General features: G+C 71.8%; 51 protein-coding genes (1 of these 51 only partly in view). 28 read left to right on the forward strand and 23 right to left on the reverse strand.

Annotated features, from left to right (window positions below; translation table 11 throughout):
• Positions 1 to 273, reverse strand: partial view of a DsbA family protein gene (locus tag H1226_RS07590; RefSeq protein WP_258348062.1) — the 5' portion only. Its footprint begins 489 nt before the window's first position; the window shows 273 of its 762 coding nt (coding positions 1-273); its start codon is at positions 271 to 273; the stop codon falls past the left edge of the window.
• A 142-nt stretch (positions 274 to 415) separates the two neighbouring features.
• Here H1226_RS07590 and ligD point away from each other — a divergent pair, with 142 nt between their 5' ends.
• Positions 416 to 1411, forward strand: coding sequence for a non-homologous end-joining DNA ligase (gene ligD / locus H1226_RS07595; RefSeq protein WP_425565626.1), 996 nt, complete (start codon positions 416 to 418; stop codon positions 1409 to 1411).
• A gap of 61 nt (positions 1412 to 1472) precedes the next feature.
• Here the strand turns inward: ligD and H1226_RS07600 are convergent, their stop codons facing one another.
• Both H1226_RS07600 and H1226_RS07605 read right to left on the reverse strand, forming a co-directional pair.
• Positions 1473 to 1607 carry an archaellin/type IV pilin N-terminal domain-containing protein gene (locus tag H1226_RS07600; RefSeq protein ID WP_255615043.1) on the reverse strand — a complete coding sequence of 45 codons (135 nt, stop codon included), beginning with the start codon at positions 1605 to 1607 and terminating at the stop codon, positions 1473 to 1475.
• A 293-nt stretch (positions 1608 to 1900) separates the two neighbouring features.
• On the reverse strand, positions 1901 to 2578 hold the full coding sequence (locus H1226_RS07605) for a GntR family transcriptional regulator (RefSeq protein WP_258348065.1): 678 nt from the start codon (positions 2576 to 2578) through the stop codon (positions 1901 to 1903).
• Between the two features lie 155 nt (positions 2579 to 2733).
• On the opposite strand from H1226_RS07605, the gene H1226_RS07610 reads away from it, so the two are divergent.
• The 5 genes from H1226_RS07610 to H1226_RS07630 all read left to right on the forward strand — a co-directional run bounded on the left by H1226_RS07610 (position 2734) and on the right by H1226_RS07630 (position 9297).
• Entirely contained in the window at positions 2734 to 3954 is a 1221-nt protein-coding gene (locus H1226_RS07610) for a PucR family transcriptional regulator (RefSeq protein ID WP_224959943.1), read from the forward strand.
• 296 nt (positions 3955 to 4250) lie between these two features.
• Positions 4251 to 5717 carry a dihydrolipoyl dehydrogenase gene (gene lpdA / locus H1226_RS07615; protein ID WP_258348067.1) on the forward strand — a complete coding sequence of 489 codons (1467 nt, stop codon included), beginning with the start codon at positions 4251 to 4253 and terminating at the stop codon, positions 5715 to 5717.
• Between the two features lie 38 nt (positions 5718 to 5755).
• Entirely contained in the window at positions 5756 to 6853 is a 1098-nt protein-coding gene (pdhA, locus tag H1226_RS07620; RefSeq protein WP_258348068.1) for a pyruvate dehydrogenase (acetyl-transferring) E1 component subunit alpha, read from the forward strand.
• Positions 6854 to 6946: 93 nt separating this feature from the next.
• Positions 6947 to 7942 carry an alpha-ketoacid dehydrogenase subunit beta gene (locus H1226_RS07625; protein ID WP_224959937.1) on the forward strand — a complete coding sequence of 332 codons (996 nt, stop codon included), beginning with the start codon at positions 6947 to 6949 and terminating at the stop codon, positions 7940 to 7942.
• A 92-nt stretch (positions 7943 to 8034) separates the two neighbouring features.
• Positions 8035 to 9297 carry a dihydrolipoamide acetyltransferase family protein gene (locus H1226_RS07630; RefSeq protein ID WP_258348069.1) on the forward strand — a complete coding sequence of 421 codons (1263 nt, stop codon included), beginning with the start codon at positions 8035 to 8037 and terminating at the stop codon, positions 9295 to 9297.
• Positions 9298 to 9432: 135 nt separating this feature from the next.
• On the opposite strand, the gene H1226_RS07635 is transcribed toward H1226_RS07630, so the two are convergent.
• Positions 9433 to 10467, reverse strand: coding sequence for a methyltransferase domain-containing protein (locus H1226_RS07635; RefSeq protein ID WP_258348070.1), 1035 nt, complete (start codon positions 10465 to 10467; stop codon positions 9433 to 9435).
• Between the two features lie 312 nt (positions 10468 to 10779).
• Positions 10780 to 11064 carry a muconolactone Delta-isomerase gene (locus H1226_RS07640; RefSeq protein WP_224958991.1) on the reverse strand — a complete coding sequence of 95 codons (285 nt, stop codon included), beginning with the start codon at positions 11062 to 11064 and terminating at the stop codon, positions 10780 to 10782.
• 99 nt (positions 11065 to 11163) lie between these two features.
• Between H1226_RS07640 and H1226_RS07645 the strand changes: the two genes are divergently transcribed.
• Positions 11164 to 11478: an ArsR/SmtB family transcription factor gene (locus H1226_RS07645; RefSeq protein WP_258348071.1), complete on the forward strand. Its 315-nt coding sequence runs from the start codon at positions 11164 to 11166 to the stop codon at positions 11476 to 11478.
• 61 nt (positions 11479 to 11539) lie between these two features.
• Positions 11540 to 11887 carry a hypothetical protein gene (locus tag H1226_RS07650; protein ID WP_258348072.1) on the forward strand — a complete coding sequence of 116 codons (348 nt, stop codon included), beginning with the start codon at positions 11540 to 11542 and terminating at the stop codon, positions 11885 to 11887.
• A gap of 1 nt (position 11888) precedes the next feature.
• Here the strand turns inward: H1226_RS07650 and H1226_RS07655 are convergent, their stop codons facing one another.
• Together H1226_RS07655 and H1226_RS07660 are read right to left on the reverse strand one after the other, a co-directional pair.
• Positions 11889 to 12071, reverse strand: coding sequence for a DUF397 domain-containing protein (locus tag H1226_RS07655; protein ID WP_258348073.1), 183 nt, complete (start codon positions 12069 to 12071; stop codon positions 11889 to 11891).
• Positions 12072 to 12085: 14 nt separating this feature from the next.
• A complete protein-coding gene (locus H1226_RS07660) occupies positions 12086 to 12910 on the reverse strand; it encodes a helix-turn-helix domain-containing protein (protein WP_258348074.1) in 825 nt (274 codons plus the stop codon).
• A gap of 207 nt (positions 12911 to 13117) precedes the next feature.
• On the opposite strand from H1226_RS07660, the gene H1226_RS07665 reads away from it, so the two are divergent.
• The gene (locus H1226_RS07665) at positions 13118 to 13306 is read left to right on the forward strand and encodes a hypothetical protein (RefSeq protein ID WP_258348075.1); all 189 of its coding nucleotides are present in this window, start codon (positions 13118 to 13120) and stop codon (positions 13304 to 13306) included.
• 340 nt (positions 13307 to 13646) lie between these two features.
• Complete coding sequence (locus tag H1226_RS07670) at positions 13647 to 14576, forward strand: DUF5996 family protein (RefSeq protein WP_258348076.1); 930 nt, start codon at positions 13647 to 13649, stop codon at positions 14574 to 14576.
• Positions 14577 to 14615: 39 nt separating this feature from the next.
• On the opposite strand, the gene H1226_RS07675 is transcribed toward H1226_RS07670, so the two are convergent.
• On the reverse strand, positions 14616 to 15290 hold the full coding sequence (locus tag H1226_RS07675) for a TetR/AcrR family transcriptional regulator C-terminal domain-containing protein (protein WP_258348077.1): 675 nt from the start codon (positions 15288 to 15290) through the stop codon (positions 14616 to 14618).
• A 93-nt stretch (positions 15291 to 15383) separates the two neighbouring features.
• Between H1226_RS07675 and H1226_RS07680 the strand changes: the two genes are divergently transcribed.
• The 3 genes from H1226_RS07680 (at position 15384) to H1226_RS07690 (ending at position 16860) form a co-directional block, all read left to right on the forward strand.
• Positions 15384 to 15704, forward strand: coding sequence for an SCP2 sterol-binding domain-containing protein (locus H1226_RS07680; RefSeq protein WP_258348078.1), 321 nt, complete (start codon positions 15384 to 15386; stop codon positions 15702 to 15704).
• Positions 15701 to 16225 carry a VOC family protein gene (locus H1226_RS07685; RefSeq protein ID WP_258348079.1) on the forward strand — a complete coding sequence of 175 codons (525 nt, stop codon included), beginning with the start codon at positions 15701 to 15703 and terminating at the stop codon, positions 16223 to 16225. The genes H1226_RS07680 and H1226_RS07685 overlap by 4 nt, the downstream gene beginning before the upstream one ends.
• 116 nt (positions 16226 to 16341) lie before the next feature.
• Positions 16342 to 16860: a carboxymuconolactone decarboxylase family protein gene (locus tag H1226_RS07690; protein ID WP_258348080.1), complete on the forward strand. Its 519-nt coding sequence runs from the start codon at positions 16342 to 16344 to the stop codon at positions 16858 to 16860.
• A 46-nt stretch (positions 16861 to 16906) separates the two neighbouring features.
• Here H1226_RS07690 and H1226_RS07695 read toward each other — a convergent pair whose 3' ends face one another.
• Positions 16907 to 17947, reverse strand: coding sequence for an iron-siderophore ABC transporter substrate-binding protein (locus H1226_RS07695; RefSeq protein ID WP_224966913.1), 1041 nt, complete (start codon positions 17945 to 17947; stop codon positions 16907 to 16909).
• A 106-nt stretch (positions 17948 to 18053) separates the two neighbouring features.
• Positions 18054 to 18989: a YihY/virulence factor BrkB family protein gene (locus H1226_RS07700; RefSeq protein WP_258348081.1), complete on the reverse strand. Its 936-nt coding sequence runs from the start codon at positions 18987 to 18989 to the stop codon at positions 18054 to 18056.
• Between the two features lie 181 nt (positions 18990 to 19170).
• Between H1226_RS07700 and H1226_RS07705 the strand changes: the two genes are divergently transcribed.
• The 5 genes from H1226_RS07705 to H1226_RS07725 all read left to right on the forward strand — a co-directional run bounded on the left by H1226_RS07705 (position 19171) and on the right by H1226_RS07725 (position 25658).
• Positions 19171 to 19953 (forward strand): EI24 domain-containing protein, encoded by a 783-nt coding sequence (locus H1226_RS07705; protein WP_258348082.1) that lies wholly within the window; start codon positions 19171 to 19173, stop codon positions 19951 to 19953.
• Positions 19950 to 21263 carry a M20 family metallopeptidase gene (locus tag H1226_RS07710; RefSeq protein WP_258348084.1) on the forward strand — a complete coding sequence of 438 codons (1314 nt, stop codon included), beginning with the start codon at positions 19950 to 19952 and terminating at the stop codon, positions 21261 to 21263. Before H1226_RS07705 ends, H1226_RS07710 begins: the two co-directional genes overlap by 4 nt.
• A gap of 284 nt (positions 21264 to 21547) precedes the next feature.
• Entirely contained in the window at positions 21548 to 22255 is a 708-nt protein-coding gene (locus tag H1226_RS07715; RefSeq protein ID WP_224958972.1) for a M50 family metallopeptidase, read from the forward strand.
• A gap of 71 nt (positions 22256 to 22326) precedes the next feature.
• Positions 22327 to 23211 carry an oxidoreductase gene (locus H1226_RS07720; protein ID WP_258348087.1) on the forward strand — a complete coding sequence of 295 codons (885 nt, stop codon included), beginning with the start codon at positions 22327 to 22329 and terminating at the stop codon, positions 23209 to 23211.
• Positions 23212 to 23471: 260 nt separating this feature from the next.
• Positions 23472 to 25658, forward strand: coding sequence for a putative bifunctional diguanylate cyclase/phosphodiesterase (locus tag H1226_RS07725; protein ID WP_258348088.1), 2187 nt, complete (start codon positions 23472 to 23474; stop codon positions 25656 to 25658).
• Positions 25659 to 25695: 37 nt separating this feature from the next.
• Here H1226_RS07725 and H1226_RS07730 read toward each other — a convergent pair whose 3' ends face one another.
• On the reverse strand, positions 25696 to 27138 hold the full coding sequence (locus tag H1226_RS07730) for an amino acid permease (RefSeq protein WP_258348089.1): 1443 nt from the start codon (positions 27136 to 27138) through the stop codon (positions 25696 to 25698).
• Between the two features lie 698 nt (positions 27139 to 27836).
• Here H1226_RS07730 and H1226_RS07735 point away from each other — a divergent pair.
• The 5 genes from H1226_RS07735 (at position 27837) to H1226_RS07755 (ending at position 33509) form a co-directional block, all read left to right on the forward strand.
• Positions 27837 to 28886 (forward strand): sulfotransferase, encoded by a 1050-nt coding sequence (locus H1226_RS07735; RefSeq protein WP_258348090.1) that lies wholly within the window; start codon positions 27837 to 27839, stop codon positions 28884 to 28886.
• 33 nt (positions 28887 to 28919) lie between these two features.
• Complete coding sequence (locus H1226_RS07740; protein ID WP_258348091.1) at positions 28920 to 29744, forward strand: class I SAM-dependent methyltransferase; 825 nt, start codon at positions 28920 to 28922, stop codon at positions 29742 to 29744.
• 221 nt (positions 29745 to 29965) lie between these two features.
• On the forward strand, positions 29966 to 31213 hold the full coding sequence (locus tag H1226_RS07745; RefSeq protein ID WP_258348092.1) for an ATP-grasp domain-containing protein: 1248 nt from the start codon (positions 29966 to 29968) through the stop codon (positions 31211 to 31213).
• Positions 31214 to 31318: 105 nt separating this feature from the next.
• On the forward strand, positions 31319 to 32512 hold the full coding sequence (locus H1226_RS07750) for an MFS transporter (protein ID WP_258348093.1): 1194 nt from the start codon (positions 31319 to 31321) through the stop codon (positions 32510 to 32512).
• Between the two features lie 136 nt (positions 32513 to 32648).
• Complete coding sequence (locus H1226_RS07755; RefSeq protein WP_258348094.1) at positions 32649 to 33509, forward strand: protein kinase family protein; 861 nt, start codon at positions 32649 to 32651, stop codon at positions 33507 to 33509.
• Positions 33510 to 33542: 33 nt separating this feature from the next.
• Here H1226_RS07755 and H1226_RS07760 read toward each other — a convergent pair whose 3' ends face one another.
• From H1226_RS07760 to H1226_RS07785, 6 genes are all read right to left on the reverse strand, one after another.
• Positions 33543 to 33905 (reverse strand): GntR family transcriptional regulator, encoded by a 363-nt coding sequence (locus H1226_RS07760; protein WP_258348095.1) that lies wholly within the window; start codon positions 33903 to 33905, stop codon positions 33543 to 33545.
• Positions 33906 to 33988: 83 nt separating this feature from the next.
• Positions 33989 to 36070 carry an ATP-binding protein gene (locus tag H1226_RS07765; RefSeq protein ID WP_258348096.1) on the reverse strand — a complete coding sequence of 694 codons (2082 nt, stop codon included), beginning with the start codon at positions 36068 to 36070 and terminating at the stop codon, positions 33989 to 33991.
• Between the two features lie 306 nt (positions 36071 to 36376).
• The gene (meaB, locus tag H1226_RS07770; RefSeq protein ID WP_258348097.1) at positions 36377 to 37363 is read right to left on the reverse strand and encodes a methylmalonyl Co-A mutase-associated GTPase MeaB; all 987 of its coding nucleotides are present in this window, start codon (positions 37361 to 37363) and stop codon (positions 36377 to 36379) included.
• On the reverse strand, positions 37363 to 39576 hold the full coding sequence (gene scpA, locus H1226_RS07775) for a methylmalonyl-CoA mutase (RefSeq protein ID WP_258348098.1): 2214 nt from the start codon (positions 39574 to 39576) through the stop codon (positions 37363 to 37365). Before scpA ends, meaB begins: the two co-directional genes overlap by 1 nt.
• Positions 39576 to 41456 (reverse strand): methylmalonyl-CoA mutase subunit beta, encoded by a 1881-nt coding sequence (locus H1226_RS07780; protein ID WP_258348099.1) that lies wholly within the window; start codon positions 41454 to 41456, stop codon positions 39576 to 39578. The genes scpA and H1226_RS07780 overlap by 1 nt, the downstream gene beginning before the upstream one ends.
• Positions 41457 to 41690: 234 nt before the next feature.
• Positions 41691 to 41882 carry a hypothetical protein gene (locus tag H1226_RS07785; protein WP_224958953.1) on the reverse strand — a complete coding sequence of 64 codons (192 nt, stop codon included), beginning with the start codon at positions 41880 to 41882 and terminating at the stop codon, positions 41691 to 41693.
• A gap of 184 nt (positions 41883 to 42066) precedes the next feature.
• On the opposite strand from H1226_RS07785, the gene H1226_RS07790 reads away from it, so the two are divergent.
• Together H1226_RS07790 and H1226_RS07795 are read left to right on the forward strand one after the other, a co-directional pair.
• Positions 42067 to 44568 (forward strand): DEAD/DEAH box helicase, encoded by a 2502-nt coding sequence (locus H1226_RS07790; protein ID WP_258348100.1) that lies wholly within the window; start codon positions 42067 to 42069, stop codon positions 44566 to 44568.
• A gap of 56 nt (positions 44569 to 44624) precedes the next feature.
• Positions 44625 to 45038 carry a universal stress protein gene (locus H1226_RS07795; protein ID WP_224958951.1) on the forward strand — a complete coding sequence of 138 codons (414 nt, stop codon included), beginning with the start codon at positions 44625 to 44627 and terminating at the stop codon, positions 45036 to 45038.
• Between the two features lie 111 nt (positions 45039 to 45149).
• Here the strand turns inward: H1226_RS07795 and H1226_RS07800 are convergent, their stop codons facing one another.
• Positions 45150 to 45971 carry an SAM-dependent methyltransferase gene (locus tag H1226_RS07800; protein WP_309148814.1) on the reverse strand — a complete coding sequence of 274 codons (822 nt, stop codon included), beginning with the start codon at positions 45969 to 45971 and terminating at the stop codon, positions 45150 to 45152.
• 293 nt (positions 45972 to 46264) lie between these two features.
• Complete coding sequence (locus H1226_RS07805) at positions 46265 to 47596, reverse strand: hypothetical protein (RefSeq protein WP_258348102.1); 1332 nt, start codon at positions 47594 to 47596, stop codon at positions 46265 to 46267.
• Between the two features lie 125 nt (positions 47597 to 47721).
• On the opposite strand from H1226_RS07805, the gene H1226_RS07810 reads away from it, so the two are divergent.
• On the forward strand, positions 47722 to 49830 hold the full coding sequence (locus H1226_RS07810; protein ID WP_258348103.1) for a tetratricopeptide repeat protein: 2109 nt from the start codon (positions 47722 to 47724) through the stop codon (positions 49828 to 49830).
• Here the strand turns inward: H1226_RS07810 and H1226_RS07815 are convergent.
• The 3 genes from H1226_RS07815 to H1226_RS07825 are packed head-to-tail and all read right to left on the reverse strand — an operon-like array spanning position 49818 to position 54859.
• On the reverse strand, positions 49818 to 51680 hold the full coding sequence (locus tag H1226_RS07815) for a hypothetical protein (RefSeq protein WP_258348104.1): 1863 nt from the start codon (positions 51678 to 51680) through the stop codon (positions 49818 to 49820). The two genes, H1226_RS07810 and H1226_RS07815, sit on opposite strands and share 13 nt — an antisense overlap.
• The gene (locus H1226_RS07820) at positions 51677 to 52954 is read right to left on the reverse strand and encodes a glycosyltransferase family 4 protein (RefSeq protein WP_258348105.1); all 1278 of its coding nucleotides are present in this window, start codon (positions 52952 to 52954) and stop codon (positions 51677 to 51679) included. Before H1226_RS07820 ends, H1226_RS07815 begins: the two co-directional genes overlap by 4 nt.
• 12 nt (positions 52955 to 52966) lie before the next feature.
• Positions 52967 to 54859 carry a heavy metal translocating P-type ATPase gene (locus H1226_RS07825; RefSeq protein WP_258348106.1) on the reverse strand — a complete coding sequence of 631 codons (1893 nt, stop codon included), beginning with the start codon at positions 54857 to 54859 and terminating at the stop codon, positions 52967 to 52969.
• Positions 54860 to 54962: 103 nt separating this feature from the next.
• Here H1226_RS07825 and H1226_RS07830 point away from each other — a divergent pair, with 103 nt between their 5' ends.
• On the forward strand, positions 54963 to 55307 hold the full coding sequence (locus H1226_RS07830) for an ArsR/SmtB family transcription factor (RefSeq protein ID WP_224966399.1): 345 nt from the start codon (positions 54963 to 54965) through the stop codon (positions 55305 to 55307).
• Positions 55308 to 55323: 16 nt separating this feature from the next.
• Here H1226_RS07830 and H1226_RS07835 read toward each other — a convergent pair whose 3' ends face one another.
• Complete coding sequence (locus tag H1226_RS07835) at positions 55324 to 56475, reverse strand: glutathione-independent formaldehyde dehydrogenase (RefSeq protein WP_258348107.1); 1152 nt, start codon at positions 56473 to 56475, stop codon at positions 55324 to 55326.
• Positions 56476 to 56602: 127 nt separating this feature from the next.
• Here H1226_RS07835 and cutA point away from each other — a divergent pair, with 127 nt between their 5' ends.
• Positions 56603 to 56920, forward strand: a complete 318-nt coding sequence (gene cutA, locus H1226_RS07840) for a divalent-cation tolerance protein CutA (protein ID WP_258348108.1) — start codon at positions 56603 to 56605, stop codon at positions 56918 to 56920.
• Positions 56921 to 57102: the final 182 nt, after the last annotated feature.

Here is a 57102-nt window from a genome sequence, read left to right on the forward strand (position 1 = left end):
CTGCCAGCAGGCGGGGCACTGGAAGTCGAGGAACTCGGCGACGGTGACCTTGCCGTCGGGGGATTCGGAGAGCTTGTTGCTGTCGGGGTGCGCGACGACGGTGCTGAGGTCGGGCGCGCCGTTGCCGCCCTGGCTCGCGTCGTCCTTCTGGCCCGCGGAGTAGAGCAGGATCCCGCCCACGACGAGCAGCGCGGCCACCACGACCACGATGCTCAAGATCATGTTGGTGGAGGGGCCGCTCTTCTTCAGCAGCGGGTTCGTTGTCTTCGGCATCGCTTCGTGCACCTTCGGCGGTCGGCTCGCGCGGGTGTTCCCGCACCTGCGGCAGAGAGATCCAGTTTCCCCCACCAACACGAAAGTGTGAGAGAGCGGGTGGTCACGGGACCGCCCTGCCCACTACGGGTATACCGCATCGGTGACGGAGTCCGATGTGCTCGACCTGGTGGACGCGGGACTGCGCCCGCTGCTGCGGCGGTGGACGGGGGACTGGCTGGCTCCCGCGTTGGCCACCCGCACCGCGACCCGCTTCTCCGATCCGGACTGGCTGTTCGAGCGCAAGCTCGACGGGGTGCGCGTCGTCGCGGCCCGCACCGGCGGCGCCCCCGTGCTGTGGTCGCGCAACCACAACCGGGTCGACACGGCCTACCCGGAGCTGCTGGACGCGTTGCGGTCCCAGCCGGACCGGTTCGTGGTGGACGGTGAGGTGGTGGCCTTCGACGGCGGCCGCACCAGCTTCGCCAGGCTGCAGCACCGGATGCACGTGTCCGACCCGCGGGCCGCCCGGCGCAGCGGGGTGGCGGTGCACTACTACCTGTTCGACCTGATGGCGATCGGCGACGTGGACGTCACCCGGCTGCCGCTGCGGATCCGCAAGCGGCTGCTGGCGGAGTGCTTCGAGTTCGCCGAACCGCTGCGGCTCACCGAGCACCGGCGCGGCGACGGCGAGGAGTTCTACCGGCAGGCCTGCGCCCGCGGCTGGGAGGGGTTGATCGCGAAGCGGGCGGACCGGCCGTACCGCAGCGGCCGCACCCGGGATTGGCTGAAGCTCCCGTGCACCTCGCAGCAGGAGTTCGTCGTCGGCGGGTTCACCGAGCCGAAGGGCTCGCGGTCCGGCTTCGGCGCGCTGCTCGTCGGCTACTTCGAGCAGGGCGAGCTGCGGTACGCGGGCAAGGTCGGCACCGGGTACGACGAGGCGACGCTGCGGGAGCTGCGGGGGAGGCTGGACGCGCTGGCCCGGCGGGAACCGCCGTTCGCCGACCGCATCCCGGAACGGGAGGCGCGGTGGGCGGAACCGGAGCTCGTCGCCGAGGTGGGGTTCACCGAGTGGACGGCGGACGGACGGCTGCGGCACCCGAGGTTCCTGGGGCTGCGCAACGACAAGGCGGCGTCGGAGGTGGTGCGGGAGGGCTGACGCCTGCCTCCGGAGATCCCGGTGTTCCGGGCTCGCCCGAGGCAGGCCGCCGCGGTCCCCGTCACCTCAGGACGCTGACCACCGCGCTGTTCTGCGGTACGGGCTGAGGTTGGGACCATGCGGCGAGCACGACGGTCGCCAGGACCATCATCACCGTTCCGACAACCGACACGATGGTGCGGCTGCTGATCTGCATGGTTCGCGCCCCGCTTTTCTGGAGGAGTGGATCTGCTGCTGGTTTCGGCGCCGAGTCCCGGAGACGCGCGGTCCGCCTGATCCGTTCTCCACCGCCTCGGGACCTGCTGGGGTGACCCCGGTTCCGGTGGAGGAGACGTCGCCGCGAACTCGACTGCCACAGGGCATGTCGCCGCACTCCGACAATACGTTACGTGGCCGAAATATTCCCTGGTGGCGTCCGTCTCGCCCACGTGAGGGAAGGCTCGGTGCGGGGTCGTGGCGGAGCGCCGACGGACCACCGCGCAACGGCGGTCACCGCTCCCAGAACCCCTGCTGGTCCAGCCGCCGGATCACGACCTGGCCGTGGTGCGCGAGGTGCTCGTGCATCGCCCGCCGCGCCGCCTCCGGATCGCGGTTGTGCAGCGCGCGCAGGATCGCCCGGTGCTCCGACCCGGTCGTCTCCGCGTGGTCCTCGGTGGCCGCCAGCAGCTCGCGCGGCACGTACCGGGACGTCAGCTGCACGAACCAGGCGAGCTTCGCCGAATCGGCGATGTCGTAGATGGCGTGGTGGAACCGCAGGTCCAGTTCCGCCGCGTCACCGATCCCGAACCGCCCGGCGTGCTCCAGCTCGGCCTGCACCTCCTCCAGCCCGGCGAGTTGCCCGACGCTGATCAGCGCGGCGGTCCGCGCGGCCAGCTCACCGGCGATGGCGGCCTGCACGCGGCTGGTGTCCTCGATGTCCTTGCGGTTCAGCGGCAGCACGGTGAACCCGCGGCGCGGTTCCAGCTCGACGAAGCCCTCGCCGCGCAGCGCCAGCAGCGCCTCGCGCACGGGGGTGACGCTGACGCCGATCTCCTCGGCGAGCCGCTCCAGGTGCAGGTGCTCGCCCTTGCGCAGCAGGCCGGTCACTATCCGGTCGCGGATCCGGGAGGCCACCTCGTCGGAGAGCTGGGGGCGGGGTCGTCGGTGGGGCAGTCCTGCTCCGGGCATCGCTCTCTCGATCGTCGCCTGATTTCGATCGTCCCCGCTCGATCGTGCTGGGGGTGCGCCGCCCGTCGCGCGCGGCGTTGCTGCTGCGAACTTGATACCAGGCGGGCGGTACGACCGGATCGCTGCTCGTGGTCCGGCGGGTATCGTCGCAGGACGTGGCCGCCGATCCCGCTCGTCCGGTGCCCGATCCGGGGCACGCGATCACGCATTCGCTGGCGGCGGCCCGGCTCGGGGACGCCGAGGCGCTCGCCGGCCGGTTGATGGGCGCGATCTTCACCGACAATCCGGAGTGGACCGACTACCGCCCGGTGCCCCGCGAGGACCTCTACGACGGCTGCCGCCGCTACCTGCAACGGGTCCTGGAGATCCTCAGCGGTGCCGCGGGCGACCCGGACGGCGACGACGTGGCCGCGGAGATCGGCCGCCGCCGCGCCGAACAGGGCGTGCCGCTGGAGGTCATGCTGCGCACCTTCCGGCTCGGCGGCCGGATCGTGTGGGAGGCCATCGTCGAGCAGGCGCACGCCGATCGCGCCGATCCGGACGTGGTGCTGGGCGCGGCGACGTCGATGTGGACGGTGATCGACGGGCTGTCCTCGACGCTGTCCACCTCGTACCGCAACACCGAGCTGGAGCGGCTGCGCCGCGACGACCAGCGCAGGCACGCGCTGGTGGAGGACCTGCTCAGCGGCCGCGCCCGGGACGCCGCCTTCGCGCAGCGGACCGCGAAGGAGCTGGACCTGCCCACCGGCGGCCGCTACCTGGTCGTGGTCGCCGAGATGCGCGCCGACGGCAGCTTCGCGCTCAGCGGCCAGCACGATGCGTTGGGCGGGGTGCACATCCGATCGGTGTGGCAAGTGCGCGCGGACACACTGGTGGGGCTGGTGGCGCTGGAGCAGCGGGACCCGGCGGGTGCCTTGGACGTGCTGCGGCCGCTGGCGCGCGGCCGGGTCGCGGCCTCGCCGGAGGTGCGCGGGCTGGCCGAGGTGGGGCTGGCCCACCAGCTCGCGGTCACCGCGATGGGCACCGTCCCGCACGGGGCGGCGCAGCTGGTGTCGCTGGACCGGCACTACCCGGAGGCGCTGCTGGTGCAGTCCCCTGAGCTGGCACGACGCCTGCTGGACTCGCAGCTGGGGCCGTTGCTGGAGCTGCCGGTCAAGGAGCGGGACATGCTGCTGGAGACGCTGACCGCGTGGCTGGAGGAGAACTGCTCCACGGCGAACGCGGCGCTGCGGCTGCACTGCCACCGCAACACGGTGCTCAACCGGCTGCACCGGATCAGCACCTTGATCGGGCGGTCGCTGCAGGGCCGGGCCGCGTACGTGTCGCTGTCGCTGGCGCTGTCGGCACTACACCTGCGGGACGGGCTGCGCGACTGAGCCGCGGAACGAATTTTTCGCGTTTTTCCGCTATCCGCGAGGGGCACGGGTTTTCCGGGGTCGCGCGCGCTAGGATCTCACCGACCGTGAGATTCGATCACCTGGAGTGCTGACCGAGGCCGAGATTGTGCGGAGTGCACAGCGACCGTCGTCGAAGTCTGGGCGGTCGCGCATAGCGCCGAAGTGGCAGCGCTCACGACACTCTGAGTGAGAATCACCCGATATTCACCCGGCTGCGAACCCGCCCGATGGCGCGGTGTCGTCAGGGCCGGCGCGGCTCGAAGGAGCACATCGAAGTGCAGGAATACGACCTCCTCGTAGTGGGCGGCGGCCCCGGCGGTTACGTCGCCGCGATCCGGGCCGCGCAGCGCGGCCTCAAGGTGGCCGTGGTCGAGAAGGAACGGCCCGGTGGCGTCTGCCTGAACTGGGGCTGCATCCCGACCAAGGCGATGCTGCGTTCCGCCGAGGTCTACGAGACGGTGCTGCACGCCGCGGACTTCGGCATCCGCGCGGAGAACGTGGGCCTGGACTACGACGCCATCACCCGCCGCAAGGACGGCGTGGTGAAGGGCCTGACCGACGGCGTCGCGGGCCTGCTCAAGGCGAACGGCGTCACCGTCGTCAACGGCCACGCCAAGTTCACCGGCCCGACCACCGTCGACGTGTACGCGGTCGGCGAGTCTGCGCTCGGCGCGAACGGCCCGCGCTACGCCGCCGAGCCCGCGGGCGACGAGCCCGTCGACCGGATCAGCGCGCGCGACGTCGTCGTCGCGACCGGTTCGGTCCCGGTCCAGCTGCCGCTGCCCGGCGCGGAGCTGCCCGGCGTGATCACCTCCGACGGCGCGTTCGGCCTCACCGAGGTGCCCGGCAAGCTCGCCGTCATCGGCGGCAGCGCGGTCGGCGCCGAGTGGGCGAGCCTGTTCAACGCCCTCGGCAGCGAGGTCACCATCATCGAGATGCAGCCGACGCTGGTGCCCGCCGAGGACGCCGAGATCGGCAAGGCCCTCGGCCGCTCCTTCTCCAAGCGCGGCGTGCAGGTGCTCACCGGCGCCACCGTCTCCAAGATCGAGGAGGGCGGGAAGGACGCCGCCCTGAAGGTCTCGGTGGACGGCGCGAAGGTCTCCGAGGTCGACGCGGACGTGGTGCTGGTCGGCGTGGGCCGCAAGCCCAACACCGCATCCCTGGACCTGGCCGCCGCCGGCGTCGAGGTCGACGGCCGCGGGTTCGTGCAGGTCGACGAGAAGCTGCGCACCAACGTCGAGCACGTCTACGCGATCGGCGACGTCACCGGCAAGGCGCTGCTCGCGCACGTCGCCTCGCACCAGGGCGTCGTGGCCGCCGAGACCATCGCGGGCCACCACGCCTCGATCGACTACAACGTGATCCCGGCCGCGACGTTCACCCACCCGGAGATCGCCAGCGTCGGGCTGACCGAGAAGCAGGCCACCGAGGCCGGTCACCAGGTGGTGGCCGCGAAGTTCCCGTTCGCCGCGCTGGGCCGCGCCCAGACCTTCGGCGACACCGAGGGCTTCATGAAGATCGTGGCGGGGGAGCAGTACGGCGAGGTCCTCGGCGTGCACGTGTTCGGCCCGTCCGCCAGCGACCTGATCACCGAGGGCGCGCTCGCGATCACCTTGGAGGCGACGCTCGACGAGCTCGCCGAGACGATCCACGCGCACCCGACGCTCGGCGAGATCGGCATGGAGGCGGCGATGACCGCCCTCGGCCTGCCGGTGCACACCGCCCCGCCGAAGAAGCGTTGATCCCCCCGTTCCGCTCCTCGCACCGAAAGGGTTCCGTGATGGCTGAGACCGCGACCCGCACCAAGCCCGCCACCCGCGCGAAGTCGACCCGCCGCAGCACGGCGAAGTCGGCCAAGTCCGGCGCGTTCTCCGGCGAGTCGGCCGAGCTGCTGCGCGGCTACTTCCAGCAGATGACGCTGATCCGCCGCTTCGAGGAGCGGGCCGCGCAGGGCTACACCCAGGCCAAGATCGGTGGCTACTGCCACCTGAACCTGGGCGAGGAGGCCACCGTCGTCGGCCTGATGTCGGCGCTGCGCAAGACGGACCTGCTGTTCACGAACTACCGCGAGCACGGCTACGCGCTGGCCAAGGGCATCGAGCCCGGCCGCGTGATGGCCGAGCTGTACGGCCGCACCACCGGCACCTCCAAGGGCTGGGGCGGCTCGATGCACATGTTCGACGTGGAGGCCGGGCTGCTCGGCGGCTACGGCATCGTCGGCGGCCAGATCCCGCTGGCGACCGGCGCGGCGATGGCCATCGACTACCGCGGCGGCGACCAGGTCGTGATGTGCCAGATGGGCGACGGCACCACCAACATCGGTGCGTTCCACGAGGCGCTGAACATCGCGGCGCTGTGGAACCTGCCGGTCGTGTTCGTCGTGGTGAACAACTTCCTGGGCATGGGCACCACGGTGGAGAAGTCCTCCGCGGAGTCCGAGCTGTACAAGCGCGCGTCCGCGTACCGGATGCACGGCGAGCGCGTGGACGGCAACGACGTGCTGGCGGTCCGCGACGCGGCGACGCGCCTGGTGGAGCGGGCCCGCGAGTCGGGCGGCCCGGCGCTGCTGGAGGCGGTCAGCCACCGCCTCAAGGGCCACTCGGTGGTCGACCCGGCGAAGTACCGCAGCGAGGAGTCGGTGCAGGAGGCCCGCGAGCACGACCCGGTGGTGAACTTCCGGGCGCGGCTGGTCGAGGCCGGTGTGCTCGACGAGGACGGCGCGCAGGAGATCGAGCGGCTCGCGCAGGCCGACGCGGACGCGGCGGTGGCCTTCGCCGACGACAGCCCGCACCCCGAGGTCTCGACGCTGTTCGACTACACCTACGCCACCCCGGTCGCCAACGACTCCCGCCGGCTGCCCGCCGACCCGGTGTTCTGAGGCGACCCACCCCTTCCTTCCGAGTCGCCGCGCGGCGCTCGGCGGTGACCCCGCCGGGTGCCGCCGGTGGCATGTCTTCTGGAGAAACGACTCTTGGCCGTCATCACCTACCGCCAGGCGCTGCACGACACCCTGCGCGACGAGATGCACCGCGACGACGACGTGTTCCTCATCGGTGAGGAGATCGGCGTCTTCGAGGGCTCCTACAAGATCACCGCCGGGCTGCTGCAGGAGTTCGGCGAGAAGCGGGTGCGCGACACCCCGATCGCGGAGGAGGGCTTCGTCGGTGCCGCGGTGGGCGCCGCGATGCTGGGGCTGCGCCCGGTCGTGGAGCTCATGACGATCAACTTCTCGCTGGTGGCGCTGGACCAGATCGTCAACCACGCGGCGAAGATCTACGGCATGTTCGGCGGCCAGACCAGCGTGCCGATGGTGCTGCGCACGCCCGGTGGCGGCGGCCAGCAGCTGGGTGCGACGCACTCGCAGAACATCGAGCTGTACTACGCGTTCGTGCCGGGCCTGAAGGTCGTGGCGCCGAGCACGCCCGCGGATGCCAAGGCGCTGCTGCTGGCCTCCATCCGGGACGACGACCCGGTGCTGTTCCTGGAGAACCTGGCGCTCTACAACACCAAGGGCGAGGTCCCGGACCACGTGGAGCCCGCCGAGATCGGCAAGGCCGCGGTGACCCGCGAGGGCAGCGACATCACGATCATCGGCTACTCGCGGATGGCGGGGGTGGCCACCCAGGTCGCGGAGAAGCTGCACGACGAGGACGGCATCAACGCGGAGGTCGTGGACCTGCGCAGCCTGCGCCCGCTGGACCGGGAGACGATCGTGAACTCGGTGCGCAAGACCGGGTGCGCGGTGGTCGCCGAGGACGACTGGCTGACCTACGGGATCGGTGCGGAGATCGCCGCCTCCATCTCGGACGGCGCGTTCGACTACCTGGACGCCCCGGTGCGCCGCGTCGCGGCCGCGGAGGTGCCGCTGCCGTACGCGAAGCCGCTGGAGCGGGCCGCGCTGCCGTCCGCCGAGTCGCTCACGACGGCCGTGCGCGAGACTCTCGACGCCGTCGGCCGCCGCCGCTGAGCTCGACCTGGGTCGTGCGTTCGGGTCGGACCCCGGGAGCCACGACGAGCCGGTTCACCATGAAGTCTTGAGAGTTCCCGAGGAATGTGCAGATGACTGAGATCCAGATGCCCCGCCTGTCCGACACCATGGAGGAAGGCGTCATCGCCGCCTGGCGCAAGAAGGTGGGCGATTCGATCGAGCGCGGCGAGGTCGTCGCGGACATCGAGACCGACAAGGCCATCATGGAGCTGGAGGCCTTCGACGCAGGCGTGCTGGAGAAGCTGCTGGTCGAGGAGGGGCAGACGGTTCCGATCGGCACGCCGATCGCCGTGGTGGGCGACGGTTCGGGCGCTGCGGCGGAGTCGGCGGCCGCCCCGGCCCCGGCCGCGGAGAAGCCGGCCGAAGCTGCCCCGGCCGCTGCTCCGGCCGAGCCCGCCGAGCCCGCTGAACCGACGAACGGCAGCTCGGTCGCCGAGGGTTCCAAGCCGAAGGCGTCGCCGCTGGCGAAGGCCGTGGCGAAGGACCTGGGCGTGGATCTCGCCGCGGTGCGGGGTTCCGGTCCCGGTGGCCGGATCATCCGCGCCGACATCGAGGCCGCGGCGTCCTCCGCCCCGGCTCCGGCGGCCGCCCCGGCTCCGGCCGCGCCCGCTCCGGCTCCGGTCCAGCAGGTGGCGACTCCGGCGGACGCCGAGGAGGTGCCGCTGAGCAACATCCGCAAGGTCACCGCCAAGCGGCTCACCGAGAGCAAGCAGCAGGCCCCGCACTTCTACCTGACCAGCGCGATCGACGTGACCGAGCTGGTCGCGTTCCGCGCGCAGCTCAACGAGCGGCTGCAGGCGGCGGGCGGCCCGAAGGTCAGCATCAACGACCTGGTGGTGAAGGCGGTCGCCACGGCGCTGCGCGCGAACCCGTCGGTGAACGTGTCCTTCGGCGGCGACAAGCTGATCAAGCACAAGCGGATCAACCTGGGCGTCGCGGTGGCCATCGAGGACGGGCTGATCGTGCCGGTCATCCCGGACGCGGACCGCAAGAGCGTTTCGGAGATCGCCACCGAGGGCCGGGAGAAGGCCGGGCGCGCCCGCGAGGGCAAGCTGAAGCTGGACGAGATGTCCGGTGGCACCTTCACCATCTCGAACCTGGGCATGTTCGGCATCGAGCAGTTCTCCGCGGTGATCAACCCGCCGGAGGCGGGAATCCTCGCGGTGGGTGCGGCCAAGGACGAGCTGCAGCTGCGCGACGGCGAGGTGGTGGCCCGCAAGATCCTGCGGGTGACGCTGTCCGCCGACCACCGCGCGATCGACGGTGCCGTGGGTGCCGCGTTCCTGCAGCAGTTCACCGCGCTGCTGGAGGACCCGCTGCGCATCATCGCCTGACGCGCGAACTCCGACGGCCCGCCCGCCCCGTGCTCCGGGGTGGGCGGGCCGTCGCTCGTTCCAGGTGAGTGGCCCACCAGCCCGGTCTCGTTGGTCGAGCGGGCCGCTCACCTGATCGGAGTTCCAGGGGTCCGGTCAGAGCTCCAGGGGCCAGCGGTGGCGGCCGGTGCTGATCCGGTGGGTGCCGTCGGGGTGGACGGTGAGCGTGCAGCGATCGGGGGTGGGACGACCGGCGTCCCGCCACCAGGCGTGCGCGGCTTCGACCTCGTTCCAGAGCTCGCGCGGCCCGAGCTGCAGCACCGGCCACGGGTGCTCGTCGCGGATCATGCCGACGCGCGCCCACGATCCGGTGCGGCGGTCGTGCAGTTCGACGTCGCGGTGCCGCTCGTCGCGGTCCTCGACGGTGAGGTGGCAGTGCGGCACCCGGAGCCCGATGGTGAAGGCGGCGCGGGAGAACTCGACCACCTCGTACAGCTCCGGCCCGCGCAGCGCGGTGCTGCTGCGCCGCGCCGCGCGGAGTTCGTCCTCGTCCGGTTCGAGGCGGTGCCTGCGCTGCTGCCGCAGCCGCATGAACGAGAGCCGCGTGCCGCAGCGCCCGGTGGCCGAGCCGTCCGGCCGCACTTCCAGTCTGGTGAGCGCGTCTTCGCCGTAGTCGGTTCCCCACGGCAGCAGCACCAGTCCGCCGACGCGGGTCTGCTCGATCCAGGCACGCGGGACGGTGCGCGCCGAGGCCGTGGCGATGACCCGGTCGTACGGCGCACCGGACGGGTGCCCGGCCGCGCCGTCGCCGGTGATCACGTCCACGTCGCGACCGGTGGCGGCGAGCACGTCCCGGGCTCGGGCGGCGAGTCCCGGGTCGATCTCCACCGAGGTCACCTGGCCGTGCGGGCCCACCCGGTCGCGCAGCAGCGCGGCGTTCCACCCGGTGCCGGTGCCGATCTCCAGGACGCGCAGGCCCGGTCGCAGGTCCAGCGCGTCGAGCATCTCGGCGACGAGCGAAGGCTTGCTGCACGAGCTCGTCGGCGTCCGCGCGTCGCCGCCGGGTTCGCCGTCCGCGACCTGCGTCACGACCGGTTCGTCGGCGTCGACCAGCGCGTGCCAGCGCGCGGGTTCCCGGTGGAGGGAGACCGGGGTGAAACCGTCCGATTCGGGGTCGTCGTCCCAGACCACCGGCGGGATGAATGCGCCGCGCGAGGCGGGGAGCGGAGCCTGTTCGCCCACTGCGGACTACTTCTCGCTCTCCGGACCTTCGTGCTTATTTCCGTCGTCGTCCGTTCCCCACGTCTCCCACTTGTCCGGTTGCGGCGTGCCCTGCCCGTCCCGGTCGGCGTCCCGTCGGCCCATCGTTTCGCCCTTCCTGCGTCGGGAATGCGTCGAATTCCAGGGTGCCGGAGCCGTCGGGCGAGGTGGGAGGTGCTGCGGGGTGAACCGGTTGGCGAGATCGAGTGCGGTGAACTTCCTTGATCGGCGGGTGGGGGAGTGCTATGCCGCTTCGGCGGCGAGCTCGTGGGTGATCAGCGGGGTCACCTCGATGTCGGCCCAGGGCCAGATCGGCAGGGCGGACAGGATCGCGTGCAGCTGCTCGGCATCGTCGGCGACCCAGACGCCGACGTTGGCCCGCTTGCCGACGACCGTCCAGAAGTGCCGGATCACGCCGTCGGCGAGCAGTTCGCGGCCGCGCGCCTTCTCGCGGGTGATCACGTCCTCGCGTTCGGCGGCGGGGAGTTCGAAGACGCGGGCGACGTCGACCTGGACGAGGAATTCCACGGGTGCTCCTGGTTTTGCTGGGGGCCGGGCGGTGCGACGGCCGGGTGCCGCCACCATACATCGAAGTTCGACGAACTTCGAACTAGTAGGCTGGAGCGCATGGCGCGCAATCCCGACCATCCGGACCTGCGGGACGTCCGGCTCGACCGGATCTTCGCCGCGCTCGGCGACCAGGCGCGGCTGCGGATCGTCGCGGTGCTCGCCGACCGCGCCGAGCACCAGCGGGAGGACTTCGCGGTGGAGGTCGGGCCCTCGACGCTCAGCCACCACATGAAGGTGCTGCGGGAGGCGGGCCTGGTGCGCTGCCGGTTCGAAGGCACCCGCTGCTTCGTGTCGCTGCGCGCCGACGTGCTCCAGCGCTACGACCTCGCGCTCGACGGGGTGCTGCGCTCGCTGGAAGAAGAACCGGCCTGACCGCGCGAATCCGCGTACGCTCGATCTTCGAACCGCTGGATCGAGGCGAGGGGGACGCGCCGTGAGCATCGTGTCCGCAGGCGGACGGTGGATCAACAAGGTCGTCGCGCCGCTGGTCCGGCGGTTCGCGAAGTGGCCGGAGGTCGGGCGCACGAGCATGGCGGTCGTGTCCTACGCGGGCCGCAGGTCCGGCCGCGAGTTCGCGCTCGTCGTCGCGATCCGCCGCACCGCGTCCGGCGCCACCATCGCCGTCGAACTGCCCGACCAGAAGCGCTGGTGGCGGAACTTCCGGCAGCCCGGCCCGCTCACCATCGACATCGGCGGCGACCGCCGCACCGGCCAGGCCCACGCCGTCCGCGACGACGGCGGCAAGGTCCGGATCCACGTCGAGCTGACTGAGCTCCGGTAGCTCAGCCGTCGAACCGGCCGTGCTTGATCGCGGTGAGGAAATCGGTCCACTGGGTGTCGGTGGTCGTTAATCGAGCGGAATCCGGGGCCTTCGTGTCGCGTATCGCGGCGCGACCGCCGATCCGGCCGATCTCGACGCAGTTGTTCCCACCGCTGTAACTCGACTTCCGCCAGTTCTCCGGCATGCTTCCTCTTCCTGTCATGACAACGCGGCGATCAGATCCGCGGAATCGGCTGGGCTCAGCGCCGTTTTGCGCAAGGTCTCGACCGCTGCGCGATAGGTCTTGACCGCCTTCACGTCCGTGATGGTCGTGGAGGTGTCGAAGTGTTCGAGCTGCACCACCGGCTTGGCCTGCGCGAATTCGATCAAGGCCCAAGAACCGCTCAGCGCCGGCCCGCACGGTCGGTCGAGCGGGAGGACCTGGATCTCCACGTTGTCGCGCTGGCCCGCCCAAGTGAGTTCGTGGAGTTGTTCGCGCATGAGGTCCGGCGGACAGGCGGGGTAGCGGAGCCCCGCTTCGCCGATGATCGCGTGGAGCCGCTTCGGATGTTGTCCGGTGAGCACGTGCTGACGGCCGATGCGTTGCTGGGCGCGTTGTTCGGCTTCGCTGCGGCTGGACGCCCCGAACTCGGCGATGATGTGCCGCGCGTAGTCGTAGGTCTGCAACAGGCCCGGAATCATCAGCGGTTCCACGTTGATGATTTGCGTCGAGGTCCGTTCGTATTCGGTCAGAGCGGCTAGCTGCTTGTCGGTGCCGGGCGCGACCCAGTTCGGTTCGAGCGCGTCGCGAGCGAGTTCGAGGATGCGGTCTCGCTCGGTTCCGGTGACGCCGAGAACGGCGAGGATGGTCGCGGTATCGGCTTCGCTGGGAGTGAGTTTGCCGTTCTCCCAACGGGAAACGTGCGAGTTGCTGCGTCCCACCAGCTCGGCCAGGTCTCGGGAGGTCATCCCGGTGGCCCGCCTGGCTTGCCACAGCTCGACGCCAAGCGCGCGAGCCCGTGGGGTGTCTGCGCTGCTCGCCATGTCGAACATCGTAAGTCGTGACCACGTGCGTTCCCCGCCATCACCCGAAGGTGGATCTTGTGCGATCCGACGCATGCACTCAAGATTGATGCATGCATCAAGATGACGGTTCGCCACCTCCGCGGCAGCAGCGATCGATCGGTTCCGCCACCTCGTTCCCGGCGCGGGTCCGGTACCGGGCCGGGGCGGCGGGGGGTGCGGCGGGTCGTGCACATCGCGATGTCCACAGTGGAGGGTGACTGGCTCGCGCTCTGCGGGGTGCGGTTGCCCGCCGCGGACGCCGAGCAGATCTCCGACCTGCTCGGGATGCCGTGCATGGCCTGCACCCGGGTGCTCGCGGCCCGGTCCCAGGTGACGATCGGCGCCGACCCGCCGGTCGTGCTCGAAGCGGGGTAGCCCCGCTCGACCGAAGATCCGGTTCGCCGCCACGCCTTCCGCCGGCGGTGGACCGAGCCCCGCCGGGCCGCTCCCGCCTCCCCGACCGCGAGCGCCCGGCGGGGCACCCGCATCCGCCTCCACTACCTCCCCCGGGTGGGCGCGGATGCTCCCGGGCGGTGCCGTGCCCCGAGCCGCCCGGCCGCGCCTTCCCCCGCGACCGCCTGGCGAACCGCGGGGGAAGGCGTGCGGAAGGGGCGTTGGTCCCGTTCTGACCTGGGATTTCGGTGTCCTTCGGCTGCTGCGTTCACCTCGTTCGCCCCGCAAGATGGGGAACGGGCGAGACCGGGGGAGGGACGCGATGACGGGATTGCGGGAGGCCACGACCTGGCCCGCGCTGCGGGTCGAGGACTGGACGGGCACGCGGGACACGCTGCACCTGTGGACGCAGGTCGTTGGCAAGGTGCGGCTCGCGCTGGCGCCGATGGTCAACCACTGGTGGCAGTCCGCGCTGTACGTCTCGGCGCGCGGCCTCACCACCTCCGCCGTCCCGCACGGCGGAGCGCTCTTCGACGCCGAATTCGACTTCTGCGCGCAGGTGCTGCGGATCCGCACCGCCGACGACGAGCGGATCGTCCGGCTCGAACCGAAGTCGGTGGCCGCGTTCCACCGGGAGGTGATGGGCGCGCTCGACGACCTCGGGCTGCGCACCGGCATCCACGCGGCGCCGAACGAGGTGCGCCACGCCATCCCGTTCCAGCAGGACACCGAGCACGCCACCTACGAGCCGGCCAGCGCGCACCTGTGGTGGCGCCAGCTGGTCGCCGCGCACCGCGTGTTCCAGGAGTTCCGCGCGGAATTCCTCGGCAAGGCCAGCCCGGTGCACTACTTCTGGGGCGCGATGGACCTCGCCGTCACCCGGTTCTCCGGCAGGCCTGCGCCGCCGCACCCCGGCGGGGCGCCGAACTGCCCGGACGAGGTGATGGTGGAGGGCTACTCGCACGAGCTCAGCAGCTGCGGGTTCTGGCCCGGCGGTGACGGCGAAGGGTTGTTCTACTCCTACGCCTACCCGGAACCGGCCGGATTCCGGGGCCACCCGGTGCCGCCCGAGGCGGCGTCCTACCGGGCGGACCTCGGCGAGTTCGTGCTCGACTACGCCGACGTGCGCGCCGCGGCGGACCCGGACCGCACGCTGCTCGACTTCCTGCGCGGCAGTTACGAAGCCGCCGCGCGCGCGGGCGACTGGGACCGCCCACTCCTGGAGACCGCGCCCCGCGCCCGCCTCAGGTGAACGGGTCCGCCCGCCCGGGGCGCCGCGGCGGGCGGGCGGTCACCCGGGCAGCTTCCGCTCGACGGCGGTGAGGACGAGGTCCAGGCCGTACTCGAACTCCGCTTCGTGGTCGCACACCGCGAGGTGCGGGGCGATGGCCGTCAGCGACGGCAGTTCCGCGGATTCCAGGGTCCGCCTGCGCTGCCCGCCCGCCGCCGGATCGGTGCCGAAAGACGGCCCCGCGTTCACCTCGCGCAGCAGGCTGCCGACCAGGAAGCCGAGCGCGGCGCGCAGCGCGTGCACCGCCTCCCGCGGCGGACAGCCCGCGTCCAGCAGGGGCGCGACGGCCGCGGCCAGCGGGGCCAGCCCGGCAGGTGAGGCGAGCTGCCGGGTCAGCACGGTCGGCGCGGCCTTCGGGTGCGCCAGCATCGCGGTGCGGAAACCGCGCGCCACCGCCTCCATCCGCTCCCGCGGGCTGCCGTCGGCGGGCGGCGCGGGGATGCCGGCGAGCAGCGCCTCCGCGATGCCGTCCAGCACGTCGTCCTTGTCGGCGACGTGGTTGTAGAGGCTCATCGGGTCGACGCGCAGCCGCTGCGCGATCTTGCGCATGCTGATCTGGTCGAGGCCCTCCTCGTCGACGAGCGCCAGCGCCGCCTCGACGACGCGCTCGCGGGACAGCGTCGCGCTGCCGCGGGGCGGTCTGCCGCGGCGGCCCTTCGGTCCGGTCGTGGTCACGGGGTCAGTGTGCCCCACCCTTGTCGATATCTACAGCGTAGGTATAAGGTCACCACCGAAAGCCTACGGTGTAGGTAAACGAACCGAGGAGGGATGATGTCGACGCTCGACGTCATCAACAAGCTGCCCGCCGCCTTCGACCGCGAAGCCGCCGACGGGATCGCAGGCACCATCCAGCTCAACATCTCGACCCCCGTGCACGTGACCGTCGCCGACGGCGAACTCCGCGTCACCGAAGGCACCGCCGACGATCCCGACGCCACGCTCACCAGCTCCGACGAGGACCTGCTGGCGATCCTGCGCGGCGAAGCCGACGGCGTCGCCTCCTTCCTCGCCGGCAAGCTCCAGGTCGAAGGGGACCTGCAGCTCGCCAAGGAGTTCCCCGGCCTGCTCGACCCGGCCGCGCTCGCATGAGCCGGTTGTTCGGCGAGATCGCGCAGAACGGCTACGTCGTGCGCGACCTCGACACCGCCATCGCGAACTGGGTCGAGGTGCTGGAAGTCGGACCCTGGTTCTACTTCGAAGGTCTGAGCTTCGAGGACTTCCGCTACCGCGGCGAGCCGTCCGAAGCGCGCGTGGACCTCGCCCTCGCGAACTCCGGCGACCTGCAGATCGAGCTGATCCAGCCCGCCGACGATTCCCCGTCCATGTACCGGGACTTCCTCGCCGCCGGGAACGAAGGGCTCCAGCACGTCTGCTACTGGACCACCGAGTACCAGCGGCTCTACGACACCGCCCTCGCCCGCGGCTACACCGTCGGGCAGGAAGGCGCGGTCGGTGGCGCCCAAGGCCGCTTCGCCTACCTGGAAACCGGATTCCACCCCGGCACCGTCGTCGAGATCTCCGACGTCAGCGGCCCCAAGCGGTCGGTGTTCGACTTCATCCGCAAGACCGCCGCCGAGTGGGACGGCAGCAAGCCGATCCGCCGGATGTGAACTACCCGGCGCTCCCCGAGCGCCGAGGGCCCGCCGCTCGGACGCGCACGGGCGCACCCGCGCCGCACCCGTCGCGTCCGAGCGGGCACGGGCACCACCCCGACCAGGAGGACACCGTGAGCATCCCGCTGCCCGCCGACGACGAACTCTCCGACAAGAACCGCAGGCTGCTGCGCGGACTCCCGGACGCCAACATCTTCCGGATGGTCGCCAACGCGCCGAACAGCCTCAAACCGTTTTTGGACCTGGCCGGCTCGCTGCTCATGCAGTCCGAGTTCGACAAACGCGCCAGGGAGATCGCCGTCCTGCGCATCGCGACCATCACCGGATCGCACTACGAGTGGGCGCAGCACGTCCGCATCGCCAAGCTCGTCGGCGTCACCGACGACGAGATCGAGCGCGTCGGGGTCGACGGCCCGGTCAGCGGATTCGACGCGAGCACCCGGCTGGTCATCGATGCCGCCGAGGACCTCACCCGCAACGTCCGCCTGGACGACCGGCTGCTCGAAGCGCTGCTCGCCGAGCACGGCACGCGGCGCACCACCGAGTTCATCCTGTGCTGCAGCTACTTCAACATGGTCAGCAGGTTCCTGGAGTCCACCCGGGTCCCGCTGGAAGCAGCGCCGCTGATCTGAGCGCGACCGCCCCGTTCGCCGCGTCGTCGAACGGGGCGCCGCGCCGTCACGCCTTCGCCAGCGCCTCGTCGATCTTCGGCACCAGGTTGTCCAAGGTGAACGGGATGCTCGACACCGTCGCCGAACCCAGCGCCATCGTCAGGTCGTAGTCGTCGAGCACCACCAGCGCGCCGCGCTTGGCCGCGGGCAGGTTGTTCAGCAGCGGATCCGCGCGCACCGCCGCCACGTCCGTCGGCTTCGCCGTGGTGACGATGACGACGTCGGCGTCCAGCAGCGACACCTGCTCCTTGCTGACCTTCACGTTGAACTTGCCGCCGCTGTCCATGCCCTCGATGGACGGGGCGAGCTTCAAGCCCAGCTGCTCCAGCAGCGCGGTCCGCGCGTCCTGTTTCGTGTAGGCCGCGTAGTTGCCCGCCGAATCGGTGCGCACCGTGACGTGCGTGCGGCCCTCGAACTTCGGGTTGTCCGCGCGGACCTGCTCGATGCGGGCCTGGGTCTCGGCGATCAGCCGGTTCGCCGCGTCCTCCTCGCCCAGCGCGCGGCCGATCGTCTCGGCTTGCAGCCGCCAGTCCACGCCGTAGTCGATGGTGCCCGGCGGCTGCGCCACCACCGGCTTGAACGCGTTCAGCCGGTTGAACTGGTCCTGCGTCAACGCGCTCTGCACGCCGAGGACCACGTCCGGCATCAGCGCGATCACCGCCTCGACGTCCACGTCGCTGCCCAGCTGCTTCGGCTTCGCCTGCCCCAGCATCGGCTCCACCCACGGGCCGACCCCGGACTCCCACGGGCCCCAGGCGGTGAGCCCGACCGGCACCACGCCCAGCGGCAGCAGCACGTCGTGATCGGTGATGCCCAGCGAGACGACCTTGCCCGGAGCCGCGGGGATCTCGGCGGTGCCGAACTTGTTCGGGATCCGCACCGGGAAACCGGGGCCCGCCGCCTGGCCCGACGGCGCGGGCGAACCACCCGCGCAGGCCGCCAGACCCGCGGCGAGCAGGCCGGTCGCACCGGCCAGGAAACCGCGCCTGCCCAGGCGGGTCCCGCCGAAGGGCTCGACCCGCGGGTGTGTTCGGTCAGCAGAGGTCATCGCGCATCCTTCATCCGGATCAGTCAAGCGAGGCTAACCTAACAAAGCCGCGCCCGGCTGTGGTGTGACTTCGGACGACCGCTCCGCGAGACCCGTCACCCGGCGATCACTCCGGACCGACCAGCTCCCGGCGCAACCGGGCGGTGCGGCGCGACGGCTGCACGCTGTCCAGCTCCGCGTTCACCGTGCCGCCGAGCAGCACCGCGAACGCCGTCACGTACAGCCACAGCAGCACGCCCATCGGCGCCGCCAGCGCACCGTAGACGGGGGAGTGCTCGATCGTCACGTCCAGGTAGATCCGCAGCGCCAGGCTGCCCCCGAGCCACACCAGCAGGGCCAGCGCCGCCCCTGGCAGGTGCTCCAGCCACGGCGCCCGCAGCGGCAGCGACAACGAGTACAACGTGCACAGCGAGGCGATCGACCCGATCACGATCACCGGCCAGTACAGCGCGTACACCACCACCGACGCCTGCGGGAACCAGTCCGCGATCACCGACGGGCCCACCGCCAGCAGCGGCAGCAGCACGATCCCGCCGAACAGCGCCACCGTGTACAGCAGCACCGACATCAACCGCTGCCGCACCACGTTCCGCTGGCCGGCCAGGCCGTACACCACCGAGATCGTGTCGATGAAGACGTTCAGCGCCGCCGAACCCGACCACAGCGCCAGCACGAAACCGATCGAGATCACCCCGGCCCGGCCGGAGCTGAGCACCTCGTCCAGCACCGGCTGCAGCAGCTCGTCGATGGCCTGCGGGGACAGCACCGTTGCCGCCCCGGACACCAACGCGTTCCGGACCGCGGTGATCGTCTCCCCGCCGAGCACGCCCGCCAGGTAGCCGAGCGTGCCGACCAGGCCCAGCAGCACCGGTGGCATCGAGATCAGCGTGAAGAACGCCGCCTCCCCGGCCAGCCCGGTCAGCCGGTGCCGCGCGCTGGCGCCGATGGTCTTCTTCGTGAGCCGCCACAGGCCGCGCAGCTGCCGGTTGCGCGGCTGCCCGTGCCAGATCCGGTCCACGAGCGTTCGCTGCGGTGTCAGCACGATCCCGTTCCCCTTTCCGGCGCCGCGTTCGAGAACGCGGGTCGCGCACCCTGGGACCGATCCGCCACGGCCGGCGTTACGGGGGAGTGGGTCAGATCACGGCAGCGCGGTCCTGATCCGGGCCTCGGCGGTGGAACCGGGCCCGATACCGTGCGGCGAGATCCACTTCCCCTGGAGCGGCATGAAGAACCTCATCGCCGGGGCCCGCGCACTGGGCACCGGATTCGGCCTGATCGTGCGGTCCCCGCGGCTGCTGCTGATCGGCGCGATCCCCGCACTGCTGAGCGCGGTGCTGCTGCTCGGATCGCTCGGCGCGCTGCTGTACTTCAGCTCGGACCTGGTGACCGCGCTGACCCCGTTCGCCGACGGCTGGACCGACTGGCTGCGCCAGGCGTTCCGCGTGGTGCTGGGCGTGGCGCTGGTCGGTGCGGCCGCGCTGCTCGGCTCGATCTCGTTCATCGCGCTGACCCTGCTGATCGGCGGACCGTTCTACGAGCACATCGCGGAACAGGCCGAACAGCGGCTCGGGCTCGACACCGCCGACGACGGTGCCGGGTTCGCCCGGCAGCTCGGCCGCGGGGTGCGGGACGCGGTGAAGCTGGTGCTGGTGGCGCTGGCCGGCGCGGTCGTGCTGTTCGCGCTGGGCTTCGTGCCGGTGCTCGGGCAGACGGTGGTGCCGGTGCTGGGAGCCGTGTTCGGCGCCTGGGTGGTGGCGCTGGAGATGGTCGGCCTGGTGTTCGCGCGCCGCGGCCTCACCGTGCGGGACCGGCACCGCTCGCTGGCGGCGAATAAGGCGAGCACGCTCGGCTTCGGGCTGCCGACCTACCTGCTGTGCCTGGTGCCGGTGCTGCAACTCGTAATCATCCCCGCCGCCGTCGTCGGCGGCACGCTGCTGGCGCACCGGCAGCTCGACGGCACCGAGGGCACCGGGACGTCTCCCGAGCGACCTACAGTGCGGGAATGACGCAACCCACCACTCCCGACGACTCGTACCTGAAGTCCGTCGCCGCGGCGACCGAGCGGGCCGTGGCCACCGCGGCACCGATCCGCTCCGAGCACGACGGCGCGCCCGCCGCGGTGCGCGACCGGGCCGAGCGGTGGCTCGACGAGCACGCCGCGGACCTGCTGGGACTCAGCCACGACCTGCACGAGCACCCGGAGGAGGGCTTCGCCGAGCACCGCTCGGTCGCCGCCGTCGCCGGCCTGCTGCGCGCGCAGGGCTTCGACGCGCGGGTCGGGGTGGGCGAGCTGCCGACCGCGCTGCTGGCGAGCACCGGCAGCGGCGGCCCGCACGTGGCGGTGCTCGCCGAGTACGACGCGCTGCCCGGGGTGGGGCACGCGTGCGGGCACAACATCATCTGCTCCGCGGGCGTCGGCGGGTTCCTCGGCGCCGCCACCGCGGTCGGCGAGGTCGGCGGCAGGCTCAGCCTCGTCGGCACGCCTGCCGAGGAAGGCGGTGGCGGCAAGGAGATCCTGGCCCGCGCCGGGATCTTCGACGACGTGGACGCGGTGGTGATGCTGCACCCGTTCTCGCACGACGTGGCCACCCACCCGTTCCTCGGCCGCCGCCAGGTCGACGTGACCTTCCACGGCATCGCCGCGCACGCCTCGGCGCAGCCGTTCATGGGCCGCAACGCGCTCGACGCGGTGGTGGCGACCTACCAGGGCGTGGCGGCGCTGCGCCAGCACATGCCCTCCGGCGACCGGGTGCACGGCATCATCACCGACGGCGGGCAGCGGCCCAACGTGGTGCCGGAGCGCGCCGCCGCCCAGTTCTACGTGCGCTCCGCCGACCCCGACTCGCTGCGCGACCTCGCCGACCGCATCGACCGGATCGCGCGCGGTGCCGCCGAGATGACCGGCTGCGGCGTGGAACTCGTCTGGGACCGGCAGTACCCGTACCTGCCGATCCGGCACAACGACGCGCTCGCCGCCCGCTGGGCCGAGCACCAGGCCAGGCGTGGCCGCACCTCGCTGCCCCGCGGCGTGGTGCCCGAGTACCTCACCGGCTCCACCGACCTCGGCAACCTCAGCTACCGGATGCCCGCCATCCACCCGATGATCGGGCTCGACGACGCCGGACTGTCGCTGCACACCGCCGGATTCGCCACCGCCGCCCGGTCCGAGGCCGGGGACCGGGCCGTGCTGGACGGCGCGACCGGCCTCGCCCTCACCGCCCTCGACTACCTGGCCGACGAACGGCTGCGCGCCGCCGTGCACGCCGAGTTCGAGCAGGCCGGCGGAGCACTGGACGTGCCTTCTTTCTTCGATTGATCGGCTCGTTTTGCTTTGCGGGTGGGGTGGCGGAACCTCAGCTGTTCCCTCGCTGCGGGATCTTTTTCCCGAGTGGCTTCGCCACGAGGGAAAAAGCTGTCCTCGCGAGGGAACAGCTGAGAACCCGCTGGTGGTCCGGTTGCGTGCGTGGTCGTTGGCTCATCGGCTTCGCCGCTGACGGGGAGAACCGCTGAGCGGGAGGTGGCGGGTTCGGGGGGCGGGGCGCGGGCGCTGCGTACGATCGGCGTCGCCCGAACGAACCCGACGAGCCAGGTGTGTCTGCTGTGGACGAATTAGTCAGGTCGTGGAGCGACGAGCTGCTCGACTCCGGGTCGGCGCTGACCCTGCTGCTGGGCCTGGTCGCCCTCGGCCTCGTGCTCAACCGCGGCAGCTGGCGGCTGCTGCGCAACGTGGTGACCATCGCGCACGAAGGCGGGCACGCCGTGGTCGCGCTGCTCAGCGGCCGCAAGCTCAACGGCATCCGGCTGCACTCCGACACCTCCGGGCTCACCCTCTCCACCGGGCGTCCCACCGGGCCCGGCATGGTGTTCACCCTGTTCGCGGGCTACCCGGCGGTGTCCCTGCTCGGGCTCGGCGGGGCCGCGCTGGTGTCGTTCGACCAGGAGCGGGTCGCGCTGTGGGCGGCCGTGGCGCTGCTGGCGCTGATGCTGCTGGCCATCCGCAACGCCTACGGGGTGCTGTCCATCGTCGTCACCGGCGGCGCGCTGTTCGCGGTGTCCTGGTTCGCCACCCCGCAGTGGCAGGCCGCGTGCTGCGTGCTGTTCAGCTGGTTCCTGCTGTTCGGCGGGCTGCGGCCCATCGCGGAGCTGCGCGGCAAGCGCACCAGGGGGCGGGCGCCCAGCTCGGACGCCGACCAGCTCGCCCGGCTCACCCGGACCCCCGCCGGGCTCTGGCTGGGCGTCTGGTTCCTGCTCGGCGGGGCGGCGCTCGTGCTCGGTGGCCGCTGGCTGCTGCTCATCCCGCAGCTCTGACGGGCCCGAACGGGGTCGCGCCGTCCACAGTGGCCTTGTGCTGGACCGGTTCCGTGGCGCAGCATCGCCAGGTGACGACCTTCGAGATCCCCGACGTCCGCCCGGTCCACCGCATCGGGTACGGCGCGATGCAGCTCGCCGGGCCGGGCGTGCTCGGCCCGCCCACCGACCCGGCCCGCGCGGAAGCGGTGCTGCGCCGCGCGGTGGAGCTCGGGGTGGACCACATCGACACCGCCGACTTCTACGGCCCGTGGACGGTCAACGAGCTGATCGCGAAAGCGCTGCGGCCGTACCCGGACGACCTGCTGCTGGCCACCAAGATCGGGGCCTACCGGGACCGCGAAGGAGCCTGGCTGCCGCTGTCGCACCCGGACGCGCTGAAGTCCCAGGTGCACGACAACCTGCGCCGGCTGGGGCGGGACGTCCTCGACCTCGTCTACCTGCGCCACGTCGCCGACCGGCCGGGGATCGAGCTCGCCGACCAGCTCGGCGCCCTCGTGGAACTCCGCGACCAGGGCCTCGTGCGCGGCATCGGGCTGTCCCACGTGACCGCCGAGCAGTTCGAGCAGGCCCAGCGGCTGACCTCGATCGCCGCGGTGCAGAACGCCTACAACCTGCTGGACCGCGGCAGCGCCGACCTGCTGGAGCGCACCGCGCGGCTCGGCGTGGCGTTCGTGCCGTTCTTCCCGCTCGGCTCCGGGTTCGTCGCCGACAGCGGGGTGCGCGACGACCAGGTGGTGCGGTCGATCGCGCAGCGGCGCGGAGCCCGGCCCGCGCAGGTGTCGCTGGCCTGGTTGCTGCGCCGGTCCCCGAACGTGCTGGCGATCCCCGGGACCTCCTCGATCGAGCACCTGGAGATCAACGTTTCGGCCGATCGGGTGGACTTGTCGGACGAGGACGTGGCCGAGCTCGACGCGCTCGTGGCCGAGGGCACCGCCGCCGAGCAGGCCCGGTGATCATCGCGCCGCCGTCCGGGGGATGATGATCACTTTCGTGGCAACGGCGGTGGACGGAGGAGGCCCGTGGACGGTGCTCCGCGTACTGGACATCACCCAGTAGTCTGGCGAACACGGGGAGACGTTCGGGGACCGGCGTGGTGCGACGAGCCTGGGGGCCGGAAGGCCTCCGCGCGGGACGCCCGCTTCCTGGCGACCGGGCGTCTCGCCCTGCCCGGCGCGTGGTCCGCCGGTGCGGTCGACGGACAGGTGAACTGAGCATGGGTGACCCCCTCGACCCGGATGCTGGGGCCGGGGCGCAGCCGGAACGCGGTGGCTGGCGCGCGACGCTGGTGCTGCGGTGGGCCGAACGGCTCGCCGCGTGCTCCCCGGACCTCGTCGAGGTGTCCGACGTGGAGCTCAAGCACGCGCTGGCCGAGCTCGCCGACGAACTGGCCGAAGCGTTGCAGGACCCGTCGCGAGCCGCCGAATCCGGCCGGATCGTCGGGGAACGGCTCGTGGAGCTGCGCGCCACCGGCCCCGGCAGCCTCCAGTGCACGCTGGAGCTGATCCGCGACACCGTCGTCGGCGAATCCGGGGTCGGCGCCGTCGGGCACCTGCTGGAACTGCTCACCTCGATCGCCGCCGGCTACTCCGCGGCGGACCGGGAACGCGCCGAGGTCCAGCAGCGCACCACCGCGCAGCTGCTGCTGCGCGCCGACCGGGAACGCCGCGCCAGCGACGCCCGGTTCCGCGAGGTGTTCACCAGCACGCCCATCGGCGTCGCGATCTGCGACCTCAAGGGCCGGTTCACCGAGGTCAACCCGGCGCTCGCCGACATCCTCCGGCACCGCGAAGCGGACCTGCTGGAGATGAGCATCCACGACCTGTTCCACCCGGAGGAGGCCGCCTACCTCAACGCGGCCTACGCCGAACTCGCCGAAGGCGGCCCGGGGCAGCGGCTGCGGGAACGCCGCAGGCTGCTGCGCGCCGACGGCGAGCAGGCCTGGACCTACCTGGCCGTGTCGCTGCTGCGCGGCGCCGAAGGCGAACCGCGGCACATCGTCACGATGGTCGAGGACATCAGCGACCTGTACCTGCTGCAGGAACGCATCCAGTACCAGGCGCTGCACGACGCGATGACCGGGCTCGCGAACCGGCAGTACTTCCGCACCAGGCTCGAAGCCGCGCAGGGCAACTTCCCGCCGGACGGGATGCTCACCCTCTACCACCTGGGTCTCGACGGGTTCGAGCTGATCAACGACGGGCTCGGCTACGAGACCGGCGACAAGGTGATCCGCGCCGTCGCGCACCGGCTGGAGCAGCTGGTGGAGAACGAGGAAGCGCTGGTCGCCCGCTTCGGCGGCACCGAATTCGCCATCCTCATCAGCGAATCGCCGCACACCCCGGCGATCCCCGAGTTCGCGGCGCTGATCAACGAGGAGCTGTCCGAACCGATCTACATCGGCAGGCACGGCATCGCCACCTCCGCCAGCATCGGCGTGGTGCGCCGCCGCGTCGCCGAAGCGGATCCGGCGAACATGATGTGGGCCGCGGACGTGGCGCTGCGCCGCGCGGAGATCGCCGGCGCCCGGCAGTGGGCGCTGTTCGACCCGGACATCGCACCGGACGAGCGCACCGAGGCGCAGCTGGCGGCGATCATGCCGGGCGCGCTGGAGCTCGGCGAGTTCCAGGTCTGCTACCGGCCGGTGATGGCCCTGGACACGGGTGCGCTGATCTCGGTGGAGGCGCAGCTGCGGTGGGACCCGCCGGACCACGGGGCGCTGGGCCACCGGGAATGCCTCCAGCTCGCGGAACGCTCCGGGGTGACGCTGTCGTTGCGGGACTGGCTGCTGCGCGAAGCGTGGGGCCAGGTCGGGCTGTGGCACCGCTCCGGTTACCGGACCTGCTTCCTGGTGGAGCTGAGCGAGAACCAGGTGCGGGACCCGGACCTGGTGGCGCTGGTGCGGTCGGTGCTCGAAGACGGCGATCTGGACCCGAGCTGGATGCACCTGGCCGTGCCGACCCGCGTGGTGATGGAGGCTTCCGAGGAACTGCTGGAGAACCTGCGGCTGCTGCGGGGGCTCGGGACGCGCGTGATGCTGCACAGCTTCGCCGGGTCGGCGCCGGAGCTGCGGGCGCTGCGGCGGATCCCGGTGGACGGGGTGCGGCTGGCGGAAGAGCTGGTCGACCTGGTGCACGGATGCGTGGATCCGGACGACCCGGCGGTGCGCGCGGTGCGGCAGCTGGCCCCGCTGATGCACGACAGCGGTGTCAAGATCTGCACCGGCGAGGTCGCCGACGAACAGCAGGAACGGCACTGGGTGGACGCGGGCTGCGACTTCGCGGTCGGCCCCCGCTACGGCGAGCCGGTCACCGCGTGGGACGCGCAGGCGCTGCTGCGGAAGTTCGGTGCCGCGCAACCGCCGCACGAGCACGACCACGAGTCGGAGGGCGACGTCGTCTGACGTGGCCTCGTGGCCGACCAGGCGCGCGGCGGGCGGATCAGCTGCCCGGTCCGGTGGTGCGGTGGCGCGCGACCGAGAAGCGGATCAGCAGGCCCAGCACCATCCACATCAAGAAACGGGCCCAGGTCACCAGCGGGTAGTGCAGCGCCAGTACCACGCACGCGAGGATGGCCAGGACGGGGAGCCACGGCACGAGGGGCACCCGGAACGCGCGCGTGAGGTCCGGCCGGGTGACGCGGAGCCGCAGCACTCCGCCGGACACGATTGCAAAAGCCGCCAGCGTGCCGATGTTCGACAGTTCGGCGAGCTCGGTGATCGGTGTGGTCCCGGCTACCAGGGCCACCCCCGCGCCGAGGACGACGGTGATCCGCTGCGGTGTGCGCCGCTTCGGATGCACCGCCGCGAACCAGCGCGGCAGCAGGCCGTCCCGGCTCATCGCGAGGAACACCCGTGCCTGCCCCATCATCATGACGAGCACGACCGCAGCGAGCCCCACCACTGCTCCTGTCGCGACTCCCAGGGCCGTCCACGTCGCACCGACCATCCGCAACGCGCCGGTGACCGGCGCCGCGGGGTCGATCCGGTCGTAGCGGACCATGCCGGTGAGCACCAGTGACACCGAGACGTAGAGCGTCGAGCACACCAGCAGGGTTCCGGCGATGGCCAGCGGCACCGTCCGCTGCGGCTGCCGGGTCTCCTCCGCCGAGGAGGCGATGATGTCGAACCCGGTGTAGGCGCCGAAGACGATGGCACCGCCGGTGAGCACTCCCACCAGGCCGTACCGGGTCGCTTGCGCATCGAGAACGCTGATCAACGGGGTCTCCCACGCGCCACCCGTCGGCGAGGCCCGGGGAGCGGGCACGAACGGCGACCAGTTGGCGGGATCGACGTGGCGTGCACCCACGAGTACGAACGCGATCGCGGCCAGCACCTTGACGGCGGTCATCACCGTCGTGACCCGAGCGGTGAGCCGGATGCCGAGGACGAGCACCACGGTGAGTGCGAGGACCAGCGACATCGCGGGCACGTTGAGCACCGCGTCCGGGCCGCTCAGGGTGGCGGGAAACCGGATGCCCAGCACGCCGAGCAGGTCTTCCAGGTAGCCGGACCACCCGACCGAGACGGCGGCTGCGCCGACGGTCATCTCCAGCATCAGGTCCCAGCCGATCACCCATGCGCAGAACTCGCCGAGCGCCGCGGCCGCGTAGGTGTAGGCGCTGCCTGCCACCGGGACGCTGCCCGCGAACTCGGCGTAGGAGACCGCGACCAGCAACGCCACCGCGGCACCGATCACGAACGAGACCGTGATCGCGGGTCCGGCGTAATCGGCCGCCGCTGTCCCGGTGAGCACGAACAGGCCGCTTCCCACGGTCACCCCGATGCCCATCATGGTGAGCGGGAGCGGACCGAGGGTGCGCGGCATCCACGTGTGCGGAGCCTGCGCGTCGGCGATGGTCTGCTCAATGCTCTTGCCGGGCAACGAAGACCTCCCCCATGCGTTCGTCCGCGGCCGTGCGGGCCGGCCGTGGGTGGTCGGGACGGTGGCTCGGTGATGGGTCGGCCGCGGGCGTCCATCCGGCTGGTTCGCAGCGGTGAACGGCGCCTCGGCAGACCTCGCGAGTGGTCCAGGAGATCTCGGTGCAGGCGGTGCCGCACGACATCTCCGGCCGGTGTGAACCGGCGGTGTGGTGCTGGACGAGCGCCTGACTGCGGCGCGCCGGGGACGAGTCCATTCGTCCCGTATTATTGCCCGTACAACTAGCCCCCTCGTTGTAGAAGTCGATACTCTAGGTGCTTTCCCTGCCGAGGAGGTAGTCCCCTCGCCGATCACGTTTTTCCCGGTCGTTTATGTCGGAATTGAGGGTGTTCGCTCCGGCCGTTCCGGATGGGCTGAAGTGGTGGGAAATGCTCCGATCGGTGGTTTTGGGGATGCGCCTCGGCGCCGTGGTGATGATCGCTTGACCGCGGCTCGTCGGGTCGTGTAGAAGTTATCAACGAATTAAGTGGCGAACTCCGAGGGTCCGGTGGTTCGAAGGTCCGCTTGATAGCGCGGATCATCTTCTGTTTTGCTTCGCCGATCGGTTCTCGTTCTTGACGTCGGTTTCTGGAATTTCGGGGCTCTCCGTTATCGGGTGGGGGAGGTGTGGAACTTCTGCGTGCTGAACTTTGCGCATTGTCGTGTCGGTCGGTCCTGCGGCGTGGCTCGCTGTAGAAGAACGAGATCCGGAGCGTGTGTCAAGAATGTCGACTGAACCCTTCTCGTCGAGCGGGCCCGCTGAGCGCGTCCTCATCGTTTCGCTGATGAAGTCCGGTACCCACCTGATCCAGGAGTTGATGGTCGCGCTCGGGTACGGGATGTACGGCCAGTCCCGGATCACCGATGACATCCGGCCGGAACTCTCCCGGCCGGCGCGCCTGCGCGCGGCCCGGCTCGTCCACGGCGCGGAGCGGGCCGCTGAGCTGGAGAACGCCGATCCGGACGTGTTCGACCAGGTCACCGGGCAAGCGTGGGAGGCGCTCGGCTGGGCGTGGCAGGCCCGGCTGGGGTTGCCGCTGGAGAATCGGTACGGAGCCACCCTGGTCAACTCCGAGCTGGTGGCTCAAGCGCGTTCCCGCAGCATCGGCTCGCGGTTCTCGGACACCCCGGAGAACGTCTGCTGGATCCTCCCCGAGCTGGACATCAAGAAGATCGACGGCAACTTCATCCAGGAGTGGGCCGATACCGGCGAGCCGCGCATCATCTTCATGTACCGCGACCCGCGGGACGTGATCCTTTCGATGGTGAACTTCCTGTCGGGCAAGACGGCCGCGGGATTCGGGAACTTCAGCGAGTTCAAGGTTTTCAGCGCCATCCTGAACTCGTTCCCCACGGTGGACGAGAAGCTCGAGTACGCGCTGAGCGATCCGGCGTTCCCGTGCATGGGGGACCATCGGCGTGCGCTGTGGCTGCTGCACCACCCGCGGGTGTGCGCGGTGTCCTTCGAGGAGCTGGTCGGGCCGCGTGGGCTCGGAACCGAACAGCGCCAGGACGCCGCCATCCGGCGGATACTCGACTTCGTCGGATCCCGGTCGAGCCCTGCCGAGGTCGCCGAGAAGATTTTCCGGGAGGACTCCTTCTCGTTCTTCAAAGGCCAGATCGGCGCTTGGCGCGAGGTCTTCACCGCGCGGCATCGCGAAATCGCCGAGTCGGTGCTCGGCGACGTGCTCAGCTCGTACGGCTACGTGTGATCAGAACTCCGAACAGACGAAGAAGGTGGCAGCATGAATTCGCAGGGTGATTCCGGTGGCGAAACGCTGGAGATCAACGAGCCGCGGCTGATCAAGTGTATCGAGGAGGGTGAGCCGGATATCGGCGCCCTCTGGGAGTTCTGCGTGCACTTCGAATTCGAGCGGGACTTGGCGGTCGAGAGCATCGCGAAGTGGATCGGCCCTCCGGAGGGCAAGCGCGTCCTCGACTGCGCTTGCGGATCCGGATTCCCCGGGATCGAACTCGCTCAACGCGGTTATGACGTCACCTGCTCCGACGGTAGCGCCGCGATGCTGCGCCACTTCGAGCGCAACGCCCGCCTCGCCGGCGTCGAGCTCACCCCCGAACTGCTGACCTGGGACGGCTTGGTGCAGCGGTACGAGGATTCGTTCGACGTCGTGCTGTGCCGCGGCGGGGGATCTTATCTCTACGGCGGTACTTGGGACGATGACGCTTCGCCTGACTCGGAAGCGCTCGTCGATTCGCTGCGGCAGTTCGTCGGCTGCGTGCGCCCCGGCGGCGGCCGTCTCTACATCGACATCACGCGCGCGGAGGACCTGGAACGCACCGAGCCGCAGGTGACTCGGCGCCCGCGCATGGTGGTCGGCGGACACGTCGTGGAGCTGTCCGAGACGGTGACCCCGCACCCGGAAACCGGAATGCGGGTGTGGAACAGCGAGCTGCAGGTGGACGGGAACGTCTACGAGTTCGAGCGGCGTTCGCACTACCTGCCGCACGAGCAGCTGGTCGCGGTGCTGGAGAAGGCCGGGCTGTCCGAGGTGAATCGGGAGGTCATCCCCGGCGAACACTACGACGTGTTCTCCGGCGTGCGTGCTTGACCGGAGCGGCACGACGGTGCTTCCTCGTTGATCGCGGCTTCCCTGGAACACCGATCACGGGAGAGGACCGTTGAGCACGGCGCGGGCCGGCCGCGTGAGCGTGAGCTCCCGCGCGTCGGCGGCGCGGTCGGCCGCCAGGAGGCGGACAATGCGGCCTGCCGGTGCCCGCGGTGGAAGATCTCCGGGTCACCCCGCCCGGTGAGACGAACTGGGAGGTTCTCTTGGATCCGGTCCTGCTGGTGTTGAGCGGCGGTCAGAGCGAGTACCGGGAGTACATGCTCGGCAAGATCGCCGAGCGGTATCCGATCGTCCTGCTCACTCCTGATCCGGTGACCTGGGAGCGCGAGTACATCACCGCCGAGCTTCGGATCGACCCCGCGGACACCGCGGAGATCGTGGCCACCGCGCGGCGCGCCGCCCAGCGCTACGCGGTCGCCGGGGTGCTGACCTACCACGAGCCCTGCGTCGAGCTGGCGGCGGTGATCGCCGCGGAACTGGGGGTGCCGCGATGTCCGCCGCAGGGTGCGGCGCGCTGCCGGGACAAGTGGGCCACCCGGTTGGCGCTGGACGCGGACGGCGTCCCCTCCGCTGCGGCGGAGCTGGTCACCTCGGCGGCCGAGGCGGCCGAGGCGGCTGCCCGGATCGGCTACCCGGTCGTGGTCAAGCCCCGTTCGCTGTCGGCCAGCTTCGGGGTGTCGAAAGTGGACTGCCCCGCCGAACTGGAACCCGCGTTCGACCGGGCCTTCGCGAGCGGCCTGCCGGAGCCGTGGGAGCACCACAGCGGCGTGCTCGTCGAGGAATACCTGGACGGCCCGGAGATCAGCGTCGACAGCGCGGTCCACGGCGGAGTGGTGGAGAGCCCGGTCTTCGCCCGGAAGGTGCTGGGCTATCCGCCGCACTTCGAGGAACTCGGGCACGTCGTGGCCGATCCGGCCGATCTCGTGGCCGATCCGCAGCAGGTGCGAGATGTGGTCCGCGCGGCGCACTCGGCGTTGGGCGTCGACAACACCGTGACGCACACCGAGCTGCGGCTGACCGCACGTGGGCCTCGGCTGGTCGAGGTCAACGGCCGTTCCGGCGGCGACCTCATCCCCGACCTGGCCGAGCTGGCGACGGGGGTGGACATGGCCGCTGCCGCGGCCGACGTGGCCGCGGGAGTGCCGCCGACGTTGCGGGTCGTCCGCTCCCGGGTAGCGGGAATCCGGTTCTTCTACACCGACGAATCCGGCGTCGTGGATGCGCTGGAGCTGGATGCCGCAGAGGGTGAGCTGCCGTGGTTGCACCGGGTGACCTGGCTGGTGGAGCCCGGTACGCTGATCCGTCCCGAACCGGGCAGGAGGTACTTCGCCCGCATCGGTTTCGCGGTGGTGGTGGCTGGTTCGGTGTCCGAATGCGAGCAGCGGATGGCGAAGGTCGCCGAGCTGGTCCGCGTGCGCACCACGGGACGGGCGCGGTCGAATCGGCGGTGAAACCCGTTGCCGCATCCGTTCCGCTCGTCGAGCGGATCGGCGACGAAACCCGTACCAGACTTCCGAGGTGGTCGAGTGCTCCGCAGTGCGTTCCGATCCGAGTCGTTGACGCAGCTCGCGCCGCTCAGGTCGTTGCTGCTGGCGGTCCTGGTGTTCCGCACCGGCTGCGTGCTGCTGCCGTTCTTCGGGCTGTACCTGACCGAAGGGGCGCACGTCTCCGCCGGGCTGGTGACGTTGATCGTCGGATGCTTCGGCCTGGGCGGACTGCTGGCCGACGTCTCGATGCCGGCGACCCTGTCCCGGCTTTCTCCCGGCCGCGCCATCCCGCTGGCCCTCGGCGTGCAGGCGGTGGCCTTGCTGGTGGCGGCCGTGGCCGCGCAGCCGATCGCGCTGGTCTGCGCGACCGTGGTGTGGGGCTTCTGCTACGAGATGGTCAATCCCGCCTGCTACACCCTGATCACCCGTTCCGTGGATGCCGAGCACCGCAAGGTCGCGTTCGCGGCGCTGCGGCTGTGCATCAACGTCGGGATGGGGCTGGGCCCGGCGATCGGGTCGGTGCTCTACGCCTGGGGGCAGTTCTCGCTGCTGTTCCTGGTCAATGCCGCGTTCGGGCTGATCGCGGCGGTGCTGGTCCGGAAATGGGCCGCCGGGTACGAGGTGCCGGGCGAACGCGAGCGCACCGGCGGCAACGCCTGGCACGGCTCGGTCCGCGACGAAGCGCGGTTCTGGACGTTCATGCTCACCGCTTTTCCGGCCCAGCTCGCGTTCGCGCTGCCCTCGACCGTGCTGAGCCTCTACATCGTCAGCCGGTTGGGGCTCTCGCCGCTGGTGGCCGGGGTGATCCTGTTCCTCAACGCCGCGATGGTCGTCGTCATCGAGCTGCCGCTGAACATCGCGACCGCCCAGTGGAGCAACACCCGGGCGATCGTGGTGGGCCTGCTGTTCGCCGCGGCCGGGTTCGGGATGATCGGACTGCACCCCAGCTTGTGGCTGCTGGTGCTCTCGACGATCGTGTGGACCATCGGGGAGATGGTCATCGGACCGGCGTTCCTGGGGTACGTGCAGGAGATCTCGTCGCCGCGGTTGCTGGTGCGCAACATGGGCGCGTTCTCAGGAGGCGTCAACGGCGGCCTGCTGCTGGCTCCGGTGGCCTACGGGATCGTGACCGGTTCCGGGCTGCCCGGCGGGATCTGGTCGCTGGTCGGGGTGGTGCTGCTCGTATCGGTCCTGGTCTTCGGGGTCATCAGCCGAAGCGGACGGGGAACGGGGAGTGCGCAGCAGCCCACCACCACCGAGTAGTCCACTGTGGACCAGTGCTTCGGTGTGCGCGTCCGGCCTCGGCTGCTCCGGGTGGATCCGGCGCGGGCCGCCCCGGGGGACGGCGCGAACGGGACCGAGATGAGCGGGCCGCCACCCGATGGCACATGATCGGGTGGTGGCACCGAACGAGATTCCGAACGACGAAGCCAACGACGAAGCCAACGACGAAGCCGACGAGATGTTCGCCGCGTGGATGCGGCAGAACCTGGACCGGGCCGCGGAGCACTTCGCGGTGCGCGTGGTCGGCGAGCCGGTGCTCGGGTGGCGGCAGCGGTCCATCGGCGCGGCCGTGCTCGGCGCCGAAGGCCCGCGCTGGCTGCGGGTGGTCTCCGAGGAGATCCGGTGGGCCGACGGGGACTGGTGGACCGGCAACGCCGACGCCAACGCGATCACCGGTGTGCGCAAACCGCGGGTGCTCGGCCTGGTGGAGTGGGAACTGGCGGAGACGCGGCGGCAGCGCGCCGAGCTGATGACCTTCGTGCCGGGGCAGCGCTGCTCGGACACCGACGTGCTGCGCGACGAGGTCGACCTGCCCGAGCAGTGGTGGTCGGAGCTGCGCACCGCGCTGGAGACGATCCGGGTGGTGCCGACGCTGCGGCTGCGCAACGACGAACCCGACATCCAGCGGGCCGTGCGGGAGAAGCTCGGCCACGAGCTGGACGTCCAGCACTGGGACACCGTGCACGGCGACCTGCACTGGGCGAACCTGGTCCGGCCGCGGTTCGGCCTGCTGGACTGGGAGCTGTGGGGGCGCGGACCGGCGGGCACCGACGCGGCTTCGCTGTACTGCTGCAGCCTGCTCGTGCCGCCGGTCGCCGCGCAGGTGCGGGAGACGTTCGCCGACGTCCTCGACGGTCCGGACGGGCCCACCGCGCTGCGCTACGTCGCCGCCCGCGCCCTGCACCGCGTCGACATGGGCGACCACCCCGACCTCGCCGCACCGCTGCGCGAACTGCTCGCCCGGCTCGACGGCTGACGCGGTGCGGTTCCCGGGCCCGCCGGGCGCCGGTCAGCCGGGGAGGCCGAGGGCGGCGCGGACGATCGCGAGCGCGTCCTGCGGCGGGATGCCGAGGTCGCGGGTCGTGCGCGCGTAGGCGGCGGCGGCTTCGGCGGCGCGGCGGCTGCTCTGGTCCCCGGACGCGGCGACGAAGGTGCCCGCCCGGCCGCGGGTCTCGATCAGCCCGGCCTGCTCCAGCTCGCGGTACGCCTTCGCGGCGGTGTTCGCCGCGATGCCCAGGTCCGCCGCGAGCGCCCGCACCGTCGGCAGCTTCGCGCCCACCGGCAGCTGCCCGGAGTTGATCCGCTCGGCGATCCCGGACCGCACCTGCTCGAACGGGCTCACCCCGGAACCGGGGTCCACCTTGAGATCCATCCCCGCATTGTCCGCCACCGCTCCGGGGCGGGCGTCCGCACGGGTGCCGGGGTGTCCGCCGCGCGACCGGACCGGTACGGACTTCACCCGGTGATCTCGTGCGGGACGCCGAGTTCGTCGTAGAGCAGCGCCGCGGTCCGGCGCTGCTCGCGGGCCTGTTCGGGACGTCCGGTGCGTTCGTAGAGGTCGGCGAGCCGCTCGCGGTCCAGGGCCTCGCCGTAGCCGTACTCGGTCTCCTGGTGCAGCGCCAGCGCCTGCTCCAAGTGCTCGGCGGCCTCGTCGGTGCTGCCCATCGCGCCCAGCACCAGGCCGATCTCGCTCAAGCAGCTGGCCTCGTTGCGGCGGTCGCCGTGCGAGCGGCGGATCGCGATGGCCCGGTGCAGGTGCGGGATCGCCTCGTCGAACTGCCCGAGGCGGCACTCGGCTTTGGCCAGCGCGCTCAACGCGGTGGCCTCGCCCCACTCGTCGCCCAGCGCGACGTGCATGGCGTAGGCGCGCTCCAGCGTCTCGTCGGCCTCCGCGTCGCGGCCCAGCCCGTAGTACACGCTGCCGAGGTCGCGCAGCGCCCACGCGTGCGCCCACTCCGGGCCGACCCGTTCCCAGAGGGAGACCGCGCGCTGCAGCTCCGCCAGCGCCTTCTGGTGCTCGTGCACCGTTCCCCACGCGATGGCGTCGCTGGTCAGCAGCCAGGCTTCGGCGAGCTCGTCGCCGAGCGCGCGGGCGGACGCGAGCCCGATGCGGTGCGTCTCCAGCCAGTCGGCCACCGGCCGCCGCGACAGCATGAAGGCGAACATCGCCACCGGCAGCTGCCAGCCGAAGACGTGCTCCCCGCGTGCCGAAGCCTGCCGGACCGCGGCCTTCAGGTTCTCGCGCTCCTCGTCGTAGAAGTGCAGCGCGGCCGGGCGATCGGCGAATTCCGGTATGGAGCCGGGGGAATCGGGCGTGTCCATCGGGATCCGGGTGAAGCTCGGCGCCGCCGGCCAGGACGCGGCGATCGTCGCGTGCAGGTACCAGGACAGCAGCCCGCGCACCGCGGCGTCGCGTGCCGCCTCGCTCTCATCGTGCCGCGCGCATTCGGCGGCGTAGAGGCCGAGCAGGTCGTGGAAGCGGTAGCGCTTCGCCCGGTGCTCGTCGAGCAGGTGAGCTCCGACCAGGACGTCCAGCAACCGGCGGGTCTTGCTGCGCGAGAGCCCGCTCAGCGCCGTCGCGGCGTCCAAGCCGATGTCGGGGGCCTCGGCGAGCCCGAGCAGCCGGAACAGGCGCGCCGCGTCCGCGGGCAGCGAGCGGTAGGACCAGGAGAAGACCGCCCGCACCGTGGTGAACTCGTCCTCCTCGACGGTCAGCGCGTCCAGCCGGTCGCGTTCGTCGGCCAGTTCCTCGACGAGCTCGGCGACCCGCAGGTGCGCTCCGGCGACGAGCCGTTCGGCGGCGATGCGCAGTGCCAGCGGCAGGAATCCGCAGTACCGGGCCAGTGCGACGGCGGCATCGGGTTCCGCGTCGACCCGGTCGGCGCCCGCGGCCTTGCGGAGCAGTTCGATCGCGCGGTCCGGTGGCAGCACGTCCAGCGACATCCGGGTGGCTCCTTCTCTGGCCGTCAGGCTCGTCAACCGGTTGCGGCTGGTGATCAACACCCGGCAGGGCGGGGAACCGGGCAGCAGCGGGCGGACCTGCTCGGCGCCGGCGGCGTTGTCGAGCACGATCAGGATGTGGCGACCGGTCAGCAGCGTCCGGTACATCGAGGACTTCGCGTCGGCGTCCACGGGCAACCGCTCGCTGGGAACGCCCAGCGCACGCAGCATCTCGTCCAGCGCCTCGCTCGCGTCCCGCCTGCGATCGACGTGGTGGCCGCGCAGGTCCACGTACAGGTCGCCGTCGGGGAACCGGTCCCGCACCCGGTGTGCCCAGCAGGCGGCCAGCGACGTCTTCCCGACGCCCCCGGAACCGACGATCAGCCAGGTCGGCGCGGCGGGGTCGGCCAGCCAGGAGTCCAGTGCGGCCAAGCTGGTCTCGCGGTCGGTGAAGTGCGCGACGCGGGCGGGCAACTGCTTCGGCACCGGGGCCTCCGGAGCGGCCCGCTGGTGGAAGTGCACGTCGCCGTCGACCTTGCCCACCTGCACGACGTTGCGCGCGGTTCCGGCGAAGACGTTGCGGATCTCCTCGGCCATCCCGACCTCCGAAGCGAGTGTCCGAGGACGGTGTACCGCCTCCGGGCGCCTCGGCAGGGCGAAACCTCCCGGAAAATCCGGAAGAACGGCCATCCGGAGCAGCCGCACTACCCGAATGCCCGGCCTGCGGGCAGTGGCGGGCGCGGCCCTTCGCCCCGCTCAGCGGAGGGGCCGCGCGCACGACCTCGGCGCTGCGCTGCCGGAGCAACGCGCCGATTCCCGCGTCGCCGACCGGCTCGGCCTCGACGACCCGTGCAGACGTGCGGGCCATGATCCTCGGACGTCCCGAGCGGATGCAGCGCTCGGTCACCGCTCGCGGAAAGCGCGCAGCAGCTCGTCCGCGGCGAGGGAGGCGGTGAGCCCTCCCGCGCGCACCTCGGCCTCGACGTCGTCGACTCGCTCCCGGACGGCGGGATGCGCGGCGAGCTCGGCCATCAGCTGGTCGCGCACCAGCGCCCAGGTCCACTCCACCTGCTGGCGGCTGCGCTTCTCGGCGAGCTCGCCGGACTCCGCCAGCGTCGCCCGGTGCTGCTCGACCTGCTCCCACAGCGCCTCCAGGCCGCCGCCGGTGAGGCCGCTGCACGTCACCACCGGCGGCGTCCACGAGGCGCTGACCGGGGTGAGCAGCCGCAGCGCCGAGCGCAGTTCGCGGGCGGCCTTGCGCGCGTCCATCTCGTGCGGGCCGTCGGCCTTGTTCACCGCCACCAGGTCCGCGAGCTCCAGCACGCCCTTCTTGATGCCCTGCAGCTGGTCGCCGGTCCGCGCCAGCGTCAGCAGCAGGAAGCAGTCGACCATGCCGGCCACCGCGACCTCGGACTGCCCGACGCCGACGGTCTCCACCAGCACCACGTCGAACCCGGCGGCCTCCATCAGCACGACGGTCTCCCGGGTGGCGCGGGCGACGCCGCCGAGCGTCCCCGCGGAGGGGGAGGGGCGCACGAACGCCGCCGGATCCGCCGCCAGCGCCGCCATCCGCGTCTTGTCGCCGAGGATGCTGCCGCCGGTCCGGGTCGAGGACGGGTCCACCGCCAGCACCGCCACCCGGTGCCCGGCGGCGGTCAGCGAGGTGCCGAGCGACTCGATGAACGTGGACTTGCCGACCCCGGGCACCCCGGTGATCCCCACCCGGTGCGCGCCACCGCTGTGCGGCAGCAGCCGCACCAGCAGCTCCTGGGCCTTGGCCCGGTGCGCCGGTTTGGTCGACTCGACCAGCGTGATGGCCTGCGCCAGCTTCGTGCGGGAACCCTCCAGCACGCCCTCGGCGTAGTCCGCGACGTCGATCTCGCGCGGCATCAGTCGAGTTCGAGCCGGGTTCGGAGCTCTTCCAACAGGCCCAGCGCCGCGTCGGCGATCACCGTGCCCGGCGGGAAGATCGCGCTCGCGCCCGCTTCGCGCAGCGCGTCGAAGTCCGCGGGCGGGATCACGCCGCCGACGACGACCATGATGTCCTCGCGGCCCACCGCGGCGAGCTCGTCGCGCAGCGCGGGCACCAGCGTCAGGTGCCCGGCGGCCAGCGAGGACACCCCGACGATGTGCACGTCGGACTCGGCGGCCTGGCGCGCGACCTCGGCGGGGGTCTGGAACAGCGGGCCCACGTCCACGTCGAAGCCGACGTCGGCGAACGCGGAGGCGATCACCTTCTGGCCGCGGTCGTGGCCGTCCTGGCCCATCTTGGCGACCAGGATGCGGGGGCGGCGGCCTTCGTCCTCGGCGAAGCGCTCGACGACCTCCAGCGCCCGCTCCAAGGACTTCGACGGTCCCGATTCCTCCCGGTACACCCCGGAGATCGTACGGATCTGGCCGGCGTGGCGGCCGAAGACCTCCTCCATCGCGTCGGAGATCTCGCCGACGGTCGCCTTCGCGCGCGCCGCGTCCACGGCGAGGGTGAGCAGGTTGTGGTCGAGGTCGTCGGGGCGCTCGTCGGACATCGCGGCCTCGGCCGCGCCGGTGAGGCGCCGCAGCGCGTCCTGGCAGGCGGCCTCGTCGCGCTCCTCCCGCAGCCGGCGCAGCTTGTCCAGCTGCTCGGCGCGGACCTCGGCGTTGTCGACCTTGAGGACCTCGATCTGCTCGTCGCCGTCGAAGCGGTACTTGTTGATGCCGATCAGCGGCTGCCGCCCGGAGTCGATGCGCGCCTGGGTCCGCGCGGCGGCCTCCTCGACGCGCAGCTTCGGGATGCCCGCGTCGATGGCCTGCGCCATGCCACCGGCGTCCTCGACCTCGGTGATGTGCGCCCAGGCGCGTTCGGCGAGATCGGCGGTGAGTCGTTCGACGTAGTGGCTGCCGCCCCACGGGTCGATCACGCGGGTGGTGCCGGACTCCTGCTGCAGCAGCAGCTGGGTGTTGCGGGCGATGCGCGCGGAGAAGTCGGTGGGCAGCGCCAGCGCCTCGTCGAGGGCGTTGGTGTGCAGCGACTGGGTGTGCCCCTGGGTGGCGGCCATCGCCTCCACGCAGGTGCGGGCGACGTTGTTGTACACGTCCTGAGCGGTCAGCGACCAACCGGAGGTCTGGGAATGAGTGCGCAACGACAGGGATTTCGGGTCCTTCGCGCCGAACTCCTTCACCAGCTTCGCCCACAGCAGCCGGGCGGCGCGCAGCTTCGCGACCTCCATCGCGAAGTTCATCCCGATGCCCCAGAAGAACGACAGCCGCGGGGCGAACGAGTCGATGTCCAGCCCGGCCTGCCGGCCCGCGCGCAGGTACTCCACGCCGTCCGCGAGGGTGTAGGCGAGCTCCAGGTCGGCCGTCGCTCCGGCCTCCTGGATGTGGTAGCCGGAGATGGAGATCGAGTTGAACTTCGGCATCCGCTGCGAGGTGTAGGCGAAGATGTCGGAGATGATCCGCATCGACGGCTGCGGCGGGTAGATGTAGGTGTTGCGGACCATGAACTCCTTGAGGATGTCGTTCTGGATGGTCCCCGCGAGCTGTTCCGGCGGCACGCCCTGCTCTTCGGCGGCGACGATGTAGAGCGCCATCACCGGCAGCACGGCGCCGTTCATCGTCATCGACACACTCATCTCGTCCAGCGGGATCCCGTCGAACAGCTGGCGCATGTCGTAGATGGAGTCGATCGCCACCCCGGCCATGCCCACGTCACCCGACACCCGCGGGTGGTCGGAGTCGTAACCGCGGTGGGTGGCCAGGTCGAACGCCACCGACAGGCCCTTCTGCCCGGCGGCGAGGTTGCGGCGGTAGAACGCGTTCGACGCCGCGGCGGTGGAGAAACCGGCGTACTGGCGCACCGTCCACGGCTGGTTGACGTACATCGTCGGGTACGGGCCGCGCAGGAACGGCGCGATGCCCGGGTAGGTGCCGAGGAAGTCGAGGTCCTCGGTGTCGGCCGCGGTGTAGAGCGGCTTCACCCCGATGCCCTCGGGCGCCTCCCACACCAGCGCGTCGGATTCCTTGCCGGTGGCCGACAGGACCGCCGAGTCCCAGTTCGCGGCGGCCGCCGGCTCGGCGTCCCGGTCCAGCGGGATGTCGGCGAAGTTGGGGATGCTGTGGTCCATCACTCGACTCCCAACGTGCGGTGCGCCGCGCGCAGCACCTCGACGGCATCGCAGCCGGTGAACACCAGGCCGTCCACTTCGGACGGTGGTCGCCCCGGTTTCCCGGCCAGCAGCACGGTTTGCGCGCCCGCGTCCTTGAGCGCTCGCGCGGTGTCGGCGGCGCGCTCGCCGTAGACCTCGTCGGCCGAGCACAGGCACACCACCGGTGACGGGTTCTCGGCGTAGGCGGCGAGCACGTCCGCGGTCGTCTCGGTCGGACCGGCTTCGACGGCGTCCAGCCCGCCCGCGGCGAACAGGTTCCGCGCGAACGAGGACCGCGCCGTGTAGGTGGCCAGCGGTCCGAGCGTGGCCAGGAAGACCCGGGGCCGCTGCGCGCGGGCGTCGGCGGCGTCGCGCAACGCCTCGAACTCCTCGGCGTAGCGCACCCGGGGCAGCCCACCGCCCGGCGGAGCCGGGACCGGTGCGCGGTGCAGCGGTTCCTCGCCGAGGTTCGGGAACTCGCTGACCCCGGTGATCGGTTCGCTCCGGTCGGCGATGGCGGCCCGGCGGCGGTCCCAGGTGGCGGCGAGCCGGTCGGCGACCATCCCGGAGCGCAGCGCGGCGGGCAGGCCACCGGCGGCCTCGATCTCCTGGAACCACCGCCACGCGGCCCGCGCGAGCTCGTCGGTGAGCGCTTCCACGTACCAGGAGCCGCCCGCCGGGTCGATGACCTGCGCCAGGTGCGACTCGTCGAGCAGCAGCGCCTGGGTGTTGCGGGCGACGCGGCGCGCGAACTCGTCGGGAGCGCCGATCGCGGCGTCGAAGGGCTGCACGGTGATGGCCTGCGCCCCGCCGACCCCGGCGGCGAAGGTGGCGATCGTGCTGCGCAGCATGTTCACCCACGGATCGCGGCGGGTCAGCATCGCCGAGGAGGTGACCGCGTGCTGGCGCTGGGCGCGGGCGGGCTCGGCGGCGCCGCAGCGGCGCGCCACCTGCTCCCACACCCGCCGCGCGGCGCGCAGCTTCGCGATGGTGAGGAACTGGTCGGCGGTCGCGGCGTAGCGGAACTCCAGCAGCCCGCAGGCGGTGTCGGCGTCCAGTCCCGCCTCGGTCAGCCAGCGCAGGTAGGTCACGCCCGCCGCCAGCGAGGCGCCGAGCTCTTCGCCGTCGGAGCCGCCCGCGTCGTGGTACGGCAGCGCGTCGACGGTGATCGCCTGCAACCCGGGGTGCTCCGCGGCGCAGCGCCGCGCGAGCTCCACCGCCTGCTCGGGGCCGGTCTCGCGACCGGTGCGGGCCTGCACGCCGAGCGGATCGGCGCCGAGGTTGCCGCGCAGCGCGCTGGGCGCCACGTCCTGCTCGGCGGCGAGCCGCAGCAGCTCGGCGGCCGCGGCCGGTGCCTCGTCCCCGGCGTCGAGGACCACGCCGATCATGTCCAGGTGCACGCCGTGCAGCGCGTCGCCGAGGTCGTCCACCGCGAGCCCGCCCGCGCCGAACCGCAGCAGCAGCGAGGTGACGCCGCCGTTGAGGTCGGCGAGGACCTCCCGGTTCACCGCCGTCGCGTCCGGGCCGCCGTGGGACTGGCGCACGTCCCAGCCCTCCGCCACCGACCCCTGCGGCCTGCTGCCGCGCACGAACGGCGCGAACCCGGGCACGCCCGCGGCCGGCAGGTCCGCGTCGGCGGAGTACAGCGGTCGCACCGTGAAGCCGTCGTACCCGGGGGAGTCCAGCAGCGCCGCGGCGTCGGCAGGCGACGGATCGTCCTGGCGGATGCGGCCGGTCCGGCGCAGGACCTTCTCCACCTGCTCCAGCCACTGCTCGTGGGTCGGCCGGGGGAATTCGCCGGCCAGGCTGAGCCCGGGCCGGGGGCTGCTCGTCGTCGAGAGCCGGTCAGTGGGCGCCATGACAGTCGATGGTAGGACTCCGCACCGGCCCGGAACGCCGCTTCTCCTGTGACCCACGTCCCAAGATTCCGCGGGACGCACTGGCGCGCGCAGCGGCGTTCCGCGAGGTCAGCCGCCCCGCCGTCCGGGACGGGCTTCCGGCCGCCACGTGGGGCGGGCTTCCGGTCGGCGCGTGCGGAGGGCTCGTGCTCGGTGCGCGGGGAGCGACTGCGCGGCACCTGTGCGCTGGGCCGGTCAGTGCCCGCTGAAGTGGTACTCCCAGCCCGCTTCCGGCGTGTACCGCAGCCGGTAGCAGGTCTCGATCTTGGGCCCGTCGTGCAGGTGGATGTGCCGGAGCAGTCTGCCGAGCACGGCTTCGGAGTCGCGCAGGTCCTGCGTTCGTCCGTCCAGCGGCCCACCCACGAACCGCACCATTCGCTCCGGCATGGCGACCAGTCTCGGTGATCCCCGCTGCTCCGATCCACCCCCGCGCCCCCGGTCATCACTCGGAAGAGTGAGCGCGGGCGGATCGGCCGACCCGGCGGGCGGAGCGGAGACCCGCCGCGGCGCGCCGCCGCAGCGGACCCCGCTTGCGGCGCGTCGGAGCTGACCAGGGACGATCGGGGGTGCCATGAAGCTGACTGACCACCTCCCCGCCTCGCCCGAACCGGACGCGCTGCTCGACGCCTTCACGACCTGGACCACCGAGCAGGGCATCGAGCTCTACCCGGCGCAGGAAGAGGCGCTGATGGAGGTGGTGACCGGGGCGAACGTCATCCTCAGCACCCCCACCGGCTCCGGCAAGAGCCTCGTCGCCACCGGCGCGCACTTCACCGCCCTCGCCGAGGGCAAGCGCAGCTACTACACCGCGCCGATCAAGGCGCTGGTCTCGGAGAAGTTCTTCGCGCTGGTCGACGTCTTCGGTGCCGACAACGTCGGCATGATGACCGGTGACAGCAGCGTGAACGCGGACGCGCCGATCATCTGCTGTACCGCGGAGATCCTGGCGAACCTGGCGCTGCGCGACGGCGAGCAGGCCGAGCTCGGCCAGGTCGTGATGGACGAGTTCCACTTCTACGCGGAACCGGAGCGCGGCTGGGCGTGGCAGGTGCCGCTGCTGGAGCTGCCGCAGGCCCAGTTCGTGCTCATGTCGGCGACGCTCGGCGACGTCACCCGCTTCGAACGGGACCTCACCGCCCGCACCGGCCGTTCGACGGCGGTGGTGAGCTCGGCGGAGCGCCCGATCCCGTTGACCTTCCGCTACGCGCTGACGCCGCTGCACGAGACGATCGAGGAGCTGCTGGGCGGCAACCAGGCCCCGGTCTACGTCGTCTACTTCAACCAGGCGTCGGCGATGGAGCAGGCGCAGGGCCTGATGAGCGTGAACGTCGCCTCCCGCGAGCAGCGGAACAAGATCGCGGAGGCGATCGGCGACTTCCGGTTCACCGCGGGCTTCGGCAAGACGCTGTCCCGGCTGGTGCGCCACGGCATCGGCGTGCACCACGCGGGGATGCTGCCGAAGTACCGGCGGCTGGTGGAGCAGCTGGCGCAGGCGGGGCTGCTGAAGATCATCTGCGGGACGGACACGCTGGGCGTCGGCATCAACGTGCCGATCCGCACCGTGCTGCTGACCGGGCTCACCAAGTACGACGGGGTGCGCACCCGGCACCTGAAGGCGCGCGAGTTCCACCAGATCGCCGGGCGCGCGGGCCGCGCGGGCTACGACACCGCGGGCTACGTGGTGGTGCAGGCCCCGGAGCACGTGATCGAGAACGAGAAGGCGCTGGCGAAGGCGGGGGAGGACCCGAAGAAGCGGCGCAAGGTGGTGCGCAAGCAGGCGCCCGAGGGCTTCGTGTCGTGGAGCGAGAAGACCTTCGAGAAGCTGGTGGAGGCCGAGCCGGAGCCGCTGATCTCCAGCTTCCAGGTCAGCCACTCGATGCTGCTCAACGTGATCAACCGCCCCGGTGACGCGTTCGCGGCGATGAAGCACCTGCTCACCGAGAACCACGAGGACCGCCCGGCGCAGCGCAGGCACGTCCTGCGCGCCATCGCGATCTACCGCGCGCTGCTGGCCGCGGACGTGGTGGAGCGGCTGGACGAGCCGGACGAGCTGGGCCGCCGGGTGCGGCTGACGGTGGACCTGCAGTTCGACTTCGCGCTGAACCAGCCGCTGTCGCCGTTCGCGCTGGCCGCGATCGAGCTGCTGGACGTGGAGTCGCCGAGCTACGCGCTGGACGTGCTCTCCGTCATCGAGTCCACTCTGGACAACCCGCGGCAGGTGCTGTCGGCGCAGCAGTTCAAGGCGCGCGGCGAGGCCGTGGCGCAGATGAAGGCCGACGGCATCGAGTACGACGAGCGGATGGAGCTGCTGGAGGACGTCACCTACCCGAAGCCGCTGCAGGACATGCTGGAAGCGGCCTACGAGATGTACCGCAAGGGGCATCCGTGGGTCGCCGAGCACGAGCTGTCGCCGAAGTCGGTGGCGCGGGACATGTTCGAGCGGGCGATGAACTTCGTCGAGTTCGTCAACCACTACGGCCTGGCCCGGTCCGAGGGGCTGGTGCTGCGCTACCTCGCGGACGTCTACAAGGCGCTGCGCCACACGGTGCCCGCGGACGCGAAGACCGAGGAGCTCACCGACCTGGTGGAGTGGCTCGGCGAGCTGGTCCGCCAGGTCGATTCGAGCCTGCTCGACGAGTGGGAGCGGCTGCGCAACCCGGGTGCCGAGATCACCGCCGAGCCGGCGGCGGCCGAGGCGGCCCCCGCCGGGATCACGCAGAACAAGCGGGCGTTCCGGGTGCAGGTGCGCAACGCGCTGTTCCGCCGCGTGGAGCTCGCCGCCCGCCGCTGGACCACCCCGCTCGGCGAGCTGGACCCCGAGTTCGGCGCCGAGGCGTGGGAAGAGGCGCTGGACGGCTACTTCGCCGAGTACGACGAGATCGGCACCGACGCCGACGCGCGCGGCCCGGCGATGCTGATGATCACCGAGGAGCCGGAGCGCTGGCTGGTGCGCCAGATCTTCGCCGACCCGGCGGGCGACCACGACTGGGGCATCAGCGCCGAGGTCGATCTCGCCGCCTCCGACGAGGAGGGCTCCGCGGTGATCCGCGTGCAGGCGGTCGACCAGCAGTAGCGCGCCGGTCCGCGGGTGCCATACGGTCGGGGGACGCGACCGAGAGGAATGCGATCATGCCGCAGACCGTGGTAGTGGGCATCGACGGCTCCGATGAATCCGGGCGCGCGCTGCGCTGGGCCGCCGACTACGTCACGAAGGTGGGCGGGCTGGTGCACGCCATCGCCGTCTGGCACCAGCCGGTGCAGTTCGGCTACCGGCTGCCCACTCCGGACTCCGAACTGGAGGCGCGGGCCCGCGAGCTGCTGGACGGCACGACGGAGGCGGTGCAGCGGGAGTTCCCGGACGTCGACATCCGGCCCCGGCTGATCCGCGGGCACGTGGTCGACGAGCTGGTGGGGTTGTCGCCGCAGGCGGACATGATGGTGCTGGGCAACAAGGGCCACGGCGCGTTCACCGGCATGATGGTGGGTTCGGTGGCGCTGAAGCTGGTGCACCACGCCCGCTGCCCGGTGCTGGTGGTCCGCTGAACTCGTTCCCGGGCTCCTGCTGCTCAGCGGCTCCGCCGCTGACAGGACGAAGTGCGAACGCGAGCGGCCCGCTTCCCGTGGGGGAGGCGGGCCGCTCGGTGCGTGCGGGGCTCACTTCTCGCGGAAGGCGGTGATCATGCAGCCGAGCTCGGCGAAGCGTTCCCCGAGGCCGGGCAGCGCGCGTCCGTAGCCGGCGGTGATCTCGTTGGTGGGTTCGCGCCGCACGTTCCAGCCGCGCCCGGCCAGCACCTCGCCGGGGTCGGGGCGCTCGTCGGTGCTGAACAGGGCCTGCAGGTCCATGCCCCATTCGAGGGCGAGGTTCCGGAGCTCGTCGCTGACGTACTCCTCGCGCGGTCCGGTCATGTGCTCGATGGAGATCCTGCTGCCGGGGGCGGAGAACCGGTCGATGGTGGCCAGCAGCTGCGCTTCCGCCTCGGCGGGCAGGTAGGGCAGGAGTCCTTCGGCGAGCCACGCGGTGGGCAGCGAGGCGTCGAACCCGGCGGTGTCGAGGGCGCTCGCCCAGTCGTCGCGCAGGTCCACCGGCACGACCCGCCGGTCGCTGCCGGGCTGCGCGCCGATCCGGTCCAGCGTCTCGTCCTTGAACTGCAGCACCTTCGGCTGGTCGATCTCGAAGACCCGCAGGCCTTCGGGCCAGTTGAGCCGGAACGCGCGGGTGTCGAGCCCGGACGCGAGGATCACCGCCTGCTGCACCCCGCCCGCGGCGGCGCGCAGGAAGTACTCGTCGAAGAACCGGGTCCGCACGCCGAGGTAGCCGGACATGGTCTCCAGCATCTCGGCGGAGGAGTTCTCCATCTCGGCGAGCGCCGGGGATCGGGCGGCGGCGACCAGGCCCTCGGCGTAGGGGTCGTTGATCAGCCGGTCGTCCCGGTGGGATTCGATCGCGCGTGCGGCCGCCACGGCGAGGGCGGTCATCCCGACGCCGGAGACGATGTCCCATTGCTCGTGGGTACTGGTCACGTGAGCACCTTCCGTCGGCTTCGACCTGCTTCGCAAGGCTAACGTTAAGGTTGCGTCATGCAACTATGTGTGAGCTGGTCGGCCTTCGCTCATTTCGGACGAACGGCGTAGCCCGGCCGCCGGGGCCGGTGGTTCGGCGCTGGTCGGGCGAGGTGCGCGGCGCGAAGGGCGCGGTCCGCGCGCGGCGGCGCGAGATCACCCGTTCGGCCCAGCGGTGCGAGGTCCGTCCGCACCGCCGGGCCGGACGATCAGTCCTGCTGCTCGTCCTGTTCGCGGCGGCGGTCCTGTTCGCGGCGCTGGTCCTCCGCGCGCTGCTCGTCCTCGCCGGGCGACCAGTCCTCGTCGCGGGCGTCGTCGTCCTGCCGCGACCCGTCCTGCTCGCCCCGATCGGTCCTCGCGCGCCGCCCGTCCGAGCCGCCGTCCTCGTCCTCCGCGCGCCGCTCGTTGCGCCGCTGCTCCTCGCGGTAGCCGTAGGCGGCCTGCCGGACCGCGGCGTCGGTCTCCAGGCTGGACCCCAAGGCACCCGCGATCACGCCCATCGTGGTGAACCCCCACGCCAGCGCCAGGTACCGGGTGAAGTCGGCCTCGTGCCCCAGGCTGCTCGCCAGCAGCTCCGGCGGGACCAGGAACAGCGCCACCAGCAGGTTGATCACGAACAGCCCGGCGTACATGCAGCCGACGCCGATGGTCAGCGTCGCCACCGTCGAGATGTTGTAGAGCAGCACCTGCTCCCGGTCCCGTGCGCTGTCCCGGCGCCGCTTCTCCCACAACCCGTGCGCGGCGATCAGCCAGCCCACCAGGATCACCACCGAGCCGAGCGCGGCGAGCACCTGGCGCCAGGCGCCGAGCATGTCGCCGATCTGCCAGATCGTGCTCGACGACAACCCGAACGCGCTCGTGGCCACCGCCGCGGCCAGCGCGTTGCGCAGCCCGAACACCAGCCGCCACGGCTGGTTCGTGCGCACCATGCCGCTGAGCAGCCGCAACCTGCCGCGGCTGCGGGTGGCGGTGTAGCGGACGTCCACCTCGCCGTCGTCGGAGCCCTGCTCGCTGGTGCGGCGGATGGGCGCGACCGCTTCGGTGAGCTTGCTGTCCAGCCCGTAGCGGTGGTCGGCGCCGCCGTCGCGACCGGTCAGCTCGTCGACGAGCTGCAGCACCACCTGGCGGGACCGCCGGTACGGCTGGGTGCCGCCCAGCGCGGGCAGCGAGACCACCGCGACCCGGCCGTCGAGGTTCGCGTCGGCGACCACCGGCCGCCGGTTCACCCGCACCGGCAGGTCGGTGAGGGTGATCGCGTAGTCCCAGTCCCGTTCCCGCAGCCGGTCGGCGGTGGCGCGCAGGATGTCGCGCGTGCTGTGCTCGCCGGCGGTCACCGGGTCCACGTCCACTTCGACCGTCCACTCGCGGTCGTCGCCGAGGTGCTCCGGCAACTCGTCCGCGAGGTGTCGCGCCACCTGCTCCGGCAGGTCCGGATCGGTGATCAGCCCCAGTTTCACCTGCCCGGATCGACAGGCATCCGTTCGCCGGGTTCCGCCCGCGTCGTCCATCTGCTCCCGCACCTTCGCGTCGTCGATGATCATCCCCACCGGTTATCCGCTCACCGGAAGCCCAAACCCGTCACCGGCATCGTGTCCGAACGGTCACGGAGCGTCGGGAGTGGCAGGTAGGCTCCGGCTTCGAGACGATCACCGGTCCGGGGGTGGCGATGAGCGAACCAGTCTGGTCGAACAACAGCAACAGCGCTCCGGTGCACGGCAACGTCGTGCAGGCCGGCCGGGTCGAGCGGCTCATCGTGCAGTCGCGCGACGGCGCCGAGCTCCCGGTGCCGCGGACGTTGCCGCGCGACCCGCGCCACCACGGGTTCCGGAACAGGGTGGTGGAGCCGGCCGAACTGGACCGGTTGCGGGGACTCGCGAACGACGAGCAGCGCCCGCTGACGGTCGTGCTCCCCGGGATGCCCGGTGTCGGCAAGACGATGACGGCGCTGCGCTGGGCGCACCAGGTGCAGGACGAGTTCTCGGACGGGGTGCTGGTGGCCGATTTGGGCGGCGCCTCGCCGACCGGACCGGCGAGCCCGTTCGACGTGCTCGGGGCCTTCCTGCGCGATCTCGGCGTCACCGAGGTCGGCGCGCTCACCACGGAGCGCGAACGCGCCAACCTGTTCCACACGCTCACCGCGCACCGGGAACTGCTGCTCGTGCTCGACGATGCCGCGACCTCGCGCCAGGTCGAAGCCCTGCTGCCGCCCTCGCCGCGGAGCTGCGTGGTGGTCACCACCCGGTACGCGCTGGACCTGCTGGGCCAGCAGGGCGTCGAGCACGTTCCCGTGGAGCCCTTCCACCTGGACGACGCCCTGGCCCTGATGTCGGAGGCGGTCGCGAATCCGGAGACCCCGCTGGATCCGGCCGCGCTGCGCAAGCTGGCCGAGGCGTGCGGTCGGCTACCGCTGGCGCTGCGCGTCGCGGGTGCTCGGTTGCGCGGGCGGTCGTCGATCGAGTCCTTCGTGGACCGGGTCGTCGAGGGCTCCGGACTGCTGACCCACCTGCACTTCGATGGCGAGCGGCTCGTGCACGGCGTGTCCGAAGTCTGCTACCAGGAGCTGCCGCCCGCCGAGGCCCGCGCGTACCGGTTCCTGGGACTGCACCCCGGCCCGGAGTTCAGCGTCGCGGCGGTGGCCGCGCTGCTCGGCACCTCGGAGTTCGACGCGGAAGAGATGTTGGCGGAACTGCGCCGGGTCGGTCTCCTCGGCGTGAGCGGTGACCGGTACCGGATCCACCCGCTGCTGCAGCGGCACGCGGAGGACGCCGGGCGCGATGCGGACACCGTCGCCGACCGGGCGGCGGCGCTGACGAGGCTCGTCGAGCACTACCACTCGTTCGCGATGGCCCGGGACGTCGTGCTGAGCTCCCGTCGCCGCCTCAGCACGCGGTACGACTCCGTGTCCGCCGCGCACACCGGGCCGGAGGCGCGGCGGAAGGCGCTGGACGGCCTGGACACCGAGCGGCTCAACCTGCTCGCCGCAGTGCGGGTCGCCGAATCCCTCGGCCTCCACGACCGGGTCTGGCAGCTCTGCGAGAGCCTGTTCACCTACCAGTTCGACCGAGACCTGTTCGGTGACCTGCTCGACGCGCACCTGGCGGGCATCCGCGCCGCCGAAGCCCTCGGCGATGCCGCGGTGCTGGCTCGAATGGTCTCGCAGTACGGTTCCGGCTTGTTCGCCGCGCACGACGACGCCGAAGCCCGCGTCCAGTTCGAACGGGCCCGCCGCATCGCCGTCGAGTGCGGGGACGCGCTCGCGGAGCAGAGCGCCACCGAGTGGACCGGGTTCGTGCACGAGCGCGCGGGCGCCCCCGAGTCGGCGCTGGAGTGCTCCGAGCGTTCCCGGGCCATCATCCGCTCCCGGTTCGCCCCGGAGCACCGGCCGCGTCCGCTCGCGTTGTACGGGCTGAACGCCGGTCGGGTCCTGGTCTCGGTGGGGCGGTACGACGAGGCGCGCCCCGAGCTGCTGGCCGCCGCGGAGTTCTTCCGGACGAACGGTGAACGCGGCAACCTGGCGAAGGTCGAACTGCCGCTGGCCGAGCTGGAACTGCGCACCGGCGGCGCCGATGCGTTGCCGCGCTTGGAACGGGTGCTGGCCGTCTTCGCGGAACTCCGCATGCGGTCCTGGCAGGTAACGGCGCTGGAACTGCTCGCCGAAGCCCTGGACGGGGCGGGGAACGCCGAGAAGGCACTGCTCCGGCGGCAGGAAGCGACGGATCTCGCGCTGGTGCTGGGACGGCAGCGGGCCGCCGCGGGGTCGGATCAGGACAGCTGAACGCGGACCCCGTTCACCGAGGTCTCCGGCCCGAGCTCGTCGATGCTCCTGCCTGCGGCGAGCCAGCCGTGCACCGCGGCGGCGAAGCACATCGGCCGGCCCGCGCCCGGGACCCGCGGGCTGATCCGCGCCGTGCGGCCCGAGCGGGTCCGCACCAGGCACGCGTCGCCCTGCACCGCTGCGGCCAGCAGCGATCCGGGACGTGCGTCGAGCGCGTCCCGGAGCCAGTCGTGCACGTGCTCGCCCCAGTCGCCCGTGGTGAGCACCAGCACGTCGGCGGCTTCGCGCAAGCTCCGCCCGGGATGTTCGGCCGCGACCACCAACGCCCCGTCGGCGGTGCTGCGTGGCAGATCCACGGGATGCCGGACCACCCGCAGACCGCCGCCGGGTTCGACCTCGGTGCGGGCGCGGCTCGCGGTCGGCAGGCAGGCCGCGGGTGCGGGGAGACCGCTGAGGTCGTCCGGCGGCACCGGTGGTTCCTCCTCGGGCTCGGGCAGCTCCAGCAGCTCGTAGCAGACCCGCCGCACCGCTCCGGCCGCCTCACCCGGGCGCGAGGTGAGCCGTCCGCTCAGGTCGGTGAACGAGGCGGCGGCCCGTTCGGCCGCAGCCAGCCGAGGGCCGATCGGCTCGTGCTCGGCCAGCCGCGGAGCGCGGGAACCGACGACGTCCACCAGCGAGCCCGGCGCGACCTCGCGGGCCGGGAATGAACCGAGCAGGGTGGGGATGCCGAGAACGGCGCCGTACGTGGTGACGGAACCGTGATCACCGATCAGGTAATCGGAGGCGATCAGCGTCGCGCGCCAACCGAATTCCGGTGGGACCAGCACGAGTCCCGCCCTCACGTGCCGTGCGAGCAAGCGGTGCACTTCGCTGCGGCCGTGCCCGTACCAGATGTTCGGGTGCAGGATGGCGGCGAACCGGTGTTCGTCGGCGGGGAATTCGTCCAACACCCGGGAGAAGACGTCGGGAACTCTTCCCAGCAGCGATTCCGACCACCACGTCGAACTGATCGTGATGAGCGTCCGATCATCGGCGCCCAGTGCCCGCCGGTAGGCGGGGCGCCAGGGGAGGCTGGTCAGCAGTCGGTCGTAGCAGGCGTCACCGGCTACGACCGCGGTGCCGAGCGCTTCCGGGACCGCTGCCGCGAGTTGTGCGCGCTGGTCCTCGTGCGACATGACCAGTGCGGAGGCGATGGGGCGGCCTTCGTAGAGCACCCATTGCGGATCCAGCCCGAAAGCGACGCGCCGGTTCTCCGGTTCTCCGGTTCTCCGGTTCTCCGGTTCTCCGGTTCTCCGGTTCTCCGGTTCTCCGGTTCTCCGGTTCTCCGGTTCTCCGGTTCTCCGGTTCTCCGGTTCTCCGGTTCTCCGGTTCTCCGGTTCTCCGGTTCTCCGGTTCTCCGGTTCTCCGGTTCTCCGGTTCTCCGGTTCTCCGGTTCTCCGGTTCTCCGGTTCTCCGGTTCTCCGGTTCTCCGGTTCTCCGGTTCTCCGGGAAAGCACTTTAGTGTAGCGAATCCCGTGCGGAATCGAGACGATGGGTGCGTCGATCTCGACGAGGCCGCCGAGGTTCGCCGCGAGGGCGAGGTCGAACCGGGTCAGCAGCGCTTGTTCCCAGCTGATGAGCGGGATGCCGCGTTCGGCGAGCATGCGGTGCAGCCCGTCGGGGAACGGGTCGGAACCGTTCCACGTGTAGCTGAGCTGCACCCGGAAATCGCCTTCGAACACCGGCAGCACGTCCAGCAGCCGGGTCATCGCGGTGACGTTGTGCACGACGACGAGCACGTTCTTGCGCGGTGTCACGGTGCGCCACCGCGCCGCGTGCCTGCCGATGGTGCGGGACAGCCCGTCGCTCACCCCGTCCTCCGTTCCTCTGCCCCGACACCGTAACCGTTGGCGCGCAGGAACCGGATCACCGCGAGCCGGTGGTCGAAGTGGACGGTCGCGGCCATCGCGGCGCGGCGCATCCGGGCGCGGGCGGCGGGAGTCAGTTCGAGCGCCCGGGTGAGCGCGGCGGCGAGCGAGGCGGGATCGGCCGGTTCGGCGCTGAACCCGGTGTGCCCATCGGTGATCTGCTCGGCCAGCCCGCCGGCTCGGGTAGCGACGACGGGAGCCGCGCCCGCGGCGTGCGCTTCCAGCGGGATGCGGCCGAAGGGTTCGCTGCGCGAGGGCACGATCACCCCGCGCAGCTCCGGGCGGGTGAGCAGCGAGCGGATCCGCGGGTCGAAGTCGCCCAGGAAGACCGCGGGTACGCCGGTGGCGCGCAGCTCGGCCACCAGCCGCTGCTGGAAGCGGGTCCGGCCGGGGCCCTCGCTCACCGCGGCGAGCACCAGCGCGGGCGGGCGGCGTCGCCGCACCAGGGCGAGCGCGGCGATCAGGTCCTGGAACCCCTTGTACGGTTCGGCCCTGCCGAACGACAGCAGGAAGCCGTTCCGCAGGTTCGGACTTCCCAGCACGACGGGGTCCGCTCCGGGCGGGAGGAGTTCGGCGGCGGGGCTGGGCCGGTCGGCGTCGGTGAGCCCGTCGGGCAACGCCACCAGCGCGGCGGGCGGAACGCGGTAGTCGGTGCGCAGGTGCTCGGCCATGAACCGGGAGATCCAGCCGATCCGGGCGCCTCGCCGGACGGCGCTGAGCAGGCAGTGGCGTTCCCAGCGCGTCCGGGCGAGGTCCTGCGGCTGGTGCAGCATTCCGGTGGACCGCGGCACCAGCACCAGCTGCACCTGCTCCGGCGCGGTCTCGGCGAGGCCGAAGAACGGCACGTCGAACGCGATGCACAGGCAGCTCTCCCCGCGGCGCCCCACCTGGTCGCGGAGCACCTGACCGGCGGCCGCGGCCAGCGCCCGGAAGTTCGCCACCCCGCCGAAGCGGTCGGTGCCGGAGGTGCCGTTGTCGAGCGGATGCACCTCGGCGCGGGCGAGGACACCGGCCAGGTCCTGGGGTTCGTGCTCCCGGTGCTCCGGGCTGTCCGGTGCGAGCCGGACGGGGAGCAGCAGCAGTCGCACGTCCGCGGGCAGCACTTCGGCCAGCACGCGCAGGAACGCGCGGTTGGCGGCACCGGCTCCCGTCCCGTGCCCGTAGTAGCCGTCGTGGATCAGGACGGCCACGGTGGAAGCCGGTGCACTGGTGATCATCCGGTCATCGTGTCAGCGCCAGGCGCCCGACCGCAGCAGGCGGAGGCCGTTGAGCCCGACGAGGACGGTCGAACCCTCGTGCCCGGCGACGCCCAGCGGCAGCGGCAGGTTCCCGGCGAGGTCCCACACCACGAGGACGGTGATGAACGCGCCCGCGATGACCAGGTTCTGCCGCACCAGGCGCCGCGCTCGCCGGGACAGGTCGACGAGCTTGCCGACGGCCGCGAGCTCGTCGCGCACGACCACGACGTCGGCGGTCTCCAGGGTGAGGTCGGCGCCGGCCCGGCCCATCGCGACCCCGGTGTGCGCGGCGGCCAGCGCGGGCGCGTCGTTGACGCCGTCGCCGAGCATCAGGGTGCGGTCGCCGAGTTCGGCCACCGCGGCGACCTTCTGCTCCGGCAGCAGCCCGGCCCGCACCTCGCGCAGGCCCGCTTCGGCCGCGACGCGGCGCGCGGCCGGTTCGTGGTCCCCGGTGAGCAGCACGGGTTCGGTTCCGGTCAGCTCGCGCAGCGCGGCGACGGCCTCGGCCGCGTCGGGGCGGAGCCGGTCGCTGAGCCCGAGCACCCCGGCGCGGTCCCCGTCCACGAACACCACCACGGCGGTGCGGCCACCGGCTTCGACCTCGCCGACCGGGCCGGTGCGGTCGGCGGGGCGGGCGACCTCGACGTGCCTGCCGTCCACGGTGGCCGCCACGCCGTGGCCGGGGGTGGCGTGGAAACCGGTGGCGGCGGGGACGACGAGCCCGCGGTCGCGCGCGGCGGCGACGACGGCGCGGCCGAGCGGGTGCTCGCTGAACCGCTCCGCGCCCGCGGCCGCGGCGAGCAGCTCGTCCGCGGAGCGGCCGGGCTCGACGCGGATCTCGGTGACCAGCGGGGTGCCCTCGGTGAGCGTGCCGGTCTTGTCCAGCGCGACGCGGCGCACGTCGGCGAGCCGCTCCAGCACCACCGCGGACTTCACCAGCACGCCGCGCCGCCCGGCGTTGGCGATCGCGGACAGCAGCGGCGGCATCGTCGCCAGCACCACCGCGCACGGCGAGGCGACGATCATGAAGGTCATGGCGCGCAGCAGCGCGTCGGCCGGCGTCGAGCCGAACAGCAGCGGGACCCCGAACACGGCGAGCGTCGCCAGCACGACGCCGACCGAGTAGCGCTGCTCGACCTTCTCGACGAACAGCTGGGTCGGTGCCTTCGCCTCGCTCGCCTCGGCGACCAGCGCCACGATGCGGGCGATCACCGATTCGGCGGAGTCCCGGGCGACGCGGACCCGCAGGGCGCCGGAGCCGTTGAGGGTTCCGGCGAACACCTCGGACCCGGGGGACTTCGCGGCGGGCACCGGTTCGCCGGTGATGGTGGCCTCGTCGACCTCGCTGCCGCCGTCGAGGACCTCGCCGTCGGCGCCGATGCGCTCACCGGGGCGCACCACGATCTCGTCGCCGACGAGCAGGTCCGCGGCGGGCACCCGCTCCTCGGCGCCGTCGCGCACCCGCACCGCGGTGTCCGGGGCGAGGTCGAGCAGCCCGCGCACGGAGTCCTCGGTGCGGGCGGTCGCGTACGCCTCCAGCGCGCCCGAGGTCGCGAAGATGACGATGAGCAGCCCGCCGTCGCGCACCTGGCCGATGGTGGCGGCGCCGATCGCCGCGACGATCATCAGCAGGTCCACGTCGAGCGTGCGCTCGCGCAGCGCCTGGAGACCGGCCCAGGCGGGTTCCCAGCCGCCGGTGGCGTAGCAGACCAGGTACGGCACCCACATCGCCCACCACGGGCCGCCGCCCAGGTCCACGGCGAGGCCGAGCAGGAACGCGACCAGCGAGGCCGCGGCCCAGCGGGCTTCGGGGAGGGCGAACGGGCTCCGGCGCCGGGACGCGGGCGGGGCGGTGGGGGTGGGGCTGTCGGCGAGCGTGACCATCTCTGCTTCCTCGGCGCGGGGGCGGGGCGCGCCGAAGAATACATGAACGGTTGCTCAGGTGTTCAGTCGTTCAGGCTTCCGGTCGTGCGGATACACTGCGCGCATGGGTCACGGTGTCGAAGACGCGGTCACGCCCGCGGCGAAGCTGGACGCCACCGCGGCGGCCTCCGTCGCGGAGACCCTCCAGGCGCTCGCCACCCCGTCCCGGCTGCTGATCCTCAGCGAACTGCGCCAGGGTGCCCGGCCCGTCGGGGAGCTCGCCGAAGCCGTCGGCATGGAGGCCTCCGCCGTCTCGCACCAGTTGCGGCTGCTGCGCTCGCTCGGGCTCGTCACCGGCAACCGCAGCGGGCGCAGCGTCGTCTACAGCCTCTACGACGACCACGTGGCGCAGCTGCTCGACGAGGCCGTCTACCACATCGAGCACCTGCGCCTGGGGCTGTCGGGCTGACCGCGCGCGGGCGCGCTCACCCGGCCATCTCGGGTTTGAGCACCACCTTCGTCCAGCCGTCCTCGCGGTTGTCGAAGCGCTCGTAGGCGTCCGCGGCGCGCTGCAGCGGCAGGTCGTGCGAGACGATGAACGACGGCGCCGCCCGGCCGTGGTGGATCAGGTCCCGCAGCTGCCGGTTGTAGGCCTTCACCGGCGCCTGCCCGGTGCCGATCCGCTGGCCCTGGAACCAGAACGAGCCCATCTCGAACGCCAGCTTCCCGTCCTGCGCCAGCCGGTCCGGCGAACCGGGGTCCGACGGCAGGAAGATCCCGACCGCGCCGATCCCACCGGTGGACCGCACCGAGTTCACCAGGCTGTTCATCGTCATCTCCGGGTGCTCGGCGCCCTGCGGGTCGTGCGCCTGGTAGCCGACGCACTCGCAGCCGCGGTCCGCGCCGCGCCCGTCGGTGAGGTCCAGCACCTGCCGGGCCGGATCACCGTCGGAGTCGTCCACCGCGATCGCGCCCATCTGCTCGGCGAGCCGCAGCCGGTCCCGGTGGCGGTCCACCACGAAGACCTGCGACGCGCCCTGCAGCAGAGCGGAGTACCCGGCCATCAGCCCGACCGGCCCGGCGCCGTAGACCACGCAGGACTCCCCGGGGCGCAACCCCGCGAGGCGGGTGGCGTGCCAGCCGGTGGGGAAGATGTCGGCCAGCATCACGTAGTCGTCCTCCTTGTCCGCAGCGTCCTCCGGCAGCCGCAGGCAGTTGAAGTCGCCGAACGGCACGCGCAGGTACTCGGCCTGCCCGCCGTGGTACGGGCCCATCCCGGCGAAGCCGAACGCTGCTCCCGCCATGTCCGGGTCGGGGTGCGCCGTCAGGCAGTACGAGGTCATGCCGTCCTCGCAGTTGCGGCAGAAGCCGCAGCCGATGTTGAACGGCAGGCACACCCGGTCGCCGACCTGGATGCGCTCGACGCCGCCGCCGATCTCCGCCACCACGCCGAGGTTCTCGTGGCCGAGCACCCGCCCTGGCTCCAGGTCGGTGCGCCCTTCGTACATGTGCAGGTCCGAGCCGCAGATGTTCGTGGTGGTGATCCGCACCAGCACGTCGGTGGGGCGTTCGATCCGCGCGTCCGGGACGTCCTTGACGGTCACCTGGCGCGGTCCTTCGTACACGAGCCCTCGCATGGCGTCCTCCTGCCGGGTTCCGGTGCAACGGGTTGTGCGGTCACCGGTCGTGACCCTCCTCCCGGTTAACCGCCGCCCGGCCGACGTTAAACTTCGCCGCGCGCCGCGAGGTCGATACGCTCGGCACATGGCGGACTACGTGCAGGTCGTGACCACGACGGATTCCGAGCGGGCCGCGGCGGAACTGGCCCGCGGCGTCGTCGAGGCGCGGCTGGGCGCCTGCGTGCAGGTGGTGCCGATCCGCAGCTTCTACCGCTGGGACGGGGCGGTGCAGGACGATCCGGAGTGGCAGCTGCAGATCAAGACGCCGGCGGCGCGGCTGGACGCACTGGTCGCCCACCTCCGGGAGCACCACGGCTACGAGGTGCCCGAGGTGATCGCGACGCCGATCGTCGGCGGCAACCCCGGCTACCTGTCCTGGTTGGACGCGGAGACCGCGGGCTGACTCCTTCGGTCGTCCGCTCTCGTCGCTGAGTGCTGGGGTGGCGGAACCTCAGCGGTTCCCTCGCTGCGGGATCTTTTTCGCAGGTGGCTCCGCCACATGCGACAAAGCCGTCCTCGCGAGGGAACCGCGGAGAACCCGCGGGTGGTCCGGTTGCTCGGGTGGTCGGCGGCTCAGCGGCTTCG

The organism is Saccharopolyspora gregorii (assembly GCF_024734405.1).
Classification (GTDB): Bacteria; Actinomycetota; Actinomycetes; order Mycobacteriales; family Pseudonocardiaceae; genus Saccharopolyspora_C; species Saccharopolyspora_C gregorii.

Bases quoted from the DNA above. Each gene is read 5' to 3' on its own strand.
- H1226_RS07785 (WP_224958953.1), bottom strand. From the start codon at position 41,882: ATGCCGGAGCGAATGGTGCGGTTCGTGGGTGGGCCGCTGGACGGACGA.
- H1226_RS07645 (WP_258348071.1), top strand. From the start codon at position 11,164: ATGGCGCGCAATCCCGACCATCCGGACCTGCGGGACGTCCGGCTCGAC.
- H1226_RS07605 (WP_258348065.1), bottom strand. From the start codon at position 2,578: ATGCCCGGAGCAGGACTGCCCCACCGACGACCCCGCCCCCAGCTCTCC.
- H1226_RS07805 (WP_258348102.1), bottom strand. From the start codon at position 47,596: ATGATCATCGACGACGCGAAGGTGCGGGAGCAGATGGACGACGCGGGC.
- H1226_RS07790 (WP_258348100.1), top strand. From the start codon at position 42,067: ATGAAGCTGACTGACCACCTCCCCGCCTCGCCCGAACCGGACGCGCTG.
- H1226_RS07740 (WP_258348091.1), top strand. From the start codon at position 28,920: ATGAATTCGCAGGGTGATTCCGGTGGCGAAACGCTGGAGATCAACGAG.
- H1226_RS07680 (WP_258348078.1), top strand. From the start codon at position 15,384: ATGATGTCGACGCTCGACGTCATCAACAAGCTGCCCGCCGCCTTCGAC.
- H1226_RS07725 (WP_258348088.1), top strand. From the start codon at position 23,472: ATGGGTGACCCCCTCGACCCGGATGCTGGGGCCGGGGCGCAGCCGGAA.
- H1226_RS07765 (WP_258348096.1), bottom strand. From the start codon at position 36,070: ATGGCCGAGGAGATCCGCAACGTCTTCGCCGGAACCGCGCGCAACGTC.
- scpA (WP_258348098.1), bottom strand. From the start codon at position 39,576: ATGGACCACAGCATCCCCAACTTCGCCGACATCCCGCTGGACCGGGAC.
- H1226_RS07670 (WP_258348076.1), top strand. From the start codon at position 13,647: ATGACGGGATTGCGGGAGGCCACGACCTGGCCCGCGCTGCGGGTCGAG.
- H1226_RS07660 (WP_258348074.1), bottom strand. From the start codon at position 12,910: ATGGCGAGCAGCGCAGACACCCCACGGGCTCGCGCGCTTGGCGTCGAG.
- H1226_RS07830 (WP_224966399.1), top strand. From the start codon at position 54,963: ATGGGTCACGGTGTCGAAGACGCGGTCACGCCCGCGGCGAAGCTGGAC.
- pdhA (WP_258348068.1), top strand. From the start codon at position 5,756: ATGGCTGAGACCGCGACCCGCACCAAGCCCGCCACCCGCGCGAAGTCG.
- meaB (WP_258348097.1), bottom strand. From the start codon at position 37,363: ATGCCGCGCGAGATCGACGTCGCGGACTACGCCGAGGGCGTGCTGGAG.
- cutA (WP_258348108.1), top strand. From the start codon at position 56,603: ATGGCGGACTACGTGCAGGTCGTGACCACGACGGATTCCGAGCGGGCC.
- H1226_RS07820 (WP_258348105.1), bottom strand. From the start codon at position 52,954: ATGATCACCAGTGCACCGGCTTCCACCGTGGCCGTCCTGATCCACGAC.
- H1226_RS07760 (WP_258348095.1), bottom strand. From the start codon at position 33,905: ATGGATCTCAAGGTGGACCCCGGTTCCGGGGTGAGCCCGTTCGAGCAG.
- H1226_RS07695 (WP_224966913.1), bottom strand. From the start codon at position 17,947: ATGACCTCTGCTGACCGAACACACCCGCGGGTCGAGCCCTTCGGCGGG.
- H1226_RS07655 (WP_258348073.1), bottom strand. From the start codon at position 12,071: ATGCCGGAGAACTGGCGGAAGTCGAGTTACAGCGGTGGGAACAACTGC.
- H1226_RS07835 (WP_258348107.1), bottom strand. From the start codon at position 56,475: ATGCGAGGGCTCGTGTACGAAGGACCGCGCCAGGTGACCGTCAAGGAC.
- H1226_RS07710 (WP_258348084.1), top strand. From the start codon at position 19,950: ATGACGCAACCCACCACTCCCGACGACTCGTACCTGAAGTCCGTCGCC.
- H1226_RS07630 (WP_258348069.1), top strand. From the start codon at position 8,035: ATGACTGAGATCCAGATGCCCCGCCTGTCCGACACCATGGAGGAAGGC.
- H1226_RS07705 (WP_258348082.1), top strand. From the start codon at position 19,171: ATGAAGAACCTCATCGCCGGGGCCCGCGCACTGGGCACCGGATTCGGC.
- H1226_RS07600 (WP_255615043.1), bottom strand. From the start codon at position 1,607: ATGCAGATCAGCAGCCGCACCATCGTGTCGGTTGTCGGAACGGTGATG.
- H1226_RS07810 (WP_258348103.1), top strand. From the start codon at position 47,722: ATGAGCGAACCAGTCTGGTCGAACAACAGCAACAGCGCTCCGGTGCAC.
- H1226_RS07825 (WP_258348106.1), bottom strand. From the start codon at position 54,859: ATGGTCACGCTCGCCGACAGCCCCACCCCCACCGCCCCGCCCGCGTCC.
- H1226_RS07685 (WP_258348079.1), top strand. From the start codon at position 15,701: ATGAGCCGGTTGTTCGGCGAGATCGCGCAGAACGGCTACGTCGTGCGC.
- H1226_RS07800 (WP_309148814.1), bottom strand. From the start codon at position 45,971: ATGACCGCCCTCGCCGTGGCGGCCGCACGCGCGATCGAATCCCACCGG.
- H1226_RS07780 (WP_258348099.1), bottom strand. From the start codon at position 41,456: ATGGCGCCCACTGACCGGCTCTCGACGACGAGCAGCCCCCGGCCCGGG.
- H1226_RS07795 (WP_224958951.1), top strand. From the start codon at position 44,625: ATGCCGCAGACCGTGGTAGTGGGCATCGACGGCTCCGATGAATCCGGG.